The organism is Pseudomonas sp. CCOS 191, from assembly GCF_001007005.1.
Taxonomy (GTDB): Bacteria; Pseudomonadota; Gammaproteobacteria; order Pseudomonadales; family Pseudomonadaceae; genus Aquipseudomonas; species Aquipseudomonas soli.
Window position 1 is genome coordinate 2,734,981 of sequence record NZ_LN847264.1, and the last position, 57,671, is coordinate 2,792,651.

At 63.8% G+C, this 57,671-nt stretch carries 36 protein-coding genes (2 of these 36 only partly in view); 31 read left to right on the forward strand and 5 right to left on the reverse strand.

Translation table 11 applies throughout. The annotated features are described in order from the left end of the window. The 3 genes from CCOS191_RS12260 to CCOS191_RS12270 all read left to right on the forward strand — a co-directional run. Positions 1-847, forward strand: the 3' portion of a protein-coding gene (locus CCOS191_RS12260) for an alpha/beta fold hydrolase (protein WP_046855438.1). It extends 26 nt beyond the left edge of the window; the window shows 847 of its 873 coding nt (coding positions 27-873); its start codon lies off the left edge, out of view; the stop codon is at positions 845-847. Positions 848-968: 121 nt separating this feature from the next. Beyond that, positions 969-2,105, forward strand: a complete 1,137-nt coding sequence (locus CCOS191_RS12265; protein ID WP_046855439.1) for an HlyD family secretion protein — start codon at positions 969-971, stop codon at positions 2,103-2,105. Continuing rightward, positions 2,095-3,603 carry an MDR family MFS transporter gene (locus CCOS191_RS12270; protein ID WP_046855440.1) on the forward strand — a complete coding sequence of 503 codons (1,509 nt, stop codon included), beginning with the start codon at positions 2,095-2,097 and terminating at the stop codon, positions 3,601-3,603. The genes CCOS191_RS12265 and CCOS191_RS12270 overlap by 11 nt, the downstream gene beginning before the upstream one ends. Positions 3,604-3,606: 3 nt before the next feature. Here the strand turns inward: CCOS191_RS12270 and CCOS191_RS12275 are convergent, their stop codons facing one another. Both CCOS191_RS12275 and CCOS191_RS12280 read right to left on the reverse strand, forming a co-directional pair. Beyond that, on the reverse strand, positions 3,607-4,212 hold the full coding sequence (locus CCOS191_RS12275; RefSeq protein WP_046855441.1) for an START domain-containing protein: 606 nt from the start codon (positions 4,210-4,212) through the stop codon (positions 3,607-3,609). Between the two features lie 80 nt (positions 4,213-4,292). Then, positions 4,293-5,129 (reverse strand): bifunctional allantoicase/(S)-ureidoglycine aminohydrolase, encoded by an 837-nt coding sequence (locus CCOS191_RS12280; protein WP_046855442.1) that lies wholly within the window; start codon positions 5,127-5,129, stop codon positions 4,293-4,295. Positions 5,130-5,364: 235 nt separating this feature from the next. Between CCOS191_RS12280 and CCOS191_RS12285 the strand changes: the two genes are divergently transcribed. After that, entirely contained in the window at positions 5,365-6,273 is a 909-nt protein-coding gene (locus tag CCOS191_RS12285) for a hypothetical protein (RefSeq protein ID WP_046855443.1), read from the forward strand. Between the two features lie 547 nt (positions 6,274-6,820). Here the strand turns inward: CCOS191_RS12285 and CCOS191_RS12290 are convergent. Next, positions 6,821-7,486, reverse strand: a complete 666-nt coding sequence (locus CCOS191_RS12290; protein WP_046855444.1) for an HAD family hydrolase — start codon at positions 7,484-7,486, stop codon at positions 6,821-6,823. A 196-nt stretch (positions 7,487-7,682) separates the two neighbouring features. Between CCOS191_RS12290 and CCOS191_RS12295 the strand changes: the two genes are divergently transcribed. From CCOS191_RS12295 to CCOS191_RS12330, 8 genes are all read left to right on the forward strand, one after another. Next, the gene (locus tag CCOS191_RS12295; protein WP_046855445.1) at positions 7,683-8,093 is read left to right on the forward strand and encodes an acyl-CoA thioesterase; all 411 of its coding nucleotides are present in this window, start codon (positions 7,683-7,685) and stop codon (positions 8,091-8,093) included. A 268-nt stretch (positions 8,094-8,361) separates the two neighbouring features. Continuing rightward, positions 8,362-8,889, forward strand: a complete 528-nt coding sequence (locus CCOS191_RS12300; protein WP_052752599.1) for a thioesterase family protein — start codon at positions 8,362-8,364, stop codon at positions 8,887-8,889. Positions 8,890-9,053: 164 nt separating this feature from the next. Next, positions 9,054-9,815: a hypothetical protein gene (locus CCOS191_RS12305; protein WP_046855446.1), complete on the forward strand. Its 762-nt coding sequence runs from the start codon at positions 9,054-9,056 to the stop codon at positions 9,813-9,815. A gap of 3 nt (positions 9,816-9,818) precedes the next feature. Beyond that, positions 9,819-11,417 (forward strand): hypothetical protein, encoded by a 1,599-nt coding sequence (locus CCOS191_RS12310; protein WP_046855447.1) that lies wholly within the window; start codon positions 9,819-9,821, stop codon positions 11,415-11,417. Between the two features lie 61 nt (positions 11,418-11,478). Beyond that, positions 11,479-12,096, forward strand: coding sequence for a transcriptional repressor LexA (lexA, locus tag CCOS191_RS12315; RefSeq protein WP_046855448.1), 618 nt, complete (start codon positions 11,479-11,481; stop codon positions 12,094-12,096). After that, complete coding sequence (imuA, locus tag CCOS191_RS12320; RefSeq protein ID WP_046855449.1) at positions 12,096-12,716, forward strand: translesion DNA synthesis-associated protein ImuA; 621 nt, start codon at positions 12,096-12,098, stop codon at positions 12,714-12,716. Before lexA ends, imuA begins: the two co-directional genes overlap by 1 nt. A gap of 6 nt (positions 12,717-12,722) precedes the next feature. Then, entirely contained in the window at positions 12,723-14,141 is a 1,419-nt protein-coding gene (locus CCOS191_RS12325; protein ID WP_046855450.1) for a Y-family DNA polymerase, read from the forward strand. Then, positions 14,138-17,212 carry an error-prone DNA polymerase gene (locus CCOS191_RS12330; protein WP_046855451.1) on the forward strand — a complete coding sequence of 1,025 codons (3,075 nt, stop codon included), beginning with the start codon at positions 14,138-14,140 and terminating at the stop codon, positions 17,210-17,212. The genes CCOS191_RS12325 and CCOS191_RS12330 overlap by 4 nt, the downstream gene beginning before the upstream one ends. Positions 17,213-17,399: 187 nt before the next feature. Here CCOS191_RS12330 and CCOS191_RS12335 read toward each other — a convergent pair whose 3' ends face one another. Together CCOS191_RS12335 and CCOS191_RS12340 are read right to left on the reverse strand one after the other, a co-directional pair. Next, on the reverse strand, positions 17,400-18,221 hold the full coding sequence (locus CCOS191_RS12335) for an aldo/keto reductase (RefSeq protein WP_046855452.1): 822 nt from the start codon (positions 18,219-18,221) through the stop codon (positions 17,400-17,402). Then, entirely contained in the window at positions 18,209-19,114 is a 906-nt protein-coding gene (locus CCOS191_RS12340) for a LysR family transcriptional regulator (RefSeq protein ID WP_038706217.1), read from the reverse strand. The genes CCOS191_RS12335 and CCOS191_RS12340 overlap by 13 nt, the downstream gene beginning before the upstream one ends. 120 nt (positions 19,115-19,234) lie before the next feature. Here CCOS191_RS12340 and CCOS191_RS12345 point away from each other — a divergent pair, with 120 nt between their 5' ends. The 19 genes from CCOS191_RS12345 to CCOS191_RS27920 all read left to right on the forward strand — a co-directional run. Beyond that, positions 19,235-19,933, forward strand: coding sequence for a CoA transferase subunit A (locus tag CCOS191_RS12345; protein ID WP_023632552.1), 699 nt, complete (start codon positions 19,235-19,237; stop codon positions 19,931-19,933). Between the two features lie 35 nt (positions 19,934-19,968). Further along, positions 19,969-20,625, forward strand: a complete 657-nt coding sequence (locus CCOS191_RS12350; RefSeq protein ID WP_046855453.1) for a CoA transferase subunit B — start codon at positions 19,969-19,971, stop codon at positions 20,623-20,625. 137 nt (positions 20,626-20,762) lie between these two features. After that, positions 20,763-22,181: a short-chain fatty acid transporter gene (locus CCOS191_RS12355; RefSeq protein ID WP_046855454.1), complete on the forward strand. Its 1,419-nt coding sequence runs from the start codon at positions 20,763-20,765 to the stop codon at positions 22,179-22,181. A 193-nt stretch (positions 22,182-22,374) separates the two neighbouring features. Beyond that, entirely contained in the window at positions 22,375-24,084 is a 1,710-nt protein-coding gene (locus CCOS191_RS12360; protein WP_082120409.1) for a ShlB/FhaC/HecB family hemolysin secretion/activation protein, read from the forward strand. A gap of 23 nt (positions 24,085-24,107) precedes the next feature. Continuing rightward, positions 24,108-37,583 (forward strand): hemagglutinin repeat-containing protein, encoded by a 13,476-nt coding sequence (locus CCOS191_RS28285; protein WP_052752600.1) that lies wholly within the window; start codon positions 24,108-24,110, stop codon positions 37,581-37,583. Then, positions 37,583-38,029: a hypothetical protein gene (locus CCOS191_RS27910; protein WP_156177546.1), complete on the forward strand. Its 447-nt coding sequence runs from the start codon at positions 37,583-37,585 to the stop codon at positions 38,027-38,029. Before CCOS191_RS28285 ends, CCOS191_RS27910 begins: the two co-directional genes overlap by 1 nt. A gap of 419 nt (positions 38,030-38,448) precedes the next feature. Continuing rightward, the gene (locus CCOS191_RS12375; protein ID WP_046855457.1) at positions 38,449-38,742 is read left to right on the forward strand and encodes a hypothetical protein; all 294 of its coding nucleotides are present in this window, start codon (positions 38,449-38,451) and stop codon (positions 38,740-38,742) included. A 223-nt stretch (positions 38,743-38,965) separates the two neighbouring features. Beyond that, the gene (locus CCOS191_RS27915; RefSeq protein ID WP_156177548.1) at positions 38,966-39,355 is read left to right on the forward strand and encodes a hypothetical protein; all 390 of its coding nucleotides are present in this window, start codon (positions 38,966-38,968) and stop codon (positions 39,353-39,355) included. 326 nt (positions 39,356-39,681) lie between these two features. After that, entirely contained in the window at positions 39,682-39,927 is a 246-nt protein-coding gene (locus tag CCOS191_RS12380) for a hypothetical protein (RefSeq protein WP_046855458.1), read from the forward strand. Between the two features lie 47 nt (positions 39,928-39,974). Next, positions 39,975-40,199, forward strand: coding sequence for a hypothetical protein (locus CCOS191_RS12385; protein ID WP_156177550.1), 225 nt, complete (start codon positions 39,975-39,977; stop codon positions 40,197-40,199). Between the two features lie 190 nt (positions 40,200-40,389). Then, a complete protein-coding gene (locus tag CCOS191_RS12390) occupies positions 40,390-40,713 on the forward strand; it encodes a hypothetical protein (RefSeq protein ID WP_046855460.1) in 324 nt (107 codons plus the stop codon). A gap of 156 nt (positions 40,714-40,869) precedes the next feature. Continuing rightward, a complete protein-coding gene (locus tag CCOS191_RS12395) occupies positions 40,870-41,100 on the forward strand; it encodes a hypothetical protein (RefSeq protein WP_231867489.1) in 231 nt (76 codons plus the stop codon). Positions 41,101-41,347: 247 nt separating this feature from the next. Next, complete coding sequence (locus CCOS191_RS12400) at positions 41,348-41,947, forward strand: hypothetical protein (protein WP_046855461.1); 600 nt, start codon at positions 41,348-41,350, stop codon at positions 41,945-41,947. 116 nt (positions 41,948-42,063) lie between these two features. Further along, on the forward strand, positions 42,064-42,522 hold the full coding sequence (locus CCOS191_RS12405; RefSeq protein WP_172670890.1) for a pentapeptide repeat-containing protein: 459 nt from the start codon (positions 42,064-42,066) through the stop codon (positions 42,520-42,522). Positions 42,523-43,298: 776 nt separating this feature from the next. Then, positions 43,299-43,829, forward strand: coding sequence for an SMI1/KNR4 family protein (locus tag CCOS191_RS27300; RefSeq protein ID WP_082120411.1), 531 nt, complete (start codon positions 43,299-43,301; stop codon positions 43,827-43,829). Between the two features lie 7 nt (positions 43,830-43,836). Then, complete coding sequence (locus tag CCOS191_RS27305; RefSeq protein WP_172670891.1) at positions 43,837-44,295, forward strand: Imm42 family immunity protein; 459 nt, start codon at positions 43,837-43,839, stop codon at positions 44,293-44,295. 387 nt (positions 44,296-44,682) lie between these two features. Next, a complete protein-coding gene (locus tag CCOS191_RS12415) occupies positions 44,683-44,946 on the forward strand; it encodes a hypothetical protein (protein ID WP_046855463.1) in 264 nt (87 codons plus the stop codon). A 27-nt stretch (positions 44,947-44,973) separates the two neighbouring features. Further along, complete coding sequence (locus CCOS191_RS12420; RefSeq protein ID WP_046855464.1) at positions 44,974-45,246, forward strand: DUF3077 domain-containing protein; 273 nt, start codon at positions 44,974-44,976, stop codon at positions 45,244-45,246. A 327-nt stretch (positions 45,247-45,573) separates the two neighbouring features. Then, on the forward strand, positions 45,574-57,671 hold the 5' portion of the coding sequence (locus CCOS191_RS27920) for a two-partner secretion domain-containing protein (RefSeq protein ID WP_052752603.1). The gene runs 2,863 nt beyond the window's last position; 12,098 of the gene's 14,961 nt are visible here — the first part of the coding sequence; its start codon is at positions 45,574-45,576; its stop codon lies beyond the right edge, outside the window.

Below are 57,671 nucleotides of genomic sequence, written 5' to 3' on the forward strand. Positions count from 1 at the left end.
ATGCGCCGAAGGCTTCACCCTGCGCGGATGGCGAACCCCCGCCAGCGGCAGGCCGCTGCTGCATTTTCTGCATGGCAACGGCTTCTGCAGCCTGGCCTACCAGCCCATGCTGATGCGCCTGGGTGAACATTTCGACCTGTGGCTGAGCGATGTCCAGGGCCACGGCGACAGCGACCATGGTGGCGTGTTCCTTGGCTGGAACCGCACCGCAGCACTGGCGGTGGAGGCCTTCGAGGCCGGGCGTGGCGAATACGGCGACGTGCCGCGCCTTGCCTTGGGCCACAGTTTCGGCGGCGTGCTCACCGGCTTGATCCTGGCTGCCGAGCCGCAGCTGTTCCAGCGTGCGGTGTTGCTCGATCCGGTCCTGTTCAGCCGGCGCATGATCGGGGTGATGGGCGCCGCCGCCATGGTCGGCCTGCACCGCCGCCATGCCCTGGCGCGCAAGGCGGCCACCCGCCGCAGTCATTGGCCAGACCGTGAGGCGGCCCAGGCCTCGCTGCAGGGGCGCGGTATCTTCAAGGGCTGGACCGACGCGTCCTTGCAGGCCTATGTGGAGCATGCCATCGGCGATTGCGGGGAGGGAGTGGTGCTCAAGTGCCGGCCCAGCCGCGAGGTGGAGATCTTCAGCTCGTTCCCTGAGCGCATGTGGCAGCAACTGAGTCGTATCCAGACGCCGACGCGGATCCTCTACGGCGAGCAGACCTATCCGTTCGTGCCGCACTCGGTGCAACGCCTGATGGCGCTCAATGGCCAGGTGAGCGCGCAGCAGGTAGCGGGGGGGCACTGCTTCATGCAGGAAGATCCGATAACGGCCACAGAGCAGGTGGTGGCTTTCCTGCAGCATTGAAAGTGGTCCGCTCGCAGGGCTGATCTGCTGTCCATTTTGCGACGATTGAAGGCCTGTTCGCGAGCGAACGACACTCTCAGATTCCGTAATCTGGCGCTCCCCCCACCGGATGGAGCCCAGCATGAACCAGGCGGTCAGCCCAGATCCCCAGCAAACCCTTGAGCAAATCCGCGCCCGGCGCCGCCAGCGCCTGCTGCGCTTCGGCCTGGCCGGGGGCCTGGGTTTGCTGGTGGCGGCCTATGGCGCCTACTGGTGGCTCGACGGGCGTTTCCTGGAACAGACCGACGACGCCTACGTGCGTGCCGACTGGGCGCCGATCAGTGCCCGGGTCAGTGGCTACGTGGCCGAGGTTGCAGTGGCTGACAACGCCACGGTCAAGGCCGGCGACCTGCTGGTGCGCCTGGACGCGCGCGATTTCCGCGACCGCCTGCGCAAGGCCGAGGCGCACCTGGCGGTCAGCGAGGCGGCGTTGCAGGTGCAGCGTATGCGCCTGCGCGCCTTCGTCGCCGAGCAAGACGAGCAGACCCACGCCATTGCCCGCGCCGATGCCGAACGCGGCGGTAGCCGAGGCGAGGCGCAGCGGGCCGAGGCCGACTGGCAGCGTTACCAGCACCTGGCGCAATGGCAGGCGGTCAGTGTGCAGCGGATGGAGCAGGCCCGCGCCACCCGCATCCAGTCTCAGGCGCTGCAGCGCGCCGCCGATGCCGAACTGGCCCGCCAGCACGCACGCAAGGCGATGCTGGAGCAGCAGGGCAAGCAGCTGGAGGCCGAGTTGCTGCAGCGCCAGGCCGACCTCGACCAGGCTGCCGCCGAGGCCGACCTGGCCCGCAGCGCCCTGGCCGACACCGAAATCCGCGCGCCCTTCGATGGCGTGGTCGGCCAGCGCAAGGTGCGCCAGCAGCAGTACGTCACCCCCGGCCTGCCGCTGCTGGCAGTGGTGCCGGTGGAGCAGGCGTACGTGGTCGCCAACTTCAAGGAAACCCAGCTGGCGCACATGCGTCCCGGCCAGGCGGTGACACTGGAAGTGGACACCTTCGGCCAACACTGGCGCGGCACCGTGGACAGCGTCTCGCCAGGCTCCGGCGCCGTGTTCGCCTTGCTGCCGCCGGACAACGCCACCGGCAACTTCACCAAGATCGTCCAGCGCTTCCCGGTGCGTATCCACCTCGACCCAGAGGGCGATGACAGCCCACGGTTGCTGCCCGGCATGTCGGTGATCGCCACCGTCGACACCCGGCAGGCCCGCCATGAGCGCTGAGGACAAAGTCTCCCTGCGGGCCTGGGTGGCGGTGATCGGCGGCTTGTTCGGCTGCTTCATGGCTGGCATGAACGTGCATGTCACCAGCGCTGCCTTGCCCGAGATCGAGGGCGCGCTGGGGGCCAGCTTCGAGGAAGGGTCCTGGATCTCCACCGCCTACCTGGTGGCCGAGATCAGCATGATCCCCCTGACCGCCTGGCTGGTGCAGGTGTTCTCGCTACGCCGGGTGATGCTGGTGGGCTCGGCGGTGTTCCTGGTCAGCTCGGTGAGCTGCGCCATGGCCGGCAGCCTGGAGGCGATGATCGCCTTGCGGGTGATCCAGGGCGCCTCGGGCGCGGTGCTGATCCCGTTGTCGATGCAACTGATCATCACCGAGCTGCCGGCCAGCCGCCTGGCGCTGGGGATGGCGCTGTTCAGCCTGTCCAACAGCGTGGCCCAGGCCGCCGGCCCGTCGATTGGTGGCTGGCTCACCGACATGTATTCCTGGCGCTGGATCTTCCTGCTGCAATTGCCGCCGGGAGTGGCGCTGCTGGCGGCGGTGGCCTGGTCGATCAAGGGCCAGGCCGGTGACCGCGGCGCCCTGCGCCGGGCCGACTGGCTGGGCATCGCGGCCATGGCGCTGGGGCTGGGAGCATTACAGGTGGTGCTGGAGGAAGGGGGGCGCAAGGATTGGTTCGAATCGCGCTTCATCGTCGCTTTCAGCATCGTTGCGGTGATCGCCCTGGCCCTGTTCATCCAGCGCCAGTTGTGGGGGGAACGGCCGTTCATCAACCTGCGGCTGCTGGGCAGCTACAACTTCGGCGTGTCCAGCCTGGCCATGGCGGTGTTCGGCGCGGCCACCTTCGGCCTGGTGTTCCTGGTGCCCAACTACCTGTCGCTGGTGCAGGGCTACAGCGCCAGCGAGATCGGCAAGAGCCTGATCGCCTACGGCATGGTCCAGCTACTGCTGGCGCCGCTGCTGCCCCGGCTGATGCGCTGGCTCAACGCCAAGCTGCTGGTGGCCAGCGGCTTCGCCATCATGGCCCTGGGCTGTTGGCTGGGATCGACGCTGACAGTGGACTCGGGCAGCAACGTGATCATCCCCTCGACCGTGGTGCGTGGCATCGGCCAGCCGTTGATCATGGTGGCGCTGTCGGTGCTCGCGGTGAAGGGCCTGGACAAGGCCCAGGCCGGCTCGGCCTCGGCGCTGATCTCGATGCTGCGCAACCTCGGCGGCGCGTTGGGCACGGCGTTGCTGACGCAACTGGTGTCGCAGCGCGAGCGCTTTCATTCGGTGCGGGTCGGCGAAGGGCTGACGCTGTTCGACGGCGCGCTGCAACAGCGCCTGCCGGGTGGCATGGTCGACCCGCAGTCGCCGCAGGTCATGCAGACCCTGGCGTTGATAGACCAGAGCGTGCGCGAGCAGGCGTACCTGATGGCCTATTCGGATGCGTTCTACCTGTCGTGCGTGGCGCTGCTGGCCTGCGCCGCGGCGTCGCTGCTGCTGCGCAGCCGCTGAGTTTCACGGCTGGCGTTCGGCCACGGCGCGCAGGGTGCGCAGGGTGACCATCGGCGCATCCACCACGAAGCGGTTGGCCAGCCAACCCGGCACATCACCGGCCGGGTCGGCACGCAGCTGGTAGGTGACCTCGGTATCGCGCTCGCCCAAGGGGCGCATGATCCATTCGCCGCTGAGCCGGCGCACGCGGATCAGCCCGGGTTCGGTCGGCACCCGCCCAGGCTCGGCGCTCAGGTGCCGCACCAGCGAGTCGTCGTCCAGGCGCTCGGTACGCACCTTGAGCACCATGTCCCTGGGCTTGGCCGGCCAGGGCAGGGCGGTGGTCAGGTAGACCCAGGTGGTATCGCCGTCCACTTCCAGCAGGCGCATGTCGGCGCAGGCGTACAGCCATTTGCAGGCCACGCGCAGGTTTTCCTGCAGGTCGCTCAGGGTACGGATGCTGGCCTTGATCCGGGTGACGCCGCGAAATTGCTGGTAGGCCGAACCGTCGACGCTGGCCAGGTAGACGTCGATGCCGTCTTCCTGATGCGCGAGTTGCCAGTCGTCTGCCCACGGCAACGCGCCCGGCAACAGGAGCAGCAGGGCAAGTAGAAGGCGATGGAAGGTCATGGCGGGAGGCCGGGAAGGGGCGGTCCGCTCAGTATGGCTCAAGACTGCAGGAGCGGCGGGTTGCCGCTCCTGCAAGGTCATCAGCGCTGCGGGTTGAGCGTCAGGTGCACGTGACGGTTGACGTCCTTGTACAGCAGGTAGCTGAACGGGCCCGGGCCGCCGGAGTAGCAAGCTTGCGGGCAGAAGGCGCGCAGCCACATGAAGTCACCGGCCTCGACCTCGACCCAGTCCTGGTTCAGGCGGTACACCGCCTTGCCTTCCAGGACGTACAGGCCGTGTTCCATGACATGGGTCTCGGCGAACGGGATCACGCCGCCGGGCTGGAAGGTCACGATGTTCACGTGCATGTCATGGCGCATGTCGGCCATGTCGACGAAACGGGTGGTCTTCCAGGCGCCATCGGTGCCCGGCATCTCGATGACAGTGGCGTTGTCGCGGTGGGTGACGAACGACTCGGGAACCGGCAGGCCCTCGACCTTCTGGTAGTGCTTGCGCAGCCAGTGGAAGGTGACGTTGGCCTTGCTGTTGTTGCGCAGGCTCCAGTCGGCGCCGGGGGCGAGGAAGGCATAGCCGCCCGGCACCAGGGTGTGGTGCTTGCCTTCGACGGTGACGTCGATCTCGCCTTCGACCACGAACAGCACCGCTTCGGCGTTCGGGTCCAGTTCAGGACGCTCGCTGCCGCCCTCGGGAGCGACTTCGACGATGTACTGCGAGAAGGTCTCGGCGAAACCGGTCAGCGGACGGGCGATGACCCACATGCGCATCTTGTCCCAGAACGGCAGGTGGCTGGTGACGATGTCACGCATCACGCCCTTGGGGATCACGGCATAGGCTTCGGTGAACATGGCACGGTCAGTCAGCAGCTCGGTCTGAGCCGGGTGCCCACCGTGGGGGGCGAAGTAGGAAGATTTCGACATGAACGGTCTCGACTTTGTTGTTCTCTCCCCATGCCTTGGACCACACCGGCCGGTGCGTGCAGGGGATGCCGGGACAGCATAGGGGGCGGGCGCTGTCATCCACAAATTAAATGTTGAAATACCCGGTATCCATTTACTGAATGCTGTGTGTAGGAAAATGCCTGGAAATCGTGGCATCGACATTTTTTTCACATCACCTTGCTAGCATCGCCCGCACTTTCCAGGAGCCGACTTGATGATGCATGTGCTACGCAAACGCGGTGTCCGCCTCGCCCTGGCGGCTACCACGGGCCTGATGGTCTGTAGCTTGGGCTTTTTCGCCTGGCAGAGCTTCTACCCGGTGCAGGCCGCCGAGGGCTGGAACGTACAGGTGCTGCATAACTCGGTGACCCGGGCCGCTTCGCTGCTGCCTCAGGACGACGGTAGCCTGCTGGTCAGCCGCGAGCTCAACGGCGGCAAGGGCAGCATCCTGCGTATTACTGCCGAGGGGGACCGGGTGGTGGTGCTCGAAGGCCTGTCCAAGCCGGACGGCATGGTCGCCGTCGACGGTGGCTGGGCGTTCAGCCAGGAGGTCGGCGGGGCACCGGTCAGCGTGTCGCGCGATGGCCAGGTCAGTCAGCTGTTCGACGGCAACAACGTGCAGGGGTTGTACAACGATGGCCAGCACCTTTACGCCATCGAGGACCGCAAGGGGGATGGCCGGCTGATGCGATATGACTGGCAGAGCGGCGAGCTCGACGTGTTGCGCTCGGGGCTTACCGAAACCGAGGGCCTGACCCGTTGTGCTGACGGGCGCCTGCTGTATACCGAAAAGGCCACCGGCAAGATTCGTGCGCTGAGCGAAGGCGGGAATGACCCGGTGGTGATCGAAGGTCTGCGCAACCCGACCTTTCTGCTCTGCGACCAGCGTGGGCTGTGGATCAGCGAGGATTCGACCCATCGTGCGCGGCTGTTGCGTATCGATGGGGATGGTACGCGTCACACGGTTCTCAGCTACCTGAAGGCACCGCAGGCCATCGTTCCGGATGGCAAGGGCGGATACCTGCTTGCCGAGGGGGGGCGCGACCGGGTGCTGCGGCTGACGCCACCGGTCAAGGGCAGGACTGCGCAGGCCGAGGCTTCGTCGCGGGGGCCTGAAGCCTGAGTCATAACTGCGAGCGGTTTTTGCCTTCTTAATGCCCGCGTGTAAAAGAAGGTCGCCGTAAAGGTTAAAAAGTGGCTTTGCGGCGATATGGCGAATGAATGCACTTACAACTATGAAAACCGATTCCGACTGACTTTGACTTACACAACGTGTGTCTCGAAAGTTATATACGCATTCAATTGCGATGGTGACGCATAATCACCTTTCCGCCCTTACGGCGGGTCCCTTTTTGAAGCATCAAAAAGGGACCAAAAAATGCTCGCTCCATTCATCCGGCCCCTACGCTTCGCTCCGGGGTCCCCTCACTCCGGCCTTGCTCCCGGGAGGACCGCGCTGAACGCCCCATCCTGGGGCGCAGCGCTTGACGGGCATCCATGCCCGTCACCTCCCTCCGCAAGACCTGCGTTCGGCCTCCTGAAGTCGCAATTTGTGTCGCCTGAACTATTGCGCGCTTAGAAGCAAAAGCAAAAACAAAGGAACAACGGCAACGGCAACGGCTCGCAGGACTCAACTCGACCTACCGCGCAATGCCAGAAGCAGCAATTGTTCAAGCCGTGGCCTGCATCCGCGCGATGATGTCCCACAACCGTGGATCGTCATAGTCTTCGATCACCAACCGCGCTCCGGCTTCCAGCAGTCGTTCGGCCGGCTGGGTAGTGGCCAGGCCCACGGTGAAGATGCCTGCATCGACAGCCGCCTTGACGCCAGGCAGTGAGTCCTCGAAGGCCAACGTCTGCCCGGCCTGGGCCTGCAGGCACTGCAGCCCGGTGAGGTAGGGCAGGGGATCAGGCTTGGGCCGTGCCAGCTCATCGGCGACCAGGACATGAGCGAAACGCTCGCCAAGGCCCATGGCCCCGAGCATGTGCTCGGCGTTCAGGCGCGGCGCATTGGTCACCACGCACATGCCGATGCCGTGCTGCTCGGCATGTGCCAGCAGGCGCAGCAGGCCGGGCATGGGTGTCAGGGTTGGCGACAGTTCGCGGAACAACGCCTCCTTGCGCTCGGCCAGGGCCTGGCGGTGGGCGGCGTCGGCCTGGGGGAACAGCTCGGCGAACAGCAGGCCGTTGGAGCGGCCGCTGACCTGGGTGTTGAACTGCTCCTGGGTCAGCTCGCGGCCATCGTGGTCGTGCAGCAGCTGGCGGAAGGCTTGCAAGTGCAGGGTGTCGGTATCGGTGAGAGTCCCATCGAGATCGAACAGCAGGGCGGTCAGCATCGGGCATCCTTAAGGGGGAGAAACCATTCAGCAGCATCTTATGCCATCAGCATTGGAAAGTGCAGTTGGCCGGTTCTTTCACGTTTTCGACACAAGGCTCACAGGCGCGGGGCTGCCGAGCAAACGCTCCAGCCCCAAGAGACCCTGAACGGTTACTATCGGCTGCCAGGCATCCACTGCACGGAGCACTCACCCCATGCCTTTCGTTACCACCCGCAAGATCCTGTTCGGCGATTGCGACCCCGCCGGGATCGTCTACACGCCGCGTATCAGTTACTTCGTCATCGAGGCGATCCACGAGTTTCTCTCCCATCAGCTGGGCGGCGAAGGCCTGCGCAAGCTGTTCGCCATGGGCGTCATGCCGCCGGCACGGGCATTGTCCATCGAGTTCCTGGCGCCGATGGCCTGGGACGACCTGATCTGCGTGCACGTCAGCAGAGGGCCGCTCGGCCGCACATCGTTCAGTTTCGCTGTGGAAGGGGTCGGAGCCAGTGGCGAGGCATGTTTCCGCGCCAGCATGACCCAGGTATGCGTCTGCCCCGATAGCAAGCAACCGGTTGAACTGCCCGAGGCACTACGCCAGGCACTGAGCAGTACCTCAGACTGATGTGCATCACCACGGATAGATATTTCATCAAGCAACAAACGTTTCAGCATCAATTGGATATAAAGTCCAAACGTGACCGGTTATTCAGTTGCGTTTTTCCGTTTAATTGAGGCTGCTGCCACTGGTTGCTCCTGGTGAAAGCTGTTAGCTTTCGCCCCGCTCCGGAATTAAACAAGCAGGCCTGCAACGCGCCGCTTGCGGCCACCCGAACAAACAACGGGTGACCGAACAGGGAACGATAATAAAAATCCTAGGGAGGGATAACCGGATGAATCTCTACATCCGTCTGTTGCTGGCTGTTCTGCGCGGTTTCTTCAAGCCGCCGATGGCCCTGACCGACACGCTGCAGCGAACGCTGCGGGTCTGGCCGAACGATATAGACATCAATAAACACATGAACAACGGCCGTTACATGACGATTGCCGATCTGTTCATGCTGGAACTTTGCCTGCGCGCGAAAATCCTCATTCCTGCCTTCAAGTTGGGCTGGAAGCCCATGCTCGGCGGTAATCTGGTTGTCTATAAAAAGCAACTTTCCATGTTCGAGCAGTACACCGCCGAGTTCAGCATCTGCTGCCTCGACGAAAACTGGACCTACTTCCAGTACACCTTCTTCAACCGTGCCGGTGAAGTGGTGGTGACTGGCTATTCCAAGGGCGCCTGGGTCGGTCGCAAAGGCCTGGTCGCCAACGCGGTGATCGCCGAAAAGCTCAAGGTCGAGCCCACTACCGCGCCGATGCCCGAAGCCATCAGGAAATGGCTTGAGGCTGAGGCTCACGTGCTCGGCAAGGCCTGAACCAGGCCGCGTCGCGGCCCACTTGGCAAACCCCACACCCACGTAATCCGTCCATTGCTCCACGGCACCGGGCCTCTGGCCTGGCGCCGCGCGCGGCAGGCTTTGCCGTGCCCGCCATTCGCGCCTGCCCCACGTCGATCCATGAATGAGTAGGGAAACACCTCATGCCGAACACCTTGTTGTTGATGCTGGTTCTTTTCGCGGTCTTTCTACTGGTCGCCGAGCTGTTCAGGCGCTACCGCCTGGTGGGCCTGACCTTCTTCGTCCTGTCGCTGCCGGCGTTGCTGGTGCCGAACGCCAACCTGTTCATGCGCATCAAGACCATCAGCGTGCTGCTGCCCATGTGCTTCCTGGCTTACGCCAGGTACAGGCCGAAAATCGAAGGCTTCATCTACAAGCTCATCTACCTGGTGATCGTGCTCAACATCATCGAAGCCTCGGTGATCGACTGGCAAACCGGCAACGTGCTCAACATTGCCGCCGCCGTGGGCCTGGTCCTGTGCCTGCCGTACTCGCGCCAGCACTGGGAGATCTCTGGCCGTCATCACGATTTCGTAGTGCGCGTCCCTGCCTACTGGCCCTACCTGTACACCACCTGGAACCTGTGCTTCCTGTACTCGGCGCGGATCACCACCTTCGGCTACGCACTGCCGCTGTTGCTGGCGCCGGTGGCCTATGCCTTGCTCCTGCGCCGCTCCGACCTGTACTTCCAGGCCCGCGCCTACACCTTCGGCTTCTACCTGTTCGTGCGCACCATCGCCGGTGACACCCCGCTGATGAACCTGCCGGCCTTCGACCTGACGACCTGGTACAGCCCCGACGCCGCGCTCGCCTGGAGCGTCGTCAACGTGATTTTCACAGGCGCCTGCCTGTACAGCTACGGCGCAAGCCGCAAGAAGAACAAAGCGATCGAACAAGGAGTGTGAAGCATGTTGGAAGTTATCCTGCTGGCGTTTTTCATCACCGCCAGCCCGGTGATCCTGTTGATGAGCAAGACCCGCGCCGAGCCATTGAAGCATGTGTACATCGGCCTGTATTACGTAAAGTTCGTACCGTTGCTGCTGTCGTTGTACGCGATCAACCTCAGCGCCAGTTTCCTGGCCTGGAAGTGGGTGCAGCTGAAATGGCTGCTGCCTCGCTACTTCGGCTACCGCCACTACAACCGCGACTCCATCTCGATGGAGAGCACGGCGATCCCGGGCACTGACTACCACATGGGCTACATCCCCAAGAAACTGCCCGCCGAACTGGTCTATCGCTGGAGAAAAGACAAGGTCTACCACAACTACATCCAGTCGATCATCAAGGCCAACCGCGACTACTACAAAGTACCGCTGGGCCAGTTCCCGCAACCGACGGCGATATCCGACGAGGACCTGAAAGTCTTCCTGATGTCGTCGCAGATCACCCACTACCTGCAGACGGTCGATGGCGTGTCGACCTTCGACATGCGCGATTTCACCCGCGAGATCCGCCTGTCCAGCTCGGTGTTCGACGTGGCCAGCATTTCCATCGCCCAGGACTTCGCCACCGACAGCATGCGCATCACCCTGCGCGACGGCTTCAGCGTAGGCCCGGGCGAGCCGCACTGGGACCTGGCCAAGGTGTACTTCATGTCGAACACCATGGTGTTCTTCATCCTCGGCGCGCACCTGCACCACCATCTGTTCTTCGCCGAAATGGGCGCGGCATTCCTGTTCAACCTGGTGCCCAAGGATTGCAACTTCCACAAGCTGATGGACCCGCACACCGCCTATATCCTGATGCTCAACCACCAGTTCAAGGAATCGCCGCTGTCGCTGCGCGAAACCACCGGCATCGCCGACAAGTTCCTCTACAGTTGCATCGGCTACTACTCGGCGCAGACCTTCTACAAGGTCGGCTATGAAAACGCCCTGAACATGTACAACAAGCGCGACACCGAAGACCAGGCGCTGACCCAGAAATTCGAGATCAAGTTCGCCATCCCGTTCGACCAGTACCTCAATGGCCAGCACGCACTGAACGCCCAGTACCGCGACTACTACGCGGCGGTGCTGAAGTTCGTCACGGCCAGTTACGACGACCTGCTGCGCGACGGCTCCGAACCCTATATCAACAACTGGGTCGCCGAGCTGTGCCGCTATGTCAACCTGCCGTGCCAGGCCAATGACAAGGCCTTCAACATCGAAGTGATCGCCACCTATATCTGGTACGTGTCGTTCGTCCACTCCCTGGAGCACTACCAGTTCCACAAGTACAAGATGAACTACTGCCTGCTGACCCGGCTGCCGTTCGCGGTCGCCAAGCACCTGCCAGCGGACCAGGTGTTCAGCCAGTACGACATCTGGAAGTCCAAGCACATCGTGCACACCTTCGGCAAGAACCACCTCAATGCCGGTGTTTCGGAAAGCTATGCCGACCTGGACTACAAGTTCCGCGACCTGCCGTTGATCGACAAGCAGGCGCAACTGAAGAAGGACGTACTCGCGCTACTGGAGAAACACCAGACGCCAAACGAGGCGATCGCCTTGTCCATTCGTTACTGAGCCTGGGCGAGGAGGGCCGGCGACGAAGGGGGCTGTTCAGCTTTTGCGGAAAGGAGTACAAATGTGCTCCATGGACAATTTATCCCCCAAACGCCGCGCCATCCTCGAATTCATCCGCGAGCGCATCACCGATCAAGGCCAGCCACCGTCGCTGGCCGACATCGCCGAGCGTTTCGGTTTCGCCTCGCGCAGCGTGGCGCGCAAGCACATCACCGCCCTGAACCAGGGCGGCTTCATCGACGTCACGCCCAACCAGGCGCGGGGTATCCGCCTGGCCGAGCCGCTGCGTCGGCCGGAGGTCCTCGAAGTGCCGGTGCTCGGCCAGGTTGCCGCCGGTGCGCCGATCGGGCCCGACCTCGATATCCACGAGCAGTTGCTGCTCGACCCCAGCCTGTTCCGGCGTACCCCCGACTACCTGCTCAAGGTGCGCGGCGACTCGATGGTCGACGACGGCATCTTCGACGGTGACCTGGTCGGCATTCGCCAGCAGGGCGATGCCCGCGACGGGCAGATCGTGGTCGCCCGGCTCGACGGCGAGGTGACCATCAAGCGCCTGCAGCGCACCCGCGACGGCTATCGCCTGCTGCCGCGCAACCCGGCCTATGCCCCCATCGATGTGAGCCCCGAGCGCGAGTTCTTCATCGAAGGCGTGTTCTGCGGCTTGCTGAGGCGTGACTGATGGGCGCGGTGGTCGAACTCGACCGGCTGCTCGACCAGCGCCAGGTATGGCGCGGGCGGCAGGCCCAGGCGCGCCCGCAGGGCCTGCAGCCCACCGGGCATGCCGCCCTCGATGGTCGGCTGCCGGAAGGCGGTTGGCCGGCGGCGTCGCTCAGCGAGCTGCTGCTGGCCAGCCCCGGTTGCGGTGAGTTGCAGTTGCTCTGGCCTACGCTTGCCCGGCTGAGTGGGGAAGGGCAGCGGGTGGTGCTGGTGGCGCCGCCGTTCATCCCTTATGCACCGGCCTGGCAGGCTGCCGGGGTCGACCTGCGCTGGCTGGTGCAGGTCGACGCCGAGGCCGGCGATGCCCTGTGGGCGGCCGAGCAGTGCCTGCGCTCGGGCAGTTGCGCCGCGGTGTTGTGCTGGCCGGAGCGTGCCGATGATCGGGCGCTGCGGCGTTTGCAAGTGGCCGCGGAAACCGGCAACACGCTGGCGTTCGCCTGTCGCCCGCGACAGGCCGCGCTGAACCCATCGCCCGCCGCCCTGCGCATTGCCCTCGACCTGCGCCCGGCACAATGGCGCGTGCTCAAGTGCCGGGGCGGCTTGCCGCCTGCCGCACCCATCGCCTGCCCAGGGCAGGGGTGATGCACCATGCTCTGGGCCTGCATCCTGTTACCCCAGCTGGCGCTGGACACTGCCCTGCGCGAACGCGACGACCCCGAGGCGCCGCTGGTGCTGCTCGGCGGGCCGCCCCAGCGCCGTGTGCTGCGGGCGGTCAACCCGGCAGCCAGTGCGCTGGGCCTGCGCGCCGGCCAGGCCCTGACCGCCGCCCGCGCCCTGGCCGACGGTTTTACCTGCGTCGAGGTCGAGCCGGCGCGTATCGAGCAGTTGCAGCAGTTGCTCGCGGCCTGGGCCTACCGTTTCAGTGCCCAGGTCAGCCTGCACTATCCCCGTGCGCTGCTGCTTGAGGTGGGCTCTAGTCTGCAGCTATTCGGCCCATGGCCGTCGTTCGAGGCGCGCCTGCGCCAGGAACTGGCGGCACTCGGCTTGCGCCAGCGCATCGTGCTGGCCAGCAACCCGGTGGCGGCGAGAATGCTCGCCAACGGCCATGATGGTCTGGCGCTGAGCTGCCCGCAGGCGACCCGCGCCGCCTTGCTCGACATGCCCGTCGAGCGTGTCGGCCTGCCCGGCGAGGCAGCCGAAGCCTTCAATCGCATGGGCCTGCGCCGCCTCGGGCAGGTGCTGGCGCTGCCCCGTGATGCCCTGGCCAGGCGTTTCAGCGCCCAGGTGCAGTTGCACCTGGACCAACTGCTCGGCCTGCGTAGCCTGGGGCTGGATTTCTACCAGCCGCCCGACCGTTTCGAGGCTCGGCTGGAGCTGAACTTCGACGTCGAGTCGCACCAGGCGCTGCTGTTCCCCCTGCGTCGTCTTATCCACGACCTGGCGGCTTTCCTCGCCGGGCGTGACTGTGGCGTGCAGCGGTTCGAGTTGCACCTTGAGCATGCCGAAGGCGCCGACACCGTGCTCAAGGTCGGCCTGCTGGCCGCCGAGCGTGACGCCTCGCTGTTGTTCGAGCTTGCCCGTGGCCGCCTGGAGCCGCTGCGCATCCCGGCGCCGGTGCGCAACCTGCGGCTGCTGGCCGCCGACCTGCCACCGTTCGTGCCCCAGCACCAGGCGCTGTTCGACCCGCGTGCGCAGCAGGCCCAGCCTTGGGACCAACTGCGCGAGCGCCTGCGCGCGCGGCTGGGCGATGACGCGGTCAAGGGCTTGCGCGCCGAGGCCGATCATCGCCCCGAGTGCGCCTGGCAAGGAGTGGAGCAGGGTGGGCAGGGCCATTTGGTGATGGCCCCTGGTCGGCGCCCCGGCTGGTTGCTGCCGGTGCCTCAGGCGTTGTCCGAGACCGGCCTGCAACTGCTCGGGCAGGCCGAACGCATCGAGTCCGGCTGGTGGGACGGTGGTGATGTGCGGCGCGACTACTACCGCATCGAAACCCGCGATGGCCTGCGCGGCTGGGCCTTCCGCGACCTCGCGGCCCCGGGGCCGTTGTGGCTGCAAGGCTGGTTCGCATGAGCGCCCCCGGCTACGCCGAGCTGCACTGCCTGTCGAACTTCAGCTTCCAGCGTGGCGCCTCAAGTGCCGACGAGCTGTTCCGCCGCGCCCGCGAGCAGGGTTACCAGGCCCTGGCGATCACCGACGAATGCACCCTGGCGGGCATCGTCCGGGCCTGGCAGGCGGCAAAGCAGCATCAGGTGCGGTTGATCGTCGGCAGCGAAGTGCGGGTGCACCAGGGACCGAAGCTGGTCCTGCTGGCACAGGACCTTGCCGGCTACCAGAGCCTCTGCGCCTTGATCACCCGCGCCCGGCGGCGTTCGCAGAAGGGCAGCTACCAGTTGCTCGTCGAGGACCTCGAGGCCCATCACCAGGGCTTGCTGGCGCTGTGGGTGGCCGAGCCGGACGACAGCGCCGGGGCCTGGCTGCAGCCCCTGTTCGCCGGGCGCCTGTGGCTGGCGCTGCACCTGCACCGCGGGGCCGACGACGCCCAGCGCCTGGCCTACCTGCGCGCGCTAGGGGCGCGGCTCGATATTCCGCTGGTGGCCTGCGGCGATGTGCACATGCACGTGCGCGGACGGCGGGCGCTGCAGGACTGCATGACCGCCATCCGCGAACATTGCGCGGTCGCTGAGGCGGGGCGGTACCTGTTCGCCAATGGCGAGCGTCACCTGAGGTCGCTCGAGCAGTTGCGCGAACTGTACCCCGACGATCTGCTCGCGCAGACCACACAGGTCGCGGCGCGCTGCACGTTCGACCTGTCGCAGTTGCAATACCGATACCCGCGTGAGCTGGTGCCCGAGGGGCAGACCCCGGCCAGCTGGCTGCGCGAGCTGTGCCGGCGAGGGTTGCCCGAGCGCTGGCCCCAGGGCCCGAGCGACAAGGTGCGCACGGTGCTGGAGCGGGAGCTGGCGCTGATCGAGGAACTGGGCTACGAGAGCTACTTCCTCACCGTCCACGACATCGTCGCCTTCGCCCGCCGCCAGCGCATCCTCTGCCAGGGGCGCGGCTCGGCGGCCAACTCGGTGGTGTGCTTCGTCCTCGGCATCACCGAACTCGACCCGATGGAACACCGCCTGCTGTTCGAACGCTTCCTTTCCCGTGAGCGCAACGAGCCGCCGGACATCGACGTGGATTTCGAACATGAGCGTCGCGAAGAGGTGATCCAGTACGTGTTCCAGCGCTACGGCCGGCACCGGGCGGCGCTCACCGCGGTGGTCAGCAGCTACCACGCCGCCGGCGCGGTGCGCGATGTGGCGCGGGTGCTCGGCCTGCCGGCCGACCAGGTGGACGCCCTGGCCAAATGCTGCGGGCGCTGGAGCGATCGCATCCCGGATGCCGCTCGCCTGGCGGAGGCCGGGTTCGATGCGCACAGCCCGTCGCTGCGGCGCATCCTGGTGCTGGCGGGGGAGCTGATCGGCTTTCCCCGGCACCTGTCGCAACACCCGGGAGGCTTCGTCATCTCCGAACAGCCGCTGGACCAGCTGGTACCGGTGGAGAACGCGGCGATGGCCGAGCGCACGGTGATCCAGTGGGACAAGGACGACCTGGACATGGTCGGCCTGCTCAAGGTCGACGTGCTGGCGCTGGGCATGCTCAGCGCGCTGCGCCGCTGCTTCGACCTGATCGCCCGGCACCGGGGGCGCGAGTACACGCTGGCGACCCTGCCCAAGGAAGACCCGGCCACCTACGCCATGATCGGCCGCGCCGAGACCATGGGCGTGTTCCAGATCGAGTCGCGGGCGCAGATGGCCATGCTGCCCCGGCTCAAACCGGTGAAGTTCTACGACCTGGTGATCGAGGTGGCCATCGTCCGTCCGGGGCCGATCCAGGGCGACATGGTTCATCCCTATCTGCGCCGCAGGTTGAAGCAGGAGCCGGTCACCTACCCATCGGAGAAGCTCAAGGCCGTCTTCGAGCGCACCCTGGGCGTGCCGCTGTTCCAGGAGCAGGTGATGGAGCTGGCCATGGTCGCCGCCGACTACAGCCCCGGCGAGGCTGACCAGTTACGCCGCAGCATGGCCGCCTGGAAGCGCCATGGCGGCCTGGAGCCGCACCGCGAGCGGCTGATCGCGGGCATGCTCCGTAATGGCTACGAGTTGGCCTTTGCCGAGCGTATCTTCGAGCAGATCAAGGGCTTTGGCAGCTACGGCTTCCCCGAGTCCCACGCCGCCAGCTTTGCCCTTTTGTGCTACGCCAGCAGCTGGCTCAAGTGCCATGAGCCGGCGATCTTCACCTGCGCGCTGGTCAACAGCTGGCCGATGGGCTTCTACAGCCCCGACCAGTTGCTGCAGGAGGCGCGCCGCCAGGGCATTGAAGTGCGCCCGGTGGATGTATTCCACAGCGAGTGGGATTGCACCCTGGAGACACTGGGCGAGAACGAACTGGCCATCCGCCTGGGTCTGCGCCAGATCCGCGGCTTCAGCGAAGATGATGCCCGGCGCCTGGAGCAGGCGAGGGCGCAGCGCCCCTGGCGGGATTTCGAGGACCTGTGCCTGCGCGTCGGGCTCGATGGCCGGGCCCGGGCGCGCCTGGCCGACGCCGGGGCATTGCGCGGGCTGGCTGGCGACCGCCACCAGGCGCGCTGGCAGGTAGCGGCGGTGCAGGCGCAGTTGCCGCTGTTTGCCGAAGTCGAATCGGCCCTCGAACAGGCGGTGGCCTTGCCCGCACCAAGTATTGCCGAGGACCTCGCCGCCGACTACGACACCCTGGGCACCACCCTCGGGCCGCACCCCCTGACCCTGCTGCGGACACGCTTGCGCGCGCTGGGGTGTCGCAGTTCAAGGGAGCTGGCAGGGGTCGAGCATGGCGACAGCATCGCCGTCGCCGGCATCGTGGTCGGGCGCCAGCGACCACAGACCGCCAGTGGCGTGACCTTCGTCACCCTCGAGGACGAGCATGGCATGGTCAATGTGGTGGTCTGGCGCGACCTGGCCGAGCGCCAACGGCGCGAACTGGTAGGTTCGAAGTTGCTCAAGGTGAGCGGGCGGCTGGAGCAGGAGAGCGGGGTGCGGCACCTGATCGCCCGGCGCCTGGAAGACATCAGCCCGCTGTTGCAGGGGCTTGATGTGCGCAGCCGGGACTTTCACTAGTGTGGCGCTTGGCTTCGGATCGGCGCGATTACCGTAGGGACAACTGTCTTGTGTAGCTTGTAATGGCCTCATCGCTGGCAAGCCAGCTCCCACAGGGTGGACGGCGTTTGGCTTGAAAGCGGCACGGTCGGTGTGGGAGCCGGCTTGCCGGCGACAGGGCCGCAGCGCGGCCCCTCGTGCAGGCAGCTCAGACCATCGCCAGGCGCTGCTTGCGAGTCGGAGCCGGGAACGCCTGCTCGATGGCTTGCAGGTCCTCTTCGGCAAGCACCAGGTCGGCCGCCGCCGCATTCAAGCGCACATGCTGCGGATCCACCGCCTTGGGAATCGCGATCACTCCATCATTGCGCGTGACCCAGGCCAGGCTCACCTGGGCCGGCGTGGCGCCATGGCGCTCGGCGATCTGCGTCATCACCGGGTGACGCAGCAAGCGCCCGGCTTGGGCCAACGGGCAGTAGGCCATGGTCGGCAAGCCTTGCTCGCGGCTCCACGGCAGCAGGTCGAACTCGATGCCACGCTCGGCCGGGTTGTACAGCACCTGGTTGGTGGCGCAGGCGCTGTTATCCAGTTCGCGCAAGTCGTCGAGGTCGAAATTGGACACGCCCCAGCGGCGAATCTTGCCCTGCTCGATCAGCCGCTCGAAGGCTTCCACTGTCTCGTCCAGCGGGTACTGGCCGCGCCAGTGCAGCAGGTACAGGTCGATGCAGTCGGTGCCCAGGCGCTGGAGGCTACGCTCGCAGGCGGCCGGCACACCGCGTCGGCTGGCATTGTGCGGATAGACCTTGCTGACCAGGAACACCTGGTCGCGACGCCCGGCGATGGCCTGGCCGACCACCTGTTCGGCGCTGCCCTCGGCGTACATTTCAGCGGTGTCGATCAGGCCTAGGCCCAGGTCGATGCCTTGTTGCAGGGCCGCGACTTCGGCGGCCCTGCGGCCCGGGTCTTCGCCCATGTACCAGGTGCCCTGGCCGATGGCCGGGACGCGGGAGCCCGCCAGATTCACGTAACGCATGTCACCTCCTGTGGATGGGTATGGGTCAGCAGTACATCGAGCAGCGCCTCGGCGGCCTTGGACAGCTTGTGATCACCCAGGGCGATCACGCCGATGCGCCGCTCCACGGTGGGATCGACCAGCGGCACGCAACGGGCGCCGAGCTCCTGCATCTGCTCGATGCACAGCGCCGGCACCGCGCTGACTCCCAGGCCACTGGCGACCATGCGGCCGATGGTCGACAGCTGATGGCTCTCGAAGGCCACCGCCAGCTTGCCATGGTTGGCGGCCAGGTGCTGTTCGAGCAGCAGGCGCACCGCCGATGGCCGCTGTAGGGCGATGAAGTCCTCGGCCAGCAGCTCCTGCCAACGCACCTGGGGCTGCTGGGCAAGGGGCGAGTCGGCCGGCACCACGGCGACGAAGCGGTCCATGTACAGCGGGTGGAAGCGCAACGCCTCGCTGCTTTCCGGCTCGAAGCCGATACCCAGTTCGACGCGGCGATGGCGCACCAGTTCCAGCACCTGCTCGTTGATCACGTCGTGCACGGTGACATTGACCTTGGGGTAGCGCTGGCGAAACACCTTCAGCGACCGTGGCAGCAGGTTGCCGGCGAACGCCGGCATTGCCGCCACCGACACCCGCCCCAGTTGCAGGGTGAAGCGCTGGCGCAGCATTTCCTCGGTATCGTCCCAGTCGGCGAGCAGGCGCCTGGCCAGGGGCAGCAGCACCTCGCCCTCGGGGGTCAGGCTGACGCTGCGGGTGGTGCGGGTGAGCAGGGCGCCGCCGAGGTTGTCCTCCAGGGCCTTGATGGTCAGGCTCAGGGCCGGTTGCGACACGTGCAGGTGCTCGCCGGCCTGGGCGAAGCTCTGGTACTTGGCCACGGTGACGAAGGCCCGCAGCTGCTTGACGTTCATGAGGGGCTGACCCTTTGTTTTGGAAAAGTTATCAATCGATGACGAAAACAAAATTAACAAATCAGTCGACTACAGTGAAGATGACCGTACGGTTCCAACAACTACAAAAGGCGACTGAGCATGGCCGGACTGGACAAGCGTGTAGCAACTTACGAAGAGGCCCTGGCGGGCCTGACCGACGACATGACCGTGCTGGCCGGCGGCTTTGGCCTGTGCGGCATCCCCGAGAACCTCATCGCCGAAATCAAGCGCCGTGGCGTCAAGGGCCTGACCGTGGTTTCCAATAACTGCGGTGTCGATGGCTTCGGCCTCGGCGTGCTGCTCGAGGACCGGCAGATCCGCAAGATGATCGCCTCCTACGTCGGCGAGAACGCCGAGTTCGAACGCCAGCTGCTCAGCGGCGAACTGGAAGTGGAGCTTACCCCGCAAGGCACCCTGGCCGAGAAGATGCGCGCCGGCGGCGCCGGCATCCCGGCCTTCTTCACCGCCACCGGCTACGGCACCCCAGTTGCCGAAGGCAAGGAAGTACGCGAGTTCAACGGCCGCAAGTACATCCTCGAAGAGTCCATCACCGGCGACTTCGCCATCGTCAAAGGCTGGAAGGCCGACCACTACGGCAACGTGGTGTACCGCAACACCGCGCAGAACTTCAACCCGCTGGCCGCCACCGCCGGCAAGATCACCGTGGTCGAGGTCGAAGAGATCGTCGAGCCCGGCGTGCTGCTGCCCAGCGAGATCCACACCCCGGGCATCTATGTCGACCGGGTCATCGTCGGCACCTTCGAGAAGCGCATCGAAAAGCGCACCGTCAAGGCCTGAGCGCCGCCCTCAAGAACAACAAAGAGATCCTGACCATGGCATTGACCCGCGAACAAATGGCGCAACGCGTCGCCCGTGAACTCAAGGACGGCTACTACGTCAACCTCGGCATCGGCATCCCCACCCTGGTGGCCAACTACGTGCCCGACGGCATGGAAGTGATGCTGCAGTCGGAGAACGGCCTGCTGGGCATGGGCGAGTTCCCCACCGAAGCCACCATCGACGCCGACATGATCAACGCCGGCAAGCAGACCGTCACCGCCCGCCGTGGCGCGTCGATCTTCGATTCGGCGCAGTCCTTCGCCATGATCCGTGGCGGCCATGTCGACCTCACCGTGCTCGGTGCCTTCGAAGTGGACGTGCAGGGCAACATCGCCTCGTGGATGATCCCCGGCAAGCTGGTCAAGGGCATGGGCGGCGCCATGGACCTGGTGGCCGGCGCCGACAACATCATCGTCACCATGACCCATGCCTCCAAGGACGGCGAGTCCAAGCTGCTGCCCAGGTGCAGCCTGCCGCTGACCGGTGCCGGCTGCATCCGCAAGGTGCTGACCGACCTGGCCTACCTGGAGATCGAAAACGGCGCCTTCATCCTGCGCGAGACCGCGCCGGGCGTGAGTGTCGAGGAAATCGTCGCGAAGACCGCCGGCAAGTTGATCGTGCCGGACGATGTGCAGGAAATGACCTTCTAAGCAGCACCGTTGCAAGCGCCCCATCGCGGGGCAAGCCCGCTCCCACGAAGGACCACGCATCCTTCGTGGGAGCGGGCTTGCCCCGCGATGGGGCGACGCCGTTTCAGTCCTATAAAAATCAGAAAAAGGAAAACATCGTGGCCGCTGATATCCAAGACAGCCGCTCCGCCCGCTTTGCCCTGCGCTGCTCCAACTGGGCCGAACGCTGGTTCCCCGATTCCTGGGTGTTCGCCGCCCTGGCCGTGATGCTGGTGGCCCTCGGCGCCCTGGGCATGGGCGGCAAACCCACCGACACCGCCAAGGCCTTCGGTGACGGCTTCTGGAGCCTGATCCCGTTCACCATGCAGATGGCCTTCGTGGTCATCGGCGGCTATGTGGTGGCCAGCTCGCCACCCGCCGCCCGGCTGATCGACCGCCTGGCGCGGCTGCCGAAGAACGGCCGCTCGGCGGTGTGCTGGGTAGCGTTGATCTCGATGCTCGCCTCCTTGCTCAACTGGGGCCTGTCGCTGGTGTTCGGCGGCCTGCTGGTGCGCGCCCTGGCGCGCCGCACCGACCTGAAGATGGACTACCGCGCCGCCGGCGCCGCCGCCTACCTGGGCCTGGGCGCGGTGTGGGCGCTGGGCCTGTCGTCGTCGGCCGCGCAGTTGCAGGCCAACCCGGCCAGCCTGCCGCCGTCGATCCTGTCGATCACCGGGGTGATCCCGTTCACCGAGACCATCTTCCTCTGGCAGTCCGGGGTGATGCTCGCCGCGCTGGTGATCGTCTCGCTGATCGTCGCCTATGCCACCGCGCCTGGCCCGAACAGCGCCCGCAGCGCGCAGGACTGTGGAGTGGACCCGAGCTTCAGCGCACCGCCTTCGCCCCAGCGCACGCGCCCGGGTGAATGGTTGGAATACAGCCCCATCCTGATCCTGCTGCTGGTGGCCCTGGCCGCCGGCTGGCTGTACCAGGAGTTCGCCACCAAGCCGGCGATCACCGCGATTTCCGGGCTGAACACCTACAACCTGCTGTTCATCATGCTCGGTGCCTTGCTGCACTGGCGCCCGCGCAGCTTCCTCGATGCCGTGGCCCGCGCCGTGCCGACCACCACCGGGGTGCTGATCCAGTTCCCGCTGTACGGCTCGATCGCCGCCATCCTCACCCAGGTCAAGGGCGCGGACGCCCAGACCCTGGCCCACCATATCTCGCTGTTCTTCACCCAGATCGCCACCCATGACACCTACGCCTTGCTGATGGGCGTGTACTCGGCGGTGCTCGGCTTCTTCATTCCTTCCGGCGGTGGCAAGTGGATCATCGAGGCGCCGTACGTGATGCTGGTGGCCAACGACCTGCAATACCACCTGGGCTGGGCGGTGCAGATCTACAACGCCGCCGAGGCGCTGCCGAACCTGATCAACCCGTTCTACATGCTGCCGCTGCTGGGGGTGTTGGGGCTCAAGGCGCGTGACCTGATCGGCTTCTCGTTCGTGCAGTTGCTGGTGCATGTGCCGCTGGTGCTGGTGTTGCTGTGGGCGCTGGGCACCACGTTGCAATATGTCCCGCCTGTAATGCCCTGATCAGGCAGGCCCATCAGACGCCTGCCTGGGAGGGTGTCTGATGGGCGGACGGTGGACGGCTGCAAGCGCTATGGATCGGCGCTCGTGCAGCTTCCTACCGGAGTCTCCGAAAAAGCTGACTGATGGCAAATTGACGTCAATATGCTGGCCACTTACTATGCGCGCCACTTTGCGTTGATCACCAGGGACAGGTATGCCGGTACGTCTTCACTCAGCGCGCAATTATGCGCGCTTCGCATTTGTTGCAACATTGTGCAGCCCGTTGGCCTGGGCCGTCTCACCGGGTGACCAGGACCTGATCCGCGAACGCCAGAACCGCCTGCTCGAAGAGCAGCAACGCCGCCTCGAGGACCTGCGCAACCTGCCCGGCGAAAGCGCGCAACCTACCCAGCAGCAACGGCCTGAAGACACCCGCTGCTTCGATATCCACACTATCGAGCTCAAGGGCGCCGACAGCCTGTCCGCCGCCGATCGCGACAGCCTGCTCAAGCCTTTCATCGACCAGTGCCTGGGCGTCACCCAGCTCAATGCCTTGCTCAAGGCGATCACCGACCATTACCTGGGCCGCGGCCTGGTCACCAGCCGCGCCTACCTGCCGCAGCAGGACCTGTCCTCGGGCCACCTGCAGGTGCTGGTGGTGGAAGGGCGCCTGGAAGGGCTGCGCCCGGACCCGGCCAGCGGCCTGAGCGAGCGCGAGCTGGCCATGGTTTTCCCCGGCGAAGTCGAACAGCGCCTGAACCTGCGCGAAGTCGAGCAGATGGTCGACCAGCTCAACCGCCTGCCGTCGAACAAGGCGCAGATGGAGCTGACCCCCGGCAAGGCCGTCGGCGGTAGCGAAGTGCTGGTGCGCAACACCCAGCAGAAACCCTGGCGCGCCTCGCTGTCGCGCAACAATGAAGGCCAGCGCAGCACCGGTGAACAGATGCTCAACCTCGGCCTGGAATGGGACAGCCCGCTGGGCCTGGCCGACCAGCTGATGCTGCGCGGTGGCCACGACGTGGTCAGCGACCACACCCAGGGTTCGAAGAACGGCGTGCTGTATTACAACCTGCCATGGGGCTGGTGGAACTTCACCTACAGCTACAGCGAGAGCGAGTACCGCTCCCTGGCCCAGGCCAACGGCTTTGCCTTCAAGCAGACCGGCGACAGTCAGAACCACCAGCTGCGCGCCGAGCGCGTGGTGCACCGTGATGCCACCAGCAAGACCTCGCTGAATGCCGGCATGGCCCACCTGCGCACTAACAACTACATCGAGGACAGCCGCCTGGAGGGCAGCAGCAACCGCCTGAGCGAGGCGCAGTTCGGCATCAACCACGGCCGCCGCCTGGGCAATGCTTTCGTCAACATCGACCTGGGCACTCAGGAAGGCATCGGCGCCTTCGATGCCCAGGACAATGCCCACCCGCGCCCCGGCCAACCAGTGGCGCGCTACCGCAAGTACAGCGCTACCGTCAGCTATGTACAGGGCTTTGAAGTGCTCGGCGAGCGCCTGAGCTTCAGCAGCCTGGCCACCGGCCAGCGCAGCGAGGACGTATTGTTCAGCCCGCAGCGCATCAGCCTTGGCGGGCTGTCGTCGGTACGCGGCCTGAAGGACCAGTCGCTGTCCGGCGACAGCGGTGGCTACTGGCGCAACGACCTGCGCTGGACCCGCCCGGTGAGCTGGCCGCTGCTGCAGCCGCTGGTGGCCGAGTACGGCCTGGGCCTGGGCTACGACCTGGGCGTGATCCGCAACGACCGCTACAACGGCCAGTACCACGGCCGTGCCAGCAGCCACTCGCTGGAGCTGTTCGCCCGCGGCCAGCATATGGCTGCCAGCGTGACCTTCGCCCACAGCCTGGAACGCCCCGACGTGCTGACCGAAAAGGAACGCCCGGTCTACTTTCGCCTCGACTTTTTCATCTGATCACCTGATTCACGAGATTTGACATGGATGTTCGCCTGTTTGCCTTCCTGGCCCGCCAACGCTCGGCCAAAATTCAACCGCGCGAGCACTTCTGCGGCTTGCCCAAGCGCGGCCTGGCGCTGTTGCTGGCCAACGCCATGTTCTGGCAGCCGCTGTGGGCACAGGCCGCCGAAGGCGTGGTGGTCAGCGGGCCGGGCACCAGCCTGGATCAAGCGGGCAACGGCGTGCCCATCGTCAATATCGCCGCGCCCAACGGCAGCGGCCTGTCGCACAACCAGTTCAGCGACTACAACGTCGGCCAGCAGGGGCTGATCCTCAACAACGCCACCGACCGCACCCAGGCCACCCAACTGGGCGGCATCATCCTCGGCAACCCGAACCTGCAGGGCACCGCGGCCAGCGTCATCCTCAACGAGGTCAACGGCGCCAACGCCAGCCAGCTGCGCGGCTACACCGAAGTGGCCGGGCGCGGGGCGCATGTCATCGTTGCCAACCCCCACGGCATCACCTGCGATGGCTGCGGCTTCATCAACACGCCACAGGCCACGCTCAGCACCGGCAAACCGGTGCTCGAGAACGGCCAGCTGAGCCGTTACCAGGTCGACCAGGGCCATATCGCCATCGAAGGGGCGGGGCTCAACGCCAGCAACGTCGACAGCTTTGAACTGATTGCCCGCAGCACGAAAATCAACGCCGAGATCCAGGCCCGCAACCTGGCCATCGTCGCCGGGCGCAACGATGTCGATGCGCGCACCCTGGCGGCCACGGCGCGCCAGGACGACGGCAGTGTCAAGCCGAGCCTGGCCATCGACTCCAGCGCCTTGGGCGGCATGTATGCCGGCGCGGTCAGGCTGGTGGGTACCGAGGCCGGTGTCGGCGTGCGCCTGGACGGGCGGATGATCGCCAGCGGCGGCGATATCCAGCTCGAGGCCAACGGCCAGTTGCGCATGGCCCAGGCCAGCGCCACCGGCGACGTACGCCTGCAGGCGGCGGCTATCGATGCGCAGGGCCCGGTGCATGCCGGCCAGCAACTGCAGCTGGACAGCCGCGGTGAGTTGGTCAACCGCCAGGGGCTGACTGCCGCGGGCCAGGTACAGTTGAACGCTGGCGGCCAACTGAGCAACCTTGGCGGTATCCAGGCGGGTATCAACATCGATGGCGAGCGCGTGGCCGGCGCCGACCTGAAGATCAGCGCCGGTGCCGTGGACAACCGCAACCAGCGCCTGATCGCCAGCGGCGACCTGACCCTCTCCACCGGCACCCACCTGGACAACCAGGGCGGCAGCCTCAGTGCCGGGCGCGACCTCAGCGTCAATGCCGCGACCCTGGACAACCGCCAGCAGGGCAAAGTGCTCGCCGACGGGCGCATGACCCTCACCGGTGGCCAGTTGCTCAACGGCGACCGTGGGCAGATCACCAGCCAGGGCGCGCTGAACGCCACCTGGGCCCATCTGGACAACCAGGCCGGCGAACTGTCCAGTCTCGATACCCTGGCCCTGAATCTCGGCAGCCTGGACAACCGCACTGGCAAGGTCCTGGCCAACCGCGGCATCACCGTCACCAGCCAGGGGCTGGTCGACAACCGCAGTGGCCGGATCGCCAGCCAGGCCACCCTCGACCTGAGCGCCCAGGCCCTCAACAACGGCCAGGGCGGCCATATCAGCGGCAACGAGGCAGTCGGCGTCAATGTCGGCCGGCTCGACCAGCAAGGCGGTCACCTGAGCAGCGTCACCACGCTGACCCTGGACCTGAACCATGGCCAGCTGGACAACCGCGACGGCAAGATCGCCGCCAACCAGTTGCGCCTGCGCCAGATCGCCGATATTGACAACCAGCGTGGCGAGATCTTCGGCAAGGGCGCCTTCACCCTGGCTGGCCGCAGCCTCGACAATACGGGCGGCAAGTTCTACAGCGAACAGGCCCTGACCGTGCGCCTCGACCAGTTGCTCGACAACCTCGATGGCCTGGTGTCGGCCGACGGCCTGGATATCCGCGCCCTGACCCTGAACAACCAGGGCGGCGTGGTCACCAGCAAGTCGGACCTGGCATTGGTCGCGGGTGCAGCCATCGACAACCGCCACGGTGAGATCTCCAGCACCGGCCTCGGCCAGGTAACGGCAGACAGCCTCGACAACCGTGAGGGTACGGTCACTGGCGGGGCGCTGGAGTTGGCCATCGCCCAGGCGGTGGACAATCGCCAAGGCGTGCTGGCTGCCGACAAGGCGCTGACATTGAACGCTGCCAGCCTCGACAACCGCGAGCAAGGCAAACTGCTCAGCGACGGCACGCTCACCGCCAAGACCATCGGGCTGCTGGACAACCAGGCCAAGGGCCTGGTGAACGGCGTGGGCGCCACCCACATCGAAGCGGGGCAGCTGGACAACCGCGGTGGCCGCCTGGTGGGCAAGGATCTGCTGACCCTGCAGGGCCAGCGCTGGGACAACCGCGGCGGCAAGATCGAGGCCGACGGCGCACTGACACTGACCATCGACCACCTCGACAACCGCGACCAAGGCCTGGTCAGCGGCCAGACCGGGGCCCGCTACAGCGGCAGCGAGCTGCTCAACCAGCTCGGCATCCTTGGCGCCAAGGGCAACCTCGACCTGGTCGCCGCGCACCTGGACAACAGTGGCGGCAGCCTGACCAGCGGCGGCGATCTCGATGGCCAGGTCACGCGCCTGGAGCAGCTGGGCGGCAAGCTGTCCGCCGACGGCAAGCTGACCCTCAAGGGCAGCGCACTGGTCAACCGCCAGGGCGCCGTAATCGGCGCCGGGCAGGGCATGCACCTGACCGTGGACAGCGTCGACAACCGCGGCGGCGAACTGTCCGCGGCCAAGGCGCTCAGCCTCACCGGGCAGCGCCTGGACAACACCGGCGGCCAGGTCCTGGCCGACACCGACCTGGCGTTGACGGTGGCCGAGGTCATCAACCAGGCCCAGGGCCTGTTGCGCGGCAAGGGCCAACTGACCCTCGACGGCCAGACCCTGGACAACCGCGACGGGCGTGTTTCCGCCGAGCAGGGCGCACGCCTGCGCCTGAGCCAGGCGCTCGACAACGGCAAAGGGCTGCTGAGCAGCGAGGGTGACCTCGACATCGGCGCCGCCAGCCTGGACAACAGCGACGCCGAGCTGAGCAGCGCCGGCAAGCTGACCCTGGCCACCACCGGCAAGGTCGAAAACCAGCGCGGCTCGATCACCGCCGACGGCGCCCTCGAGCTGCGCAGTGCCAGCCTCGACAACCGCGCCGGCGAGGTCGGCGCCCAGGGGGTCATGGACATCGCCACCGGCACCCTCGACAACCGCGACAGCGGTCATGTGGTCGGCAACGACCGCCTGACCCTCAAGGCCGGCCAGGTCAACAACGCGGGCAGCGACAGCCGCATCGACAGCGATGGCGCCATGCACCTGACCGCCAGCGGTTTCGACCAGCAGGCCGGCCGGATGCTGAGCAAGGCCTCGATCACCCTCGACCTGGGCCAGGGCGCGCTGGTCAACCACGGCCTGATCAAGGCCCCGGTGCTGGTACTGAACAACCTCGGCAGCGTCGACAACCAGAACGGCGAAATCACCAGCCCGCAAGGCTTCACCCTGGCGGCCAATACCCTGGACAACCGCCAAGGCAAGCTGCTCAGCGAGCAGGCCTTGACGGTGCGTATCGCCCAGGCGCTGGACAACACCAAGGGCCTGGTCTCGGCCAAGGGCCTGGACCTGCATGCCGCCAGCCTCGACAACCGCGAGGGCACCGTCAGCAGCCGCGCCGGCCTGGTGCTGACCGTCGACGGTCGCCTGGACAACCGCCAGGGCACCCTGGTGGGCGACACCGCCCTCAACCTTGTTGCCGCGACGCTGGACAACAGCAAGGGCAAGGTCTCCGGCAAAGGCCAGGGCGAGATCCAGGCCGATACCTTGCTCAACAACGCCGGTTCGCTGGTCAGCCTCGAGCAACTGCGGATCCAGGGCGGTGAGCTGGACAACCGCGAGGCGGGGCTGCTCGGCAGCAATGGCGCGCTGACCCTGGAAGTCGACCGCATCGACAACCGTGGCGGCGAGATCACCGGCAAGGCCGCTGTCGCGGTCACCGGTACCTCGCTGGACAACAGCGACGGCGGCCTGCTGGTCGCCGGCACCGGCATGACCCTGGCGTTGCAATCGCTGCTCAACCGCAACAAGGCGCGCCTCGAGGCCCAGACCGGCCTGACCCTGACCGGCCTGACCCTGGACAACGACGGTGGCCGCCTGACCAGCCAGCGTGACATGACCCTGACCTTGACCGGCGCGGCGCTCAACCGCCTCGGTCTGATCAGCGCCGAGGGCCAGATGGTGCTGGCCGCGCACAGCCTGGACAACAGCACCGGCAAGCTGGACAGCGCCGGCAGCCTGAAACTGACCACGGGCGGCGCGCTGCTCAACCAGGGCGGCGAGCTGCTCAGCGACAGCGACATCACCCTGGCCAGCGCCAGCCTGGACAACACCGACAAGGGCGCGCTGGCCAGCAAGGGCCAGCTGACCCTCAGCACCGGCCACCTGGACAACAGCCGCCAGGGCAGCATCAGCAGCAACCGCACCCTCGACGTGCACGCCGGCCAGCTGGACAACCGCAACGGCGGCCGCGTGGGCAGCCGCGAAGCACTCACCGCCACGGTCACCGGCCTCGACCAGCAGGGCGGCAAGCTGTTCAGCGACACCGCGGTCCACCTCGACCTGGGCCACGGCCACCTGGACAACCGTGGCGGCCTGATCAATGCGCCGTCGCTGCAGCTGGACAACCTCAAGACCGTGGCCAACCAGGGCGGCGAGATGTCCAGTGCCCAGGCCTTCACCGTCGCTGCCGAGCAACTGGACAACGGCAACGGCCGCCTGCTCAGCGACCAGCGCCTGCTGCTGCGGGTCAGCCAGCGCCTGGACAACCTCAAGGGCCTGATCGGCGCCCAGTCGCTGGAGATTCATGCTGGCGTGCTGAGCAACCGCGACGGCGGCCGCATCGAAGCCAAGGACGCGCTCGCCCTCACCAGCAAGGGCCTGGACAACCACGCCGGCAAGCTGCTCGGCAGCAGCCTCGCGCTGGACCTGGGCGGCGCCGACCTGGACAACGGCGCGGGCCTGATCACCACCGCCGGCCCGCTGACCCTGGTCAACCTGGCCAAACTGGACAACCAAGGCGGCGAGATTTCCACCGCCCAGGCCCTGCAGCTGGACGTCAGCGAGCTGGACAACCGTGACGGCAAGCTGATCAGCGAACAGACGCTGGGCATCACCAGCGGCGCCATCGACAACCGCAACGGCCTGGTCTCGGGCTGGCAGGGCCTGACCGTGACCGGCCAGAGCCTGGACAACCGCCAGCAGGGCACCCTGTCGAGCCGCTCCGGCGCCGTGCAGGCGACCGTGACCGGCGCGCTGCGCAACAGCGACGGCGGCGCTCTGGTCGCCCAGCAACGCCTGGACGTCAAGGCCGCCAGCCTGGACAACAGCGCCAAGGGCATCCTCTCCAGCGGCAGCGGCCAGCAACTGACCATCACGGCGGCACTGGACAACCATGACGGCGGCCTGATCGATGCCGGGGAAAAACTGGTCATCAGCGCCGGTGCTCTCGACAACCACGGCGGCCGCGTGGCCACCCGCCAGGACCTGGGCCTGACCGCCGCGAGCCTGAACAACAACGACGGCAGCCTCGCCGCCCAAGGGGCGCTGACCCTCGACCTGCTCGGCGAGCTGCTCAACCGCCAGGGCAAGCTGTTCGCCGGCAAGGACCTGCTGATCCAGCGCGCCGGCCTGGTCGACAACCAGGCTGGCCAGATCGCCAGCCAGGGCCTGCTCAAGGTGCTGGCCGCCAGCGTCGACAACAGCCAGCGCGGCACCCTGGCCGCCAATGGCCCGCTCACGCTCGACAGCCGCGGGGCGCTCAACAACTCAGGCGATGGCCTGATCTACAGCCAGCAGGGCGACGTAGGCCTGCAGGCGGCCAGCCTGAACAACGCCAAGGGCACCGTGCAGGCCAAGGGCGCGATCACCGCGCAGGCCACCGGCCTGCTCGACAACCAGGGTGGCAAGCTGATCGCCCAGGATGGCGCGCTGAGCGTGACCGCCGACACCCTCGACAACCGCGGCGGCATCCTCGCCAGCCTCAAGCAGGCGCTGGGCGTGCGCACCAGCGGCGTGCTGCGCAACGGCAGCGACGCCACTGGCCAGCGCGGCATCCTCCAGGCGCTGAGCCTGGACGTGCAGAGCGCCAACCTCGACAACCACGGCGGGCGCATCGCCGCGCTCGGCGGTGATAGCGTGATCCGCACCGGGCAGCTGGACAACCGCGATGGCGGCATCTCCGCCAGTGGTCTGCTCAAGGTCACCGGCGCCAGCCTGCTCAACGGTGGCGACGCGCGCGGCGAGATGGTCGGTCAGCGTATCGATATCGGGCTGAGCGGCGCGCTGGATAACCGCGGCGGCATCATCGAAAGCGCCAGTACCCTCGCCATCACGGCCGCCACTCTGGACAACCAGGGCGGGCAACTGCGTGCACTGGGCAACAGCGGCACTACACGATTCCAGATCGGCGGGCTGCTGGACAACCGCAACGGGACCCTGGAAACCGCCAACACCGATCTTGCCCTGGTCATTAGCGATCTGCTAAATGCCGGGGGCAGCATCACTCACCTCGGCAATGGCGATTTCGGTGTCAGCAGCCAGCAGGTCATGGCGGCGGGAGGCCGCCTGTTGACCCACGGCACCCTGAATCTCAGTGCCGACGACTGGGTCAACAGCAGCGTGCTGCAAGCCGGCACGCTCAACCTCGATGTCAAGAACTTCACCCAGACCTCCAGTGGGCAACTGCTGGCGACGAAGGCGTTGCTGGGCAAGGGCGGCAACTGGCTCAATGATGGGTTGATTGCCAGCGATGGCACGCTGAGCCTGACCTTGGGTGGTACCTATTCGGGCAACGGCCGACTGACCAGCCTGGGGAACATGACCCTGTCCGCGGCGCAGATGAGCCTCGGCACCGCCACAAGCATTGCCGGTGGCGACAGCATCGTTGTCAACGTCGGCAACCAGCTGAGCAACCTTGGGCGCTTGTCGGCGGTCAACGACCTGACGATCAACGCCGGCAGCCTGTCCAATTACGGGGCATTGGCCGCGTCGCGCAACCTGAACCTGATTGCCCAGTCCGTCCACAACGACCAGGCTGCCGATGGCAGTCGAGGCTTGCTGTTCAGTGGCCGGGACATGTCGATCCGCACGGCGGATTTCAGCAACCGTTATGCGGACGTCTACAGCCTGGGCAATCTGCTGGTCGCCGGCGTCAGCGCAGGCAGTACTGCGGCAACCTTCCTGAACAGCTCCGGGACAGTCGAAGCGGCCGGTGACATCAACCTGCAGGCATCCAGCTTCGTCAACAAACGCGACAAGTTCAGCGCCAGCCAGCAGATCACCGACGGCTACATGACCATCTACTGCGTCCAGCATTGCAAAGGGTCGCGGTGGGTGAGGGGGCCGGTGCACATCTACAAGACCCAGGAAACCGTGGTGCTGGAAGATTCGCCAACGGCAACCCTGGCTGCCGGGCGTGACCTGACCATTGGTGGGGGCAGTGTTCTCAATTCTCGAAGCGTGATCTCGGCGGGCAATGATCTCACCATCACGGCCAGCAGCATTACCAATGAGGGCGAGCGTTCCAGGTCGGGAACCGTTGGCAGAGAGGTGGGGGCTGGAACCAAGGTTCCCACGGCGTACTTCTTCCAGTTGATCAACGAGGTAAACGCCTACAACCAGGCCCACCCTCGTTCTGGACCGTTCAATGAAGCAGCCTTCAAGGCCCTGGTCGCGAAGTTCGACCCCGGGATGTTTTATGGCATCAATGAAGCACTCACGCTCAAGGACGATAATCAATTCATTGCTCCGGCGCTGATCCAGGCTGCAGGCACGGCGAAGCTCACCGCGGCAGGCAACGTCAACAATATCGTTGTGCGCAGGGCGCCGGAGGCGACCAGCAGTCGTGCGTTCGATACCCAGGTATCCAGCGCGACGCAGCCCACGGTGGTCAACCTGAATGCGCAGTTGCCACCCGATCTTGCCCAGCGACAGGTAGACCCGACCACCCTGCCAGGCTTCAGCCTGCCGGCCGGGCAGAATGGCCTGTTCCGCTTGAGTGGCAAAGGCAGCGATGCGGCAACCGGGCCCACTCAGGGCTGGACATTGGGCAACGCCACCGTCGGCTCTCATGAGCGTCAGGGGCTGGCCAGCTCCCGGCCGGGCGTGATCCAGGCAGTGGATGCTGCCGCATCCAGGGCGAGCGAGCAGGCAATCGATCGCATTGCCCACCAGCGCGTCGAGTCGGCGGCCAAGGCCAGTGCCATCGAGGTCAATGCGCCTGTGGCCGAGGCAGTGGATAGCGGCGTTCGATCGCCAAACCCAGGTGCGCAGGCACATGAACTGAGCGCGCAGGATGCCGGAGTCAGTGCCCCGCCACGGATACCGGGCATCACCCGCCTGCCCGACAGCCAATATACGAGCAAGCCGCACAAGTACCTGATTGAAACCAATCCGGTGCTGACCGACCTCAAGCAGTTCATGAGCTCCGACTATCTGCTCGGCAATCTGGGCTATGACCCGGACAAGAGCTGGAAGCGCCTTGGTGACGGCTTCTACGAGCAGCGCCTGATTCAGCAGGCGGTGGTGGCGCGTACCGGCCAGCAGTTCATCGATGGCCAGACCTCTGGCGAGCAGTTGTACAAGCACCTGATGGACAATGCCATCCGCAGCAAGGATGCGCTTGGCCTGAGCGTTGGCGTCGGCCTGAGCTCTGCCCAAGTGGCGGCGTTGACGCACGATATCGTCTGGCTCGAAGAGCGTGAGATCAATGGTGAGCAGGTACTTGCGCCGGTGCTGTACCTGGCCCATGCCAACGGCCGCCTGGCGCCTGACGGCGCGTTGATCGCCGGGCAGGATGTTCAGCTGATTGCCGGGGAAAACCTCAACAACATTGGTACGCTGCGTGCCTCACGCAACCTCAGTGCCACTGCAGGCAAGGACCTTACGAACAGCGGCCTGATCCAGGCAGGTGGTCGCCTGGACCTGTTGGCCGGCAACAGCCTGGTCAACAGTGCCGGCGGCATCATCAGCGGGCGCGATGTGAGCCTGACCGCCGTCAATGGTGACCTGATCAATCAACGAGACCTGACGCGCACGGACAACGACTACGGTAGCGTGCGTGAGCAGAGGGACCATCTCGACAGCGCGGCCCGCATCGAAGCCAGCAACAGCCTCAGCCTCAAGGCGGGCCAGGACATCAAGAACGTCGCCAGCGTGATCCAGAGCGGCGGCGACTTGTCGCTCAGTGCCGGGCGTGATGTGAGCTTGCTGTCGGTCGAAGAGCGTCACGGCTTCTACACCGAGCGCCAGCGCAGCAACACGGTGCAGCAGCACGGCGCCACGGTCACCGCCGGCCGCGACCTGAGCCTCGTCGCCGGCCGCGATCTCACCGCCGTGGCCAGCCAGATCGACGCGGGCCGCAATCTCACCCTGGCCGCAGGCGAAGACCTGAACCTGAGCTCCGCTGCCAACGAAGCGCACAGTTTCAGCCGCAGCAAGAAGGTCACCCAGTCCAAGGACCAGGTCACCCAGGTCTCGACCACGCTCAAGGCTGGCGGCGACGTCTCGCTGTCTGCCGGCCAGGACATGGCCATCGTTGCCAGCCAGGTCAAGGGCAAGGGCGATGTCGATATCGACGCCGAGCGCGACCTGACCATCGCCTCCGACCAGAACGAAAGTGCTTCGTACTACCTGAAGAAGAGCAAGGGCTCGTTCGGTCGCAGTAGTTCCAAGCAGCAGGAGAGCTACCACAGCACCAACGTCGCCTCGGTGATCGAGGCCGGTGGCGACCTGACCGTCAACGTCAGCAAGAAGGATGATGGCGGCATATCACTGGACGGCGGCCGCGATGTGACGGTGATCGGCAGCCAACTCAAGGCCGGCGGCGATGTCATGCTCGGTGCCACGGGCGATGTGGCGGTGTTGTCCGCTGTAGAGGAGCACGGCGAGTACAGCAAGAAGACCAAGTCCGGCTTCCTGGGCCTGTCGAAGAGCGGCAAGAGCCAGCTGCAGACCCGCGCCACACAGGTGGGCAGCGAGCTCGATGCCGGCAACGACATCGTTATCGCCGCAGGCAGCGATGTGCGCCTGCGCGCCAGCGAAGCGAATGCCGGCAAGGACGTCGAGCTGCGTGCGGGGTTGGTGGACAAGGAGGGTGACATCAACCTGGTGTCGGCCAACGATACCGCCTACAGCCACTCGGAACAGTACAAGAAAAAGACCGGGCTCTCGGTGTCAGGTGGCTTCATCTCCGTGGGCTCGGCGAAGAAGGCCGGCCAAGAGGCGCAGAGCAGTACCAGTGTGGGCAGCCAGTTGACCGCCGTGCAGGATGCCAGCCTGACCGCCGAACGCGATATCAATGTGACCGGCAGCGGCATTGCGGCAGGACGCAATGTCAGCCTTAACGCCGGGCGCGACGTGAACGTGGCAGCTGCGCAGAACGAGCACAGCGAGCACCAGTGGTCGAGCAAGAAGCGCGCGGGGATAGGCGTTTCCGGCGATGACAATGGCGTCAGCCTGTTCCTCGGCAGCGAGCAGCAGAAGGCCAAGGATCGCCTGGAGCAGCAATTGGCCGCCGCCAGTCAGATCCAGGCAGGCCAGGACTTGGATGTTCGCGCCGGGCGTGACATCAACCAGACCGGTTCCGACTTCAAGGCCAAGCACGACATCAATCTCGAAGCCGGTCGCGACATCAACATCGATGTCGCCCGCGAGCGTCTGCTGGTGGAGCACGAGCGCGAGCAGAAGAGCCAGGGTATCGGGGTCACGATCAACCACAACTTGGGCAACACCAAAGACGCGATCGAGGGCGCGGGTAAAGGTGAGAACGGTGTCAGCCAGACTTCCAGCACCTTGCGCGCGGTCGACGCTGTCAGTCAGTTCTTCGCCGGGCCTACCGCCGATGTGAAACTGGGTACCACCAAGCAAGGCAGCCGCGAGCGGGTGGTCGAGGAAAGTCAGCGTGGTTCCACCCTGGATGCCGGGCACGACGTCAACGTCAAGGCCGGCAACGATGTCACCATCGAGGGCGGGCAGTTGCAGGCGGGGCGAGACATCAGCATCAGCGGTCGGGACATCAACCTTGATGTAGCCAAGGGCAGCTTCAGCCAGGAAAACCAGCAGACCAAGAGCTGGGGGGGGATCCATGGCGGGACTACTGGCGGGATCAAGCTGGGAGCGGGCGGCAGTTATGGCGTCGCTGATCAGGACAGCATGCAGGGTACTTCGTCAGCGAGCCAACTCAACGCTGGTCGTGACGTCAAGCTTGATGCCAGCCATGACGTGAACATCATCGGCGGGCAGGTCCGTGCCGGACGCGACATTGATGTTGCTGCTGCCAACGACGTCAACATCCGCTCGGCGCAGAACGACAGCAACAGCCAAAACACTCGTCATAACGGTGGTGGCGAGGCAGGGTTGGCGTTTGGCGAAGGCAAGGTCGGTTTCTACGCCAGCGTCGATATCGGCAAGGGCGACCTGAAGCGCGAAGCCGAGCAGCAGCAACAGGCGTTCCTGTATGCCGGGGACCAGCTGAAGTTCAGCAGCGGCAAGGACACCACCATCGCCGGCGCGCAGTTGCGTGGCGATGAAGTGATTGGCCGTGTGGGAGGCGATCTCAAGGTTGCCTCCGTAGCGGATACCGGCAAGGTCGAGGGCAAGGAGTTCGACCTGAGTGCAACGGTCTCCGTAGGCGTCGGCGCCAGTGTCAGCGGTTCGGTGGGCTATGGACAGACGACCGGCAAGACCAACTGGGTCCAGGAGCAGACACGCATCACCGGTGGGAACAAGGTCGACATTCGCACCGAGCACCACACCCAACTCGATGGCGCGTTGATCGCCGCCGACAACGGCAACCTCAAGCTCGACACGGGTACGCTGGGTTACAGCGATATCGCCGGCAAGGACAAGGAGCACGGTTATTACCTCAACGTCGGCGGCAGTTGGTCGCAGCCAAGCGGCGGCAAGTCCGAAACCCACGGCAACCTCAGTGGCTGGGAGTATGAAAAGGACCGCGAGCAGATTGTCCGTGCCACGGTGGGTGCTGGCGAGGTTACCGTGCGCCAGGATGCAGAGACTGGCAAGGACTCGGTAGCCGGGCTGAATCGGGATCTGGACAAGGCTTACGAGATCACTCGGGACAGCGAGTCGCGTACTGATTTGTATGTGTCGGATACCTCTGTCAAGGCGGTTCTGAACCCGAAGAAGACGTTGGAACAGTGGCAGCAAAGTGCAGCTAAATATGGCGAGAGCAGTGAAGAGGCCTTGCAGAAACTGGGTGATCTCTTCCTGACCGCACAGGCAGTGGGCAAGGGGGAAAATTGGGACGAAGTCAGCAAGGCAGTAGGCTTTGCTCAGTATAAGCGTGAAGCGATGCGTCAGTTTATGCGGCAACTGGGAAGCCGCAATGAAGAGACCCGTGCGGCGCTCGTCAGTACAGTCCTTGTCCAGATTTTTGGGGGGAAAGTTACCAAGGACTTTGATGTTGTTGCTCGGTACTTGACTGATCTGGCAGGCCAGGATCCTGTCAAGGCGCGTGATGTACTGACCAGTATGGCCGCGCTAGATGATCGAGCGCCTGGCCAGATGAATTTTGTCCCGGTCGCATATGCTGGGTATGTAGTGATCAGCGCGCTGGCAGCCACTTTGGCTGCCAGCCAGCTTCCACCAGAGCGTCAGGCGGAAATGCAGGCTGCGGTGTCGAGGGCGATGGACGAGATCGAGGCTAATGTCAGCGATCTCAACAAACGTGCGCAGATGATCAAGCTGATCGTCGAGGTGTCCCTGCAAAATGAGGGGCTGCCTATTCACATACTTGATCCGAGGCTGAAGAAGTACGAAGGATTGTTGGTTGAGGCCGGGACGCAGAATCCTAGCAGTGGTGGGTATGGCGAAGGCGGGCAGGTGACTGTGACTCCGCATACTGGCGGCAAGCAGCTTGATGGGCAAACGGCTAGTGGAAGTTACGAGACTCCAGGGCATCAGTTGAACCCAGGGAACGTTTATAGCGAAAGTAGTGATAGCGATAAAGTCATCGGGATTGATATTCCGTTTCGTCCGGTCAACCCTGGCTTTCCGCCTAACCAAGCCGTGGTCGATGCCATGAACAGTGATCTCATCAAGGGTATGGTGAAATGCACGAGTACAGATTGTTCAGAGATCGCAATCAAGCTGTTAAAAGCTGCAGGTGGGGAGGGTAAAATCATAGAGGTACGTCCGCTTTCAATTGCTGGGCTGAACGTCTATGAAAATGGGCAGACCGAGCCGGATCAATGGTACCATCAAGTGTATACGGATGATCGTTATGTCTATGATCCTAGGCTTTCTAAACAGCCGATACCAAAAGGTGATTGGGAAAAGCATATTAAAGGACTAAATAGTGACGGAATAAAGATCTCTGAAAAGTTGAAAGGGCTCAGGTGATGGGTATAAGTGCAAAGTGTGAAGGGCGCCCAATTTTAGAAGTCATTGAGTGTTTGGGAGAGACGGAATGGCGTAAAGGGGCTGCCAGTGAGTATGTTGTAAAAACACATGCCGGGTTATTTATCAGGAGTCAGGTTCAATATCCTCCATCAATTTGTTTTCGCTTCGTTGATGAGGATGTTACGGCTGTTGCTGAGTTAATCAAGTGTGTGGATATCTATCAGGGGCTTTTGAAGTGGGCGATGATCGGCGAGGGCAGAGAGGATGGGCGCCATAGTTGGGTTATTGCACCTCAGCGTTTATTTGATGTGACGGAGCAGGCAAATCAGGAAGGTGAAACTGCGAAGCAGTTTCTGGCTAAAAATGATCCTGGTTTCGGAAAGCAGGCGTATGAAGATATGGCGGGGCTTGCCGCGCACATGAAGCGTTTTTTTAAGATGGACTAAAGGCAAAGTAAGGCGAATTAATTTGTGTTGCTATAATTTATGCTGTTTTATGGTTGGGGTGACGGCGAGACCTAGTGCTTAAATTGTGGGTGGAAAGTGTTGATTGCCCTGAAGTGGAACGTTGCAGATAAGCCGACGAGGGACAGATTTATTTTACCTGCTCTAATTTCGGTCCCTGCAGATGAAGGGGCCTAGCAGTCATGCAGGGGCGGTAAAGATTAGAGTGGTGAAAATAAATCTGTCCCGAATGGCACTTGGTTGTGGCTTCACGGCAAGGGCAGGGGAAACTTCCCGATTAACCCGTTCGATACCAAAACGGTATATGAAAATCCAGCCGTTCGAGATGGGAAACATCCAGTCACTGATGGCTACAATGGTGCTGATCAGCGTGACATCATCACGCATACGGGGGGCAGCAGTTGGACGGCGTCGTCGTCAATGGAAGTTATGTAGCGCCGATTGACCAGCTCAATCCAGGCTTGATGCTGAGCATCTTTGTCGACGAAGAGATCGTCAAAAACACAGTGCCAACTATCAGTGACCAGACCCGCTTGGATGACAAGGCGGGAAAACTCGGTTCTGTGTTAAGGGCTAAAATAGCGAAGGATGGAGAATTCGCTAGCGAGGGTAAGAGGGTGTCTCGCTTTGATAAGCGTGGGAGGGAGCTTGGTCCTGTAGATGTGAATGCTTATATGGGGTGGGTAGAGATATAATTCTGATGGGGCAAAAGGTTGAGTGTTTTTATAAGGCGGCTGGTGAGTATGGATCTGCATATGTTAAGTTTGTTGGTGATAACTCTAGGGGTGCGGCAAAGTTTGGGTTTGTTGGGATGAATTCTGACGGGAAAATAACAAAAATACATGTTCAAAGTGGTAAGGATATTTGGAAAACCCTGAGCGGTAGTGCTACGGACAAGGTTGTAATGGAGGTCCTGGAATGATAGCTGAAGCTCAGGTGGTAAAGTGGCCTTGCGAAACTGAAGGTGAGGTTGTACTACGTCACGGACGATGGGAGATTTTATGTTTTGGGTATTGCAGTTTGTCAGCAGAAGTAGAGAGTGGCAAGGTCTACAAGGTTGACATTACGCCAAATGTCATGGGTGATTATGATGTGGTAAGGCTGGAAGGTGGAAGTGAGCATGGTTTTTGTTCACTAAATGGATATGCTTATTTATTGAAGGGGAAGCTTTCTAAGGGTGGGCTTGAGATTGAGGGGGTTGTGTTTGATGATGATGTGTTTGAAAGGAAATTTTTTTATTTGGATGGTTGTGATGTTGGTTGGGTGGTGGATAGGTTGGATGTTGAGTTTTTAGAGCGGATTATGTAGTTTTTAGGTAGAGAAGGATATAGATTTATTTTCTACTTTAATTTCTGTCTTTACATGGCCAAGGCGACGTTAAAGCCGCTGTTTAAGATGTCGGTGAGGAAATCACGTGCTGGAACCGGGGGTGTAAAAACTAGAGTATAGAAAATAAATCTGTCCCCTTTTTGGAGCCCTTAGGTACCTGACAAAACGCGACTTGTCAGGTACGGTGACGCCCTTGATAACAGCGGCAAGAAGATAGCTCCAACCGAGAAAGAGCTGAATGGGTTCTTAGAATACTTGCAAAATAAATCGGGTTGAGTTTGTAGTGGTGAACGGCGAGGTGAAAAATGATTGACTGCATTACTAAAGAGCGAGTTCAGGTTCTTATTGATCCTCGTTATGGTCCTTATATAAGGATTTTTTCCTTTCAGGACAGTGGGGCGCTCAGGGATCTGTTTGATGATGAGCTCAATGTGCTCTATTGGCTGGGGCCGTGCCCAGATCTTAGTGTTCATGGTGGGACCGAGTACTATTTTGGTACCGTTGCTGATCCGATCAAACTTCAAGAGCTGCTCGACAGTATCGAGTTGTAGGTGGCTCTCGAGGTGTTTGGATAACGAAGGTGGTTATGATTGACACAATGACCCGTGAGAAAATTCAAGTTTGTTTGGATTCGGAGCAGGGGCCTTTCGTACGTATTGCGGGTCTTGAAGGTTGCAAGAGGTTGGAATATTTATTGGATGCTGAGTATTTTGTCCCTTATCTGAAGATGAAGTCGCCGGATTTTTCGGCGACTGGGGGAGTCTACTACTTCGGTACTGTTGCTGACCCGCTAAAGCTCCAGGTGCTTCTGGATGGTATGTGATTGCTAAATATATAGCTAATCTGGTGCGGAAAGGAGAAGATTTTATTTGTTTTGCTCTGCTCTTTGCTGTTGCATGGACGAGGCGACGGCTATGGGCTGCTCCGTTAGTTAAAGCAATATCCTTGCTCGGCTTCAAGAGCTTCGAGGTGGTATCAAACTGCTCGGTTGAATTTCGTGATTAGAGAGCAATATGGAAAAGAGTGAGTTGATTCGTGCTTTGATTCAGGCGGGTAGGGCAGATGATCTTCTCGCTTTCGTCGAGGGGGAGTCGGTGTACCTGACCGATGCTTCACAAGGGGTACCCGAATCACCTGCGCTGAGACGAATCTGGGTGCTTGTTGTGACGCATCTCAGATTTGTCGCCAAGTATGGAGCAGTGACGGAGCATCAGGTCGCCGGTGGCCAAGTATTGTCACCCTACCCCGCAGAGTTCCAGCTATGGTTGGCATCAGGCGCGCCGGGTATAGCACTCGAGGATTTGCGGGCCTATGTCAGAGAGCATCCACTGGGTTGATGGAACTGTAGCAGTTGAAAAAGCGGAAGCAGTATTTTTTTGCTACATTGCTGACTCACTAAAGCTTCAGGCGTTTCTGGACGGCATGGCGTATGCCGATAGATAAAAATTCGGAAAATCAGAATGCCAAAATTCTTGTGTAGGTGTGGGTGCGTCATGAACTTGTCGCATGGCTGGTCGGATCATGAGATGGCACTAATACCTGAGTCAGTTATCGAACAGGTTGCAGAGCGCCTGGATGTAGAGTCAATGTCTTCGGAGCAGTTTTACGAGGCGATTGAAATAACTGCCATCACAGTTTACCGTTGCCCCCAATGCCAGCGATTGCATTTGGAGGAAGGTGAAAATAGTTTCAAGACTTATGCTGTGGAGCAGATAATTGATTAAGAAAAAGGGGGCAGATTTATTTTTCTACTCTAATTTCTGTCTTTGCATGGCCGAGACGACGTTGAAGCCCGTTGCTTAAGGTGCCTGTGAGGAAATCTCGTGCTGGAAGCAGGGGCGTCAAAATTAGAGTATAGAAAATAAATCTTTCCCCTTTTTTCGGTCCCCTTTTTTCTGCTTTTTTCTGCTTTTTTCTCTTTTTTCTTTTTGTTTAGAACTAAGGGTTAAGTCTGTTTTTGGAGGCATGGCGATGAGGCTGAATGAAAAATGGATTCCTGGTTTTGGAGCGGTATTCACTTGGTTCGCCATGGATAAACTCGGTCGAATTGCAGTCATGGTGAATAATTGCTACGGCGCTATTCCCGAGGTACTGCTGAGGTTGGAAGGGGTAGAGGGGGTACTGGACTCAATAAGCGAATTTATTTGGCAGGAGTCCCAGGAATATTCTGAATACCCGCCAGCCAAACAGGGTGGCTTTGCACTGGATCTTTACTCTGCCTGGCGCTGGCAAGGCAAGTCGAAAACCAGTGTGGTAAGCGCACTGCAAAATGACCTGGAAGAACGACTGAATTACAGCGAGGCTAACCTTGCCTTTAACAAGGGATTATTTGTGTATCACGCCGTGGAGGGTAGCCGTGCGGGTGAAGACTACCCCGAAGGGTATGGTGGGGATACTGCGATGGGTGATTACTTCAGGTTTTTAGTGCCAGGAGAGTACGCCACGCTTGAGGACTTTCCCGTTGGGCTGAGGCGAGGGCTGGTGGTGGCTGATAGCTTGGATTTTTCTTTACTCCAAGTGCTGCAGAGTAGGCTTGTCAGTCAGCATTTTAGTTCGTTGTATAAGGCGTAGGCGGAGCAGGTTGTATGCTCAGACCGTTTCTCAGGCGGCCGCGAAGGTTGCCGGAAGCGATAATTATTGGATGGGCCGAGATGATCTTACTGTGCTTTGAAACGGGAGAATGCCGGGTGTTTGACCAAGACAAATTGCCTGGCGCCAACCTCGATGGCCTGTCATTGCACCGGGCGCAGTTCGACGGCCTGGATGCCCGGGCGACGACGTTCATTGGTAGCGATCTCAGAAACGCATCGTTCATCGAGGCGGATCTGAGCGCAGCCGACATGCGAGGGGCAACGTTGGCCAATACCCTGTTCAATGGCGCCCGGCTGTGCAATGCAGATCTTTCTCGGGCGCTGGCTGCCTTTGCCGACTTCAGTGGGGCCGACCTGCGCGGCGCAAACCTGACAGAGACTGATATCGGAGGGGCTGTATTCAATGGGAGCAATCTGTGCGGTGCTGATCTACGCGTGTGCAGGATAGAGAAGGCTGCATTCCTGTTGGCCATGTTCGACGACAGTACCCGATGGCCGGCAGGATTCGATCCCGTCGCCCAGGGCGCAATCCGGCGAAGAGATGAGGGGAAATGAGGCAGATGTGACGGGCGCCCGCTCAAACGTTCCGAAGCACATGCCAAGCATGTCGAGCCAGTGTGCGCAAGTTTCTGTCTTTGCATGGCCAAGACGACGTTGAAACCCGTTGCTTAAGGTATCGGTGAGGAAGTCACGTGCTGGAAGCTGGGGCGTCAAAATTAGAGTATGGAAAATAAATCTGTCCCCTTTATGTTTCTAGGAGTGCGGGGGCGGGGGCGCTACCCAGCAGGTTGTGTGACTTATACGTTGCCAGAGGATGGAGCTGGAAGTTGGGGCGTCGATAGTAAGTTTATTGGGTTTAAGGTAGTGAGGTCGTGACCGGTTTAGTATTTGAGAAAGTGGGTGATGTGAATAGTAATTTTCCTTATCTGTGCGTATACAAGGAGGGCGGTGGTGGGCCGTTTATGGAGATTTCCGTAAATTCGACTAGGGAGTTAGTGTTTGTATTTTACTCAGGTGCCAATGATGTTTCACTCACTGTCGAGGAGTGGCGGGAGATCTGCGTGCGAGGAGAGAGGTTTCATCCGGAGGCATTAGAGAATGGTGATTAAACAAGCGAAGGATGAAATAGGGATGTGGTAGAAAAGGGAGCAAAGGGAAGGGGGATTTATTTGTCTACTATAATTTTTGCTTTTGCATGGCTAAGACGACGGCTAAGCCTGCTGCTAAGGGTGTTGGTGAGGACTTCGAACGCTGGGGTGGGCGTGTCGAAGTTGTAGCCTATAAAATAATATCGTCCGCTTTTTGATCTCAACTATTAATGGAGTCAAGTAATGCTTGTCGGCCTAATGAAGATGTTGCCTCCACCGGATTCTCCTGCTTACCCTAACCCCGACTGGGCGAGGGTGGAAAATGACCATGGCATCCGTTTACCTGCTGACTACAAGGCTTTCATCGAGCGTTTCGGCGCGGGGTGCATCGACGATTTCTTGTGGGTAATCGATCCATTCTCCAGCAGTAGAGATCTGAATTTTGATAAAGGCGATTACTTTCGTGAATCTTATGCGGTGATGAAAGCTGAGTTTCCTAGCGACTATCCTAGGCCTGGCTACCCTGCTGAGGGGGCATTTTGGCCTTGGGGATTCACCGAAAATGGCGAGACGCTGGTGTGGATCGTCAAAGGCGAACCAGACTCTTGGTCCGTCGCGCTCCACAGTGTGGACCAGGGAGAGGAGTATCTAATCGCCTGTGGTTGTATTGAATTGTTATGCAAACTATTCAGAAGAGAGATTCACTCATGTATTTTGCCAGAGGGTTTTCCCAGTGCAAGAGGAGTCCCTTATCGTTTTGTGCCTTTCAAGTGAGAATCAAGTGATTGCAGGTGATCCGGATAGGTTCGCCGTGCAGTTCCAGGTAGTTGATGCATGGAATGTGCAGGGTGACAATTGGCGAAATGGTGTGCTTTGCGTGTATGCGGGTGGAGTGCGTATTTTCGATGCTGTAGAAGCGTTGGAGCTGCGTTCAGCGCTGAGTTTCTTCTCCGGCATCCGGTTGCCTGGCTCTACTGCAGATCTAATTTATGAGGATCGAGAAGTTTTCCAAAATGCCAGGGCCTACTTTTCGGGGGGGATCGGCGATCTGCTACCAGGAATCGCAGATTTTTCGGCTACTGAAGCTGAAGATTCTGGTTTCATGCTGTATTTCAAAATGGAACGGGATGGCGATCGACTGGTTTGGTCACGGGATGATGGCCATACAGTAGAAGGTTTAAAGCTTGAGACAGGTACCGTGGCTGCTGTCATCGAACAGCTTAAAACGTGTAGGTTGTAGCGTTCAACCGCGACAGCTTCGCAGGCGACTTTGCTGTGGCAGCCTTGCCGATCTGGTTTTTTTGCATCTGGAGCAAGGATAAGAATCGGAATTTCCTTATTCCTTGTAGTCCATTTCCGAAGCATGCTTTTACCGCCTTTCAGCCCTTGCCCCAGGCCACCTCGGCTTCTAGTCTCGGCCAGCCGCTGCCAATTCAGCGGTCGGTTTTGACAGACCGTCGATTGTTGTCCTCGTGTGCATTCGCTCAATGGCGGCTGTACGTGTGGGCACCTAGTGTGCGCCGAGTGCCAACAATCTCGGTCTGTCAACCCGCGTACAGCTGCCACCCGACTGTTTGACAGCAGCTCAGCTGACAGCTCAACCCTCAACCATTGTTGGAGTACGAGCATGCTGAAGATTGTCCCCGATCCACCTTCCCCCCAAGACCACGCCCACTTCCTCGAAGACACCTTGGTACGCGCCATCGAGTACGCCTTCTGCGCCCTCACGGTGGCCAACCAGGCCGTGCAGCTCAAGCCCAGGTCGCCCGGCGCGATCCTGATGCTGGCCGCCGCCCACGAGATGGAGGCGGTGCGCACGTTGCTCGAATCCGCCCTGACCCAGGTGCAGCATTCGGCGCAAGTGCCGAGCGAGCCCCGCACGCTGCACTAGCCGACGACGTTTTCAGGGAGATCGATCATGACCACAGACGATGGCAAGACCCAGCTCACGCCGGGCAAGACCCGTTTCTACCAGGGTGAGGGCAAGGATGCCCAACCGCTGTTCTGCATCGAGCCTGGCATCCCTTGCCAGCATGCCCGCGAACAGGCGTCGGAGCTGATGGACTACGTGCGGCACCTGACCTTGGTCGGGGTGATGGATGAAGACCCGCGAATGGTCTGGGCTGCGCACTATCTCAGCGCGTTGGCCAAGGCGTTGATGGATGACGCGGAGCTGGGGATGGCGCACTGACCGCAAGGCTCGCTTGCACCTGCGGGGTGGGATTGCCAGCAATTCCCACTCCGTGGCCCTGGCGCACTCCATTCGAATGTGCTGAAAATTTTTTTCTGGCCCCGTCCGCTCTATCTCAATGGTCTTGGCTTGGCCTGCAAGAGAATCCCGAAAAAACTCAATGATGGCAAATTGACGCCAAAATGATGGCCACATAGTATCCGCGCCAGTTTGCAGCGCTTGTGCAGCCACGCTCCGAGCCCCAACCGACTTGCTGAACCAGACGATTCGCCCGGCGTCTTTGCGCGCCTGGGCGTGCATTTGAATGCCTGACCCGCGAGATTTGACATGGACGTCCGCCTGTTTGCCCTCCTGGCCCGCCAACGCTCGGCCGTAGTTCAGCCCCGTGAGCACTTCTGCGGCTTGCCCAAGCGCGGCCTGGCGTTCCTGCTGGCCAACGCCATGTTCTGGCAGCCGCTGTGGGCACAGGCCGCCGAAGGCGTGGTGGTCAGCGGGCCGGGCACCAGCCTGGGGCAGGCGGGTAACGGCGTGCCCATCGTCAACATCGCCGCGCCCAACGGCAGCGGCCTGTCGCACAACCAGTTCAGCGACTACAACGTCGGCCAGCAGGGGCTGATCCTCAACAACGCCACCGACCGCACCCAGGCCACCCAACTGGGCGGCATCATCCTCGGCAACCCGAACCTGCAGGGCACTGCGGCCAACGTCATCCTCAACGAGGTCAACGGCGCCAACGCCAGCCAGTTGCGCGGCTACACCGAAGTGGCCGGGCATGCGGCCAAGGTCATCGTCGCCAACCCTCACAGCATCACCTGCGATGGTTGCGGTTTCATCAACACGCCCCAGGTGACCCTGAGCACCGGCAAACCGCTGCTCGATGGCCGTGGCGCGGTCAGTGGCTATCAGGTGGATGGCGGCAGCGTTGCGCTGGAAGGCGCGGGGCTCAATGCCGACAACGTCGAGCGCTTCGACATCATCACCCGCTCGGCGCGCCTGAATGCGCAGTTGCGCGCCCGTGAGCTGAACGTCATCACCGGGCGCAACGATGTCGATGCCCAGACCCTGGCCGCGACCCCGCGCGCCGGCAATGCCGCCGACGCGCCGGCCCTGGCAATCGATTCCAGCGCCTTGGGCGGCATGTACGCCGGGGCCATTCGCCTGGTGGGCACCGAGGCGGGTGTCGGTGTGCGGCTGGCGGGGGATGTGGCAGCCAGTGGCGGCGATATCCGCCTGGACGCCAACGGCCAATTGACCATGGCCCAGGCCAGCGCCAGTGGTGCGGTCAAGCTCCAGGCCGTAGGCATGGACTTGCAAGGGCCGGTACACGGCGCCGCCGAGGTAGAGGTGCGCAGCAGCGCTGACCTGACCTCGCGCCAGGCCATTACCGCCGGCAACCGGATCAGCCTTCAGGCGGCTGGCACCTTGGCCAACCTCGGTGTGATCGAGGCGGGGGTGAATGCCGACGGCAGTCGCAACACCGTGGGTGATGTGAGTGTCGCCAGTGGGCAGTTGCTCAACACCGGCAAGAGCATCGTCGCCAGCCGCGACCTGGCCGTCCAGGTGCAAGGGCGCCTGGACAACCGCAGCGGTACCCTCAGTGCCGGGCAGGACAGCCACATCGCCGCCGCCAACCTGGACAACAGCGCCCAGGGCAGGGCGCTGGCGGGGCGCAACCAGGTGGTGCAGGCCAGCCAGTCGCTGGGCAACCAGGGCGGGCTGGTCAGCGCCGGCCAGAGCCAAAGCGTCACCACCCAGACCCTGGACAACCGCAATGGCGAGCTGTCGGCCCAGGCGCGCAACACCCTGCGCGCCAATCAGCTGGACAATCAGAACGGCAAGTTGAGTGCCGGCCAGGCGCTGGACATCGCCGTCACCGGGCAGCTGGACAATCGCAGCGGCACCCTCGCGGCCGGGCAGGACCTGCAACTGCAGGCCGCCAGTGTCGACAACCGCAATGCCGGGCGCATCGCCAGCGACGGCCAGGCCACGGCGCGCCTTGGCCAGCTCGACCAGCGTGGCGCCGGCCAACTGCATGGCGCCAAGGCGCTGACCCTGGACATGACGGACGGCCACCTGGACAACAGCGAAGGTGGCCTGCTCACCACCCCGGGCCAACTGACCCTGCAACGACTGGGGACGGTCAACAACCAGCGCGGCGAGATTTCCGCCGGCCAGGCCTATGCGCTGGTGGCGCGGCAGCTGGACAACAGCTCCGGCAAACTGCTCGGCGGCAACGACCTGCAGGTGCGCATCGCCGGACAACTGGCCAACACCGCCGGGCTGATCGCCGGCCACGAACTGACCTTGAACGCCGCGACCCTGCTCAGCCAGGACGGCACCCTGCAGGCCCGTGGTGGCCTGCAATTGCAGGTTGCCGGCCAACTGGACAACAGCCGTGGCCGGGTGCTGGCCGAACGGAACCTGGTGCTGCAGGCCGGTAGCCTGGTCAACCTGCAAGGGCAGGTCGCCGGCAACGGCAGCCTGCTGCTTACCAGCAACGGCCTGGACAACCGCCAGGGGCGCATCAGCGCCGCCCAGGGGCTGACACTGGATCTCTCGCGTGGCCACTGGAACAACGAGGGCGGCACGCTGCAGAGCCCGGGCGCCTTGCTGCTGCGCAACCTGGCCACGGTCGGCAACAGCCACGGTGAAATTTCCAGCCAGCAAGCCTTCACGCTGGAGGCCGACAGCTTCGACAACCAGGACGGCAAGCTGCTCGCCGAGCAGGGGCTGACCCTGCGTATCGCCCAGTTACTGGACAACGCCCGTGGTCTGGTCTCGGCCGAAGGCCTCAACCTGCGGGCAGGCAGCCTGCTGAACAGCGACGGCAAGCTGAAGGCGCGTGAGGCAACCCAGCTGCACCTGGATGGCGCGCTGGACAACCAGCGTGGCGAGATCAGCGCCGCCGACCTGCAATTGAGCGCGGCCAGCGTCGACAACCGAGCCGGGCGCCTGCAGGGCGACCGGCAGCTGACCATTGCCAGCACGGGCGCCGTGGATAATCGCGACGGTACCGTGGTGGCCGCCGAGCGCCTGCAACTGGGCAGCGCTGCGCTGACCAACGATCGCGGCCAGATCAGCAGCCAGGGCCAGGCCCAGGTCAGCAGCGCCGGCCTGGTCAACGCCGGCGGGCAGATTTACGCGGCACAGGGGCTCGAGTTGAACGCCGGGCAGGTGGACAACACCGACGCCGGGCGTATCCACGCCGGCCAGTCGCTGGTCGCCCGCATCAACGGCCTGCGACAGGCCAACGGTGGCCAGTTGTCCAGCGGCGCGGACCTGCGCCTGGACCTGAACCACGGCCTGCTCGACAACCAGGGCGGCTTGATCAACGCGCCCGGCGTGCTGCTGTTGCAGCAGCTGGCCCGGGTCGACAACCGTGGCGGCGAGATTTCCAGCGACCAGGCTTATACCCTCACTGCCGTGGCCCTGGACAATCAGGGCGGCAAGCTGCTTTCGCAGCAGTCGCTGACCCTGCGTATCGCCCAGGCACTGGACAACGCCAAGGGGCGTATCTCCGGGCAGGCGCTCGATTTCCAGGCGGCGAGCCTGGGTAACCACGCGGGTGTTATCGAGGCCCGCCAGGGCCTGGCCCTGTTGCTCGGCGGCGAGCTGGACAACCGGCTCGGCCGCCTGGCCGCGCAAGGCGACATCACCCTGCAGGTACGTGAACTGGACAACCGGGCCGGCGTGGTCAGCGGCGGCCAGGCCGTCAGTTTCAGCGGCCAGCGCCTGGACAACAGCGGCAAGGGGCTGGTCACCGGCAAGGGCCCGCTGTTGCTGACGGCCGACACCCTGGTCAATCGCCAGGACGGCAAGTTCACCAGCGGCGCTGCGTTGACCCTCAAGGCCGGCCAGCTGGACAACAGCGAACGCGGGCATATCGGCGCCCACGGCGCGGTGCTCGCCGAAGTCGGGCGTCTTGACCAGCATGGCGGTGGCAAGCTGTCCAGTGATGCCGACCTGACCCTGGACCTGGCTGGCGGCCACCTGGACAACCAGGGCGGCCTGATCCGCGCCCCCGGCCAACTGCTGCTCAAGCGCTTGGGCAGCGTCGACAACCGGGGTGGCGAAATCTCCAGCAGCCGCGCCTTCGAGCTGAGCGCGACGAGCCTGGACAACGGTGACGGCAGCCTGCTCAGCGACCAGGCCCTGGTGGTGCGGATCGCCCAGGTGCTGCGCAACGTCAATGGCCTGGTCAGCGGCAGCCGGCTCGACGCCAGCGCGGCCAGCCTCGACAACCACGACGGCACCCTCAGTGGCGAGCATGGCCTGACCGTGCAGATCAGTGGCGCCTTGGCCAACGTCGGCGGCGAGCTGTCCAGCGGCGCGGTCGCGCGAATAGAGGCGGGCAGCCTGGACAACCGCGACGGCGGCATCATCGGCGACCAGGCGGCCTTGCTCACCGTGCAAGGGGCACTGGACAACCGCAACGGCACACTGCTGTCACAGAAGGACCTGCAGGTAAGCGCTGCCAGTCTGGACAACCGCGAAGGCGGCAACCTGGCCAGCGATGGGCGGATCCAGGCGCATATCGGCGGCCTGCTCGACAACCAGGGTGGCGAAGTCCGCGCCCTGGGCCTGATCGAGCTGGTCCTCGGCCGGCTGGACAACCGCGCCGGGCTGATCTCCGGCAAGGACCTGCTCACCCTGCGCAGCGCCAGCGCCGACAACCAGCAAGGCGTCATCCACGCAGACCGCCAGCTGCAACTGTTCGTCGATGCGCTGGACAACCGCAAAGGTGTGCTGCGCAGCAACGGTGTACTGGCCTTCAAAGGCCCACGGCTGGACAACCGCGAAGGCCTGCTCAGTGCCACCGCGGCCCTGGACCTCGAGGCCGACGAGGTGGACAACGGCAAAGGGCGCATCGCCAGCCGCGGCAACCTTGATGCCCGCGTCGGCACGCTGCGCCAGCAGGGCGGCGAGCTGGTCGCCGAGGGCAGCCTGACCCTGCGCGGCGCCGCGCTCGACAACCGCGCCGGAGGGATAGTGGTCGGCAATGCCGGTGTCGACCTGCAGGTAACCGACATCGACAACAAAGGCGGCCGCCTGGCCAGCCAGACGCAGGTGCTGGTGCAGGCCGAGCAGCTGGACAACAGCGACGCTGGCCGGCTGATCGCCGACAACCGCCTGGCCCTGACGGTGGCGCGGCTGGTCAACCAGAACAAGGGCCTGGTGTCCGGTCGCGACGTCGAGCTGCGGGGTGCGCGCCTGGACAACCAAGGCGGCAGCCTGGGTGCCGGGCATTCGTTGCTGGTGGTGCTGCAGGACCGTGGCCAACCGCTGCGCGATGCCGTCGTCGACAACCACAACGGTCTGATCGACAGTGCCGGCAGCCTGACCTTCGAAGGTGTCACGCTGCTCAACCAGGCCGGCAAGGTCACCAGCAAGGGCGACCTGAGCGTTACCAGCGCCACGGCGCTGGACAACCAGGGCGGCACCCTGGAGACCGACGGCCACCTGCAGCTGGCCGCTGCCAGCCTGGACAACCGCAACAAGGGCCGGATCACCGCCGAAGGCAACAGCACGGTGCGCACCGGCATCCTGGAAAACGGCCAGGGTGGCCTGCTCAGCAGTGGCCAGCGCCTGGACCTCGGCGCGACCAGCGTCGGCAACCAGGCCGGTGGCAGCATTGCCGGGCGTCAGGTCCTGGCCAGTGTCACGGGTCTCGACCAGCAGGGCGGTGAGCTGTTCAGCCTCGAGAGCCTCAGCCTCGACCTCAACCACGGCAAGCTGGACAACAGCGACGGCCTGATCCGCGGCCCCGGCCAGCTGCTGCTGAACAACCTCGGCGAAGTGCTCAACCGTGGCGGCCAGATCACCAGCAACCAGGACTACGAACTGGTTGCCGACAGCCTCGACAACAGCGCGGGCAAGTTGCTTGGCAGCCAGGGCCTGACCCTGCGCATCGCCAAGCAGCTGGACAACGTCGCCGGCATGGTCAGCGCCCGCCAGCTGGTGTTGCGCGCCAATGCCTTGAACAACGCCAAGGGCACGCTCAACAGCCTGGGCGATATCGACCTGAAGGTCCTCGGCCAGCTGGACAACCAGGCCGGCGTGGTCTCGGCCGAGGGCCTGTTGCTGCTCGAAGCTGCCACCGTGCTCAACGGCAAGGGCCAGCTATCTGCCAGGGCCGACCTGCGCGCACGCCTGGGTGAATTGCACAACCAGGCCGGCGAAGTCGAGGCCTCGGGCGTGCTGGACCTGACCGCCGACCAGCTCGACAACCGCGCCAAGGGCCTGCTGGCCGCCACCGGCCTGCTCGACGTCAAGGCCGCGACACTGGACAACCGCAACGGGGAAATCTCCGGCCAGGGCGCCGTCCACCTCGCGGGCCTGACGCTGGACAACAGCGACGGCGGCCTGGTGAAGGCCAAAGGCGCGTTGACGGTGGAGCACCAGGCGGTGCTCAACCGCCTCGGCCTGATCGCCGCCGATGGCGCGTTGACCCTGCACGGGAAACGCCTGGACAACACCCAGGGCGAGGTGCGCGGCGAGGCGGATGTCTCGGCGCTGTTCAGCGCCGAGCTGATAAACGACAAGGGCTCCCTTGCCAGCGAGGGCGCGCTGGCGCTCGATGCTGCCAGCATCAGCAATGCCGCAGGCCTGGTCTCCAGTGCCGGGGACCTCGTCGCTGCCAGCAAGGGCGCATTGAGCAACCAGGGGGGCAAGCTGCTCGGTGACGGCAAGATCACCTTGACTGGCACGCAGCTGGACAACAGCGCGGCAGGCCTGGTCAGTGCCAAGGGTGACTTGCTTGTCTCCGCCATGAGCCTCGACAACAAGGCCGGCGCACGCCTGACCAGCGGCAGCCTGCTGCGGATCGACACTGGCCTGCTGGACAACAGCGGTGGGCGCATCACCGCCGCAAAAACGCTGGTCGCCAATGTCGATGGCCTGCGCCAGCACGGCGGCACGCTGTTCGCCGAAGGCAGCGTGGAGTTGGACCTGAACCACGGGCAACTCGACAACCAGGGCGGCCTGATCAACACCCCCGGGCAGTTGCTGCTCAAGCGCCTCGCCGCTGTCGACAACCGCGGTGGCGAGATCTCCAGCGCCAATGCTTTCACCCTGGCCGCCACGGCCCTGGAAAACAGCAACGGCAAGCTGCTCGGCCAGCAGGGCCTGACCCTGGTGGTCGAGCGCGCGCTGACCAGCCTCAAGGGGCAGATCGCCGCCGCCAGCCTGTCGGTCAAGGCGCAGCGCCTGGACAACAGCGGTGGGGCAGTGACCAGCCGCGGTGACCTGACCCTGGACATCGCCGGGCAACTGGTCAACCGCGAGGGCGGCCAGGTCAGCGCCAGCCGGCAACTGAACGTCACCAGCAACGGCCTGGACAACCAGGGCGGCAAACTGCTCGCCGCCACGCACTTGGCATTGACCAGTACCGGGACGGTGGACAACGGCGACAACGGCCTGATCAACAGCCTCGACAGCCTGACCCTGGGTGCGACCGCGCTGCGCAACGCCGGCGGTGAAATCTCCGCCAAGGGCGCCGTGCAGGTCACTGCGCACAGCTTGAGCCAGCAGGGCGGCCGCCTGGTGGGCGAGAGCAGCCTGGCGCTGCTGCTGGGCATCGCCGGCGGCGACGTGGACAACCGTGCTGGCCTGATCCACACCAAGGGCCAGCTGACCTTGAGCAACCTGCGCGACCTGGACAACCGCCAGGGCGAGATCTCCAGCCCGCTGGGCTTCAGCCTCGCTGCCCGCGCCGTGGACAACAGTGGCGGCCGGTTGATCAGCAGCCAGCAGTTGACCCTGGGTGCCGCGTCGCTGATCAACCAGGGCGGCCTGGTTTCCGGCTGGCAGGGCCTGACCGTCAATGCCGCGAGCCTGGACAACCGCAACAACGGTACCCTGTCCAGCCGCGACGGCGACCTGGCCGTCACCCTGGCAGGCGCCCTCGACAACCGTAACGCTGGCGCCTTGGTCAGCCTGGGTCAGCTGCGCATCAAGGCCGCGGGCCTGGACAACCGTGGCGGCTACCTGGCCAGTACCGGCGCCCTGCAGCTCGACCTGCGCGGTGGCAGCCTGGACAACAGCCAGGGCGGCCGCGTGGATGCAGGTGGCGCGTTCAGCCTGCAGGCCAATGGCCTGAACAACCGCAGCGGCACCCTGGTCGGCCTGGATATGCTGACCCTCGACCTCGCCAGCCAGCTCGACAATGCCCAGGGCACCCTGCTGGCCAGCAGCGGCTTGCAGATCCGCGGCAACGCGGCCATCGCCAACCAGGGCGGCAGCCTGATCAGCCGGACCTACCTCGACCTCAATGGCGCCAGCCTCGACAACAGCGACAAAGGCACCCTGGCCGCCAACGCGGCGCTGAGCCTGAATGTCGGCGGTGAACTGCATAACGACCGCGACGGGCTGCTGCACAGCCAGGCTGGCGCCATCACCCTGAAGGCCGCTAGCCTCGGCAACCAGGCCGGCATCGTGCAGGCCAAGGGCGCCATCGACCTCAGCAGCAGCGGCGCCGTCGATAACCAGGGCGGCAAGCTGATCGCCCAGGACGGCAACCTGGTGCTCAAGGCGGCCAGTGTCGACAGTCGTGGTGGCATCATCGCCAGCCTGCAGGGCGTGCTCGATGCTCAGGTCGTTGGCCTGCTGCGCAACGGCCAGGGCGGCACGCTGCAGGCGCGTCAGCTCAAGCTGATCGCCCTGGGCGGCCTGGACAACAGCAGTGGTCGCCTGGCCGCGCAAGCTGGCGCGCTGGAGATCCGTACCGGCAACCTGAACAACCGCGGTGGCGGTCTGTACGGCCTGGGTCAGGTGAGCATTGACGCCAACGACTTGGACAATAGCGCGGGTGGTCAACTGGCCGGCCAGGCGCTGGACTTCACCCTGCGTGGCGCCTTCACCAACGTCGGCGGCATCGTCGAGAGCGATACCCGCATCGGCCTCAGCGCCGCCAGCCTGAACAACCAGGGCGGCCAGTTGCGCAGCCTGGGCAGCGCCGGCAACACCACGCTGCAACTGGGCAGCGTGCTGGACAACCGTAATGGCGTGCTGGAAGTCGCCAGCCAGGACTTCACCCTGCAGGCCGCCAGCTTCCTCAACGGCGGCGGGCGCCTGCTGCATGGCGGGGTCGGCGAGCTGCAGATCGGCATGGCCAACCTGGGCAACGCCGGCGGTGACATCGTCACCCTGGGCGGCCTGACCCTGAACGCCGCCAGCTGGACCAACAGCAGCGCGGTCCAGGCCGCGCGCCTGACCGTCAACGTCGGTGAGCTGAACCTGACTGGCGGCGGCCAGTTGCTGGCCAGCACCAGCCTGGTGGGCCGCGGCGGCAACTGGACCAACAACGGCCTGATCGCCAGCAACGGCACGCTCGACCTTGCGCTCACCGGCCAGTACACCGGCAGCGGCCAGGCCACCAGCCTGGGCAACCTCGGCCTCAGCGCCGCCGGCGTGCAGGTGCTGGGCGGCGGGCGCATCGCCGGGGCCAGTGATGTGCGGGTCAGCAGTGGCGGCGCCTTCATCAACCAGGGGCGGATCACCTCGGGCCGCGACATGACCCTGAATGCCGGTAGTTTCGGCAACAGCGGCACGGTGGGCAGCGCCGGCAAGCTCGACCTGGTCAGCCAGGTACTGCGCAACGAAGGCAGCGCCGCAGGCCAGAGCCTGATTTCCAGCGGCGGCGACATGCGCCTGCTGACCAACAGCTTCACCAACCGCTTCGCCACCGTGTACAGCCTCGGCGGGCTGATGGTGGCGGCCAATGCCGCGCAGGGGCGGGCGAGCCTGATCGAGAACGTTTCTGCCACGCTGCAGAGTAACGGGGCGATGGGCTTGCATGCCGATACCTTCAGCAACCGCCGTGACAACTTCGCGGTCAACGAGCGGCTGATTTCCGGGACCATCAAGTACCAGTGCCTGAACTGCAAGGGCCGGCATTACGATCTCAACTACTACGTGACCGAGGAGATCGAACGTATCACTACAGGCGACTCGCCTGCGGCATCGATCAATACCGGAGGCGCGCTGAGCGTTCAGGCCGGGGCATTCGAGAACAAGCACAGCTCTATCAGCGCGGCAACGTCGATCAACATCGCCGCGGATACGTTCAACAACGAAGGCGCCTCAACCGAGAGCCTGATCCGAACACGTATTTTCCGTAACCCGGAAGACAGCGAGAGAAGCGGGGTCTGGAGGGGGCTGGTCGGTACCGGCGGAGCGGTCGCCGAATACGCCAAGTACAACTCCAAGACCAAGTTCGAGTACATCTACAAACGCCGTGGCCGGGAGGATATCGCTAAAGAGACCCTCGGGATGGGGGTGCAGGACACGGGCCAGGCCAACCCTTATTACCGGCCTAATTCTGGCTACGCATTACCGGCGCAACTGCTTGCCTATAACGAGATATCGAAGACTGAAACCCAGACCAACACCGGTGTTGCCGCCGGCGCGGTGATCCAGGCGGGGGGCCTGGTGTCGATCACGGCTACCAAGACCCTGAACAATGGCGTGACCCGCAGCAACACCGGCTATTCCAACCTGGCGCTCAATGGCGCCGACACCCAGGCCGCCAGCCAGGTCAGGAACAACGTCGTCAAGATCAACGCCCAGTTGCCGCCGGATCTTGCCCAGCGCCAGGTCAACCCGCTGACCTTGCCCGGCTTCACCTTGCCCACCGGTGGCACCGGGCTGTTCCGCCTGAGCGCCGAGGCCGCCAGCCAGGCCGGTGCCAGCACCGCCGCGCCGGCGCCGAGCAATTGGACCCTCGGCGGCGCCAGCATCGACCTGGCCCAGCGCCAGCAGCCGTTGCCGGTGGTCCAGGGCCGTACGGTGGACATCGCCGCGATCACCGCCATCCAGGGCACCGAGCGCCAGCTCGCGGCCAACCAGCGCCAGGGCCTTGGCCTGGATACCCGTGCCGATGTGGCCAGCGTTGCCGCGGCAGGCCAGGCCCATGGGCCGCACAACCTGCCAGGGCGTACGCAGGTCAGCGCAGGCACCCAGCTGCAACCGACCCAGGTGAGCGGCCCCGGCCTCGGCGCACTGGAGATCACCCGGCCCGGCGCCGGCAATGCCGCTGTCCCGCTCGAGCGCGACACCGCCAGGCCGATCATCCAGCCCGGCACCGCTCCGGTGCTGCAGGACGTGCGCATGGCCGCGGCGCAGGCGGTGTCCAGCGCCACCACGGCGGTCAGCCCGCAGACCATCGCCCGGGTCCAGGGCCTGCCGGCCAACAGCCGCGCGCCGCAGCCGCACAAGTACCTGGTCGAGACCGACCCGGTGCTCACCGACCTCAAGCAGTTCATGAGCTCGGACTACCTGCTCGGCAACCTTGGCTACGACCCGGACCAGAGCTGGAAGCGCCTGGGCGACGGCTACTTCGAACAGCAGCTGATCCAGCAGGCGGTCACCGCCCGCACCGGCAAGCGCTTCATCGATGGCCAGACCTCCGACGAGGCGTTGTATCGCCACCTGATGGACAACGCCGTGGCCAGCCGCGACCAACTGGGCCTGTCGGTGGGCGTCACCCTGACCTCCGCCCAGGTGGCTGCCCTCACCAAGGACATCGTCTGGCTAGAAAAGCATGAAGTGAACGGCGAGCAGGTGCTGGTGCCGGTGCTCTACCTGGCCCATGCCAATGACCGCCTGGCGCCGACCGGCGCGTTGATCGAAGGCAAGGACATCAACCTGGTCGCCGGCGAAAGCCTGAGGAACAGCGGCACCCTGCGCGCCAGCAACAACCTGTCGGCCAGCGCCGGCAAGGACCTGGTCAACGCCGGGCTGATCCAGGCCGGTGGCCGGATCGACCTGCTGGCTGGCGACACCCTGTTCAACGGTGCCGGCGGCATCATCAGCGGGCGCGACGTGACCCTCAACACGTTGCTGGGCGACCTGATCAACGAGCGCACCCAGACCATGCTGGGCGGCATGTTCGTCACCGAAGGCCGGCTCGACAATGCCGCGCGGATCGAAGCGGGCAATGACCTGACCTTGGGCATCGGCCGCGATTTCCTCAATGTGGGCGGGATGCTCCAGGCCGGCCGCGACGTCGACGTGCGCACCGGTCGCGACTTGCTGATCGGCTCGGCCGAGCAGACCTACAGCTACCAGAGCGGTCATAACAACCGCAGCAGCTCGGTACAGCAGTTCGGCTCGCAGATCAGCGCCGGGCGCGATATCGACATGAAGGCCGGCCATGACTTCGCCGCCATCGGCAGCGAGCTGGACGCCAAGCGCAATATCGCCATCAGCGCCGTCAACGACATGACCCTGTCCTCGGCGGCCAACGAGGAGCATTTCTACTCCAAGACCAAGAAGGTCACCCGCCAGGAAGACCACGTCCGCCAGGTCGGCACCCGGGTCAATGCCGCAGGCGATATCTCGCTGACCGCCGGCGAGGACCTCAAGCTGATCTCCAGTCGCGTCAGCGCCGGCGACGAAGCCTACCTCTATGCCGGTGACCAGCTGGA

Bases quoted from the DNA above. Each gene is read 5' to 3' on its own strand.
- CCOS191_RS12265 (WP_046855439.1), top strand. From the start codon at position 969: ATGAACCAGGCGGTCAGCCCAGATCCCCAGCAAACCCTTGAGCAAATC.
- CCOS191_RS12270 (WP_046855440.1), top strand. From the start codon at position 2,095: ATGAGCGCTGAGGACAAAGTCTCCCTGCGGGCCTGGGTGGCGGTGATC.
- CCOS191_RS12275 (WP_046855441.1), bottom strand. From the start codon at position 4,212: ATGACCTTCCATCGCCTTCTACTTGCCCTGCTGCTCCTGTTGCCGGGC.
- CCOS191_RS12280 (WP_046855442.1), bottom strand. From the start codon at position 5,129: ATGTCGAAATCTTCCTACTTCGCCCCCCACGGTGGGCACCCGGCTCAG.
- CCOS191_RS12285 (WP_046855443.1), top strand. From the start codon at position 5,365: ATGATGCATGTGCTACGCAAACGCGGTGTCCGCCTCGCCCTGGCGGCT.
- CCOS191_RS12290 (WP_046855444.1), bottom strand. From the start codon at position 7,486: ATGCTGACCGCCCTGCTGTTCGATCTCGATGGGACTCTCACCGATACC.
- CCOS191_RS12295 (WP_046855445.1), top strand. From the start codon at position 7,683: ATGCCTTTCGTTACCACCCGCAAGATCCTGTTCGGCGATTGCGACCCC.
- CCOS191_RS12300 (WP_052752599.1), top strand. From the start codon at position 8,362: ATGAATCTCTACATCCGTCTGTTGCTGGCTGTTCTGCGCGGTTTCTTC.
- CCOS191_RS12305 (WP_046855446.1), top strand. From the start codon at position 9,054: ATGCCGAACACCTTGTTGTTGATGCTGGTTCTTTTCGCGGTCTTTCTA.
- CCOS191_RS12310 (WP_046855447.1), top strand. From the start codon at position 9,819: ATGTTGGAAGTTATCCTGCTGGCGTTTTTCATCACCGCCAGCCCGGTG.
- lexA (WP_046855448.1), top strand. From the start codon at position 11,479: ATGTGCTCCATGGACAATTTATCCCCCAAACGCCGCGCCATCCTCGAA.
- imuA (WP_046855449.1), top strand. From the start codon at position 12,096: ATGGGCGCGGTGGTCGAACTCGACCGGCTGCTCGACCAGCGCCAGGTA.
- CCOS191_RS12325 (WP_046855450.1), top strand. From the start codon at position 12,723: ATGCTCTGGGCCTGCATCCTGTTACCCCAGCTGGCGCTGGACACTGCC.
- CCOS191_RS12330 (WP_046855451.1), top strand. From the start codon at position 14,138: ATGAGCGCCCCCGGCTACGCCGAGCTGCACTGCCTGTCGAACTTCAGC.
- CCOS191_RS12335 (WP_046855452.1), bottom strand. From the start codon at position 18,221: ATGCGTTACGTGAATCTGGCGGGCTCCCGCGTCCCGGCCATCGGCCAG.
- CCOS191_RS12340 (WP_038706217.1), bottom strand. From the start codon at position 19,114: ATGAACGTCAAGCAGCTGCGGGCCTTCGTCACCGTGGCCAAGTACCAG.
- CCOS191_RS12345 (WP_023632552.1), top strand. From the start codon at position 19,235: ATGGCCGGACTGGACAAGCGTGTAGCAACTTACGAAGAGGCCCTGGCG.
- CCOS191_RS12350 (WP_046855453.1), top strand. From the start codon at position 19,969: ATGGCATTGACCCGCGAACAAATGGCGCAACGCGTCGCCCGTGAACTC.
- CCOS191_RS12360 (WP_082120409.1), top strand. From the start codon at position 22,375: ATGCCGGTACGTCTTCACTCAGCGCGCAATTATGCGCGCTTCGCATTT.
- CCOS191_RS28285 (WP_052752600.1), top strand. From the start codon at position 24,108: ATGGATGTTCGCCTGTTTGCCTTCCTGGCCCGCCAACGCTCGGCCAAA.
- CCOS191_RS27910 (WP_156177546.1), top strand. From the start codon at position 37,583: ATGGGTATAAGTGCAAAGTGTGAAGGGCGCCCAATTTTAGAAGTCATT.
- CCOS191_RS27915 (WP_156177548.1), top strand. From the start codon at position 38,966: ATGATAGCTGAAGCTCAGGTGGTAAAGTGGCCTTGCGAAACTGAAGGT.
- CCOS191_RS12380 (WP_046855458.1), top strand. From the start codon at position 39,682: ATGATTGACTGCATTACTAAAGAGCGAGTTCAGGTTCTTATTGATCCT.
- CCOS191_RS12385 (WP_156177550.1), top strand. From the start codon at position 39,975: ATGACCCGTGAGAAAATTCAAGTTTGTTTGGATTCGGAGCAGGGGCCT.
- CCOS191_RS12390 (WP_046855460.1), top strand. From the start codon at position 40,390: ATGGAAAAGAGTGAGTTGATTCGTGCTTTGATTCAGGCGGGTAGGGCA.
- CCOS191_RS12395 (WP_231867489.1), top strand. From the start codon at position 40,870: ATGAACTTGTCGCATGGCTGGTCGGATCATGAGATGGCACTAATACCT.
- CCOS191_RS12400 (WP_046855461.1), top strand. From the start codon at position 41,348: ATGAGGCTGAATGAAAAATGGATTCCTGGTTTTGGAGCGGTATTCACT.
- CCOS191_RS27300 (WP_082120411.1), top strand. From the start codon at position 43,299: ATGCTTGTCGGCCTAATGAAGATGTTGCCTCCACCGGATTCTCCTGCT.
- CCOS191_RS12415 (WP_046855463.1), top strand. From the start codon at position 44,683: ATGCTGAAGATTGTCCCCGATCCACCTTCCCCCCAAGACCACGCCCAC.
- CCOS191_RS12420 (WP_046855464.1), top strand. From the start codon at position 44,974: ATGACCACAGACGATGGCAAGACCCAGCTCACGCCGGGCAAGACCCGT.